The following is a 54,520-nucleotide window of genomic DNA, read 5'->3' as shown; positions in this document are numbered from 1 at the left end:
TATCTGATTCAAAGTCATTCGGTTCTCCACCAAGCGCATGTACGATTGTCTCTCGTATGTAATGGCACAGCGGAATCAACTCCTTAGCTACAATCATTTCTCCTCCAAGATTTGCTGGCTTATGAATCAATCTTGAGATTGTCAGCACTAGTTATTCAAATGGTTTGTCAGATAATTTCGTCTGACTTAACAAAGAAAGTCCTCTCACCCCGAACCCTCTGTGTTTAATGCTAAGAAAATTTGACTTACAGCGAACAATAGCTCGATTAGAAACGCTATTCTATTTAATGTAAATGACAATTATGGCGTTAAGCACCTAGCACAAGGGGTTATACATGAAATGGTTTCCTATAACATTTTTACTTCTTTTTTCTAGCTCACTCCTTGCACTACCGGAAGAAGGTAAGTCAACCGAAGCTTTAAGTTTAGGATTCTTCCTAACTGTAACTGAAGACTGCCCTCTTGAGTATTCAACGTTAAAACACGGCTTAGATGGTGAGTTTTTACGAGCTAGGATTTCACCTAGTAAAGACCTAGACCAAAACTTAAATGTTTATGTGAAATGCATGCCAGTCCGTAGCGGGAGTTCTGTTCATACTGGCTATGCTATTAATGTAGATATTCGTTTTGGTACAAGGCTAACAAGTGGAGAGAACGTGCTTCTAGAAACACCAAACTATGGAGCACTATTAATTGGAGGGACTACTGATAGCGCTAGACTTTACTTCACCAATTACATTAAAGAAGGTGTATCAACAGCTCTAACTGATTACCTCTCAGAGAATATTGATGAGCAAAAGAAATATTCCAATAACTCTAGTCATTTTCTTTTACAACTAATGGTTCTAAGAGATAAAGACAATGCGATTAACGTGCAAAAAGACCTCACTGAGCGAGGGTATAACACCTCAATCGTTAGTAGCCCCGATTTTTTTCGAATCGTTGTTTCAGGCAAAGCGAAAGAGCCAGGTGATGTCGTAAGGATCATCAATGAACTAGAAGAAATTACTGGTTCCAAAGCTAAACAAATAGAATAGATATTAACTGATTTTGTAAGAGCCTGATGAACTTCCACTCGTAATATTAGCTTGTGCGTTTTGTGTGATCTCATCAACCACAGCATTCGCGATAGCTTCGGCCATCATGCCAGCCATCGCGAATTCACCATCAAGAACAAAGCCCTGCGCTTTCAACTCGTCTTCTAACTTCTCTTTTAGTGATGCTTTGCTTAATGCCATCTTACTTACCTGCAAAAACGGTGGTTGATACGTCTACGTGTGGCTTACCCAAAAACGGGCAAATGCTTGCACCAGTGCATACTCCCTTACCACCATTCATCTTTATTGAGTCTGCATCCTCGGTGATATTCTTAGCCGTGGTTACCTTGTTACCTTTGACGGTTTCCGTATGATCACCTTCAATTTCCTCTAGACGGTTTTCCAGTACTTTGATGCGTTGGTTAAGGCATTCCAACTTATCGTCTTTATCTGTCTTTCGTTCAAAGTTACCGTCTTGGTCTACCAAGTGATAAACGCCTTGGCGTTGTTGGTATCGGCTTTCACCTTCTTTGATACCTGGTAGTTTAAAGCCAAGTGGGAGAACGCAACGAATAAAAGGTTTGTCCGGTTGGCCGAACATAAAGCCCAACTCTACGATGCTACCAATTGCAGGAGGCTCCAAACGGCCAGCATGATCACCAAGACCAGGAACCGGAAGCGGTACCACCTGCAATGGTGGTTTATCTTCGTATTCCATGCCCTTTTCATCAAGTAACTGAACATCCACGGCATAATGAGGATAAAAGCGATCAGACAAATCACCTTCTTCTGGCAGCTCTGGCAATGCGACCACCTTCGCCCACCTTGGTAAATGCCACTGACCAGTGAACTCTGGAAACAGCCTAAAAATAATGCGCTTAATAACATTCACATCCATGTTAGCTTTGCCTCCGTTCCTTCAAACTCTACACCAATTAATCGGAGTCCATTCACCACAACACCGGGCTTTAATTTTGGAATAGCCGGTATCTTTACTGACTTGTTGGCTGTGTGGTTTGTCATTAGCTCATTAGGTATGGTAACGGACTTATCTGCCCAGAATGAATCTTTCCAACTGCCTACATAAATTTGCCCGTTGCCTTGTTGCTGCCAGAGCAAGTCATCAATACTGAACGCTTGAGCTAATTCGTCTAAGACTCGATAGCCATTTCCATCGCTGTAAAAACAAGAAATGGCTGTTTTGCTGTAGGCTTTCTCTGGTACCACAAATTGAAGGCCAGTTTTATTTGTCACTTCGCTAAGCAGCTGCATGAGTGTCGGGTGACGCATGATGATGTTGATAGGCTCGTAAAGTATTGCCGCCAGTTCACGGCAAAAGACTTTTGACCAACCTCTTTCTATTGGTTGCACTCGCTCAATGTAACCAAAAAAGACGCGGCTTATATCACTACCCCAACCTAAATCTACCGCAATGATAGTATTAAGTTCAGGGCTACCTTCAATAGCAAGCTCACAACGACCTGGTGTGTTTTCGCTAAAGACAATGCGATGGCTTTTTACCTTAGCTTTATCTTTGCCCAGATAAGCGCGGCAAAGGAACTTGTTGGTTGTCGTCATACATCACCATTAGCCCAAAGCATTATCGACAGCTTTTAGCACCTTCATGACACCAGTTAATTCAACCTCTGTATCTGGCGGTACATCTTCGGTCTGTCCCGTTTCAATTGGAGTACTCACACCTTGCACTTTTTGTTGTACCGCAGGTGCTTCTTGTTGGCGTTGCTCTATTCGTTCTGGTACCGATAAGTACTCAACTAGCTCAAATGAAACACTCCATTGCCGATGAGAGTCTTGCTCATCGGCACGGACTGCACCTTGGAATTTCACTTGACGAATTTTCAAAGCTTCTGCCGTTTTGTTACTGATACGATAAATATGGCGTGAGCCATTTTCTAACGCTTCGGCCAGGCTAAACAGGTTGGTGAGAAGTTGGCTCATACTGAACGGGATCACACCTTTTATGGTTAGAATTTTGCCTTTGGTACCTGTTTCTGCTTGGTCGGTGGCCGAAGTTTGGCCGGACATATCTTGTCCGGCTAACTGCTGGCGAACGCTAATGCGTAAGTTCTTTAATGGGAGCTGAGCTCCGTTTAAAATCAACATAACACACTTCTATGGCTGGATGTCGTAAAGCTCATGAACTTTAGGGTGTTCTGAGTTTGCCCAATCACGACAAGAATCTATGAACTTATACATCTGCTGTTTTTGTTCAGCGGTACCGGTTCGCTCTAACGTTAATTGCTTACCCATTGAATAATGGGAAACAATATATTTCTCACAACGTTCATTAACTTCAATCAAACTCATGATATCGTTTGAATAATCTATTGCTTCTACTGTCATAATTAGCTACCTGGTTTCGTGTCAAAAGGTGCATCGCCATAAAGCGATGGGAAATAGCCCCACTTAGGGTTTTTACTATCAAGTGAAACATGTCCTGAGACAGCCCCAGCCCATATGAATAACACCTCCCCAGATGCCGAATAAGGCCCAGGATGACTGTGAATATACGCTCCTGGGGTCGGTTTATAATTGTAGCCGCAGCATTTCCATTCATTTTTCTTGACGCCATTCAGCCAAGCACCTCTGATATCTCCAGAAAGTAGCATTGCGTAACTGCCTACAGTTACCGCTGTAGATGCCGACATCGTTGGATTAGGATAAATCGTATAACGGCTGTGCTTATCTTCATCAAAACCACTCCATACCATTTTCATTACTCTTATGGATGGACGGAAATGCTTGACACCTTTGCGTCCCATTGCGGTTAGAATTTCTTGCTCTTCTGCATCTCGATCAGCCCATTCAATACCAGTAACAATAGTTCGATAAAGCGATACTCGAATATCAAAGGCAGAGTTCTTCGCGAAAAAATCTAGGTTATCTCCAGTCAAGTTCCCATATTGGTTTTTAGACTGCCGTGTTATGCCATGTTCACCTCTAGCCCCTGCGATATAACTGTCAATCTGAGCCTTGGCTTGTGCGACTTCATTGTCAATCTGCCCCATCTTTTGACTGACCTCAGTGGTCACCGATTTACTAGCTTCAGTTTGCTGTAACGAAGCATTAATCGCTTGTTGTAAAAGCGAGTCTGTATTACTCATCTTCTTTCTCCATGACTCTTAATTTTTCATTCACTTGCATAAGTTCGTGCTCTTGTTGAACGTTCTGTTTCTGGCTCTGTAACAACCCAGTGGTTAAGGAAATATCCATGTCCAATCGTTCTTGAGTAGACTTCTCATGCGAACGTTTATACTGGACGTTTAGAACGTCATGCTTCGTTTGATGGACACTCTCTTGCAGTTCGAGATCTTTAATTCGCTCCTCTAGGAGACGATTCTTATCGTGCAAAGACATGCTTTCATGACTCTGAAGAATGATATTTTTTTGTGCTAAAAATAGCCCCTTGCTTAGTTGGGCAATTAATGCATCCATGTCATTGAGCTTGGATTCATAGTTAAACTGCCATGTCTCAGAGGCCACAGTAATATTTGTGATTGCTTGCGCGCCCGAGAACTTAAGCAAGAAGTTACGCGTTAGATTGTTCCCTTCTTCTCCAGTCAATTCGTTATTTTTGCGCTTAGACTGAACCACCATGTGGTTAGCCGACACCAGCACGCCTTCTTCACTGACTAACCCAAGCCAATTAAAATCAAAGTTACCAATGGTGTTATCCAAGATAAGTGAGTAAACCACTTCATTCGAATTCACATAGGCACTTCGTGTTGGGGCCATTCTTAGTCGAATTTGGTTGCTTGGAGGCAACGACTGAATTCTTTCTGGCGGCATTGAAGGATCAACACCTGGCACATAAGCCAAAACAAACTCTGCAATTTCTAGTGGCTCTTCCGATTGCTGCTTTTGTGCAATAAGCTGTTCGCCCGGGATAGTAATGACTGCCATATTCTTATCCTATTGAAGCTGGGTAGGTTTCATGGGTATGGCTGAACTCAGCGACTGAAACATAAAAATTAGCGGTAGTGGTCACATCAAAGCTGTAACGTCGGCATGTTCGCCCATATTGCCTTACAATGGCGTCCATCAAACCAGGTACATCGTTAATGTCCCCATCATTCACTTTGACGCTCACGATATCCCAAGGGTAATAGTTCAGCCTTTCGTCAATTTTGATATGTGGGTAACCGAGTTTGGTAAACATGTCTTCCCAACCAACTTCGGAGCCGCCACCTGCCGCAAAGGGGTATGCAAAGTTAACCCTTATGCGATAAATCTCTTCTGGCTCTTCAGGTAGTCGCTCTATGTCACGCTGCCAAGCAATCAAGTCCACAAACTCAATCGGGGCAACCATTGGGTCTAATTGCTGCAGCGGCCACTCCAACAAGGCTTTAATCGCATCCCAATATCCAATAAGGGCGTTTGCTAATTTGAGTATTTCTCCTTTGCCCATCCAGTGCTTTAACTTAAATTCAGGCAGTTGCAATGGTCACCCCCAAGCTATTAATGCGAGGTACTTCCATACCATTAGCAATATCAGCATTGTCGAATTCAATCGACTCAAGTTCAGGGAACTGGCCGTGAAGCTCTTGCGCCAATCTTGAGAAACTAAAGCGCGATGATGGTTTAGTTTTCGTCGCCTTGTAGTCCGTGTTCTGCCTAAATGCTGAACCAATGAATAAACCAATATCAGTTTCTAGGTCTTGCCTTTCAGCCCCTGTTAGTACTCGACCAACCCACGCTTTGCATGTCACATCAATCAGATTACCTGGCATCGCATATACAAGAAGGTCATCACCATGACCGTGGTTGCCATCACGATTTATATGATTGTTTAAGTCACTGAGCATTTGAGAAGAAGGTTCGCCCGAGTCCAGTAAAATGAATGCATTGGCTGAACCTGCACCGCGTGGGGCATTATGCTCAAAGTAAACATTTTCACTGTTGATACCCGCTCGTAGCATGAGTAATGAACGATAAGCTGCGTCTATATGCCACTTTGCCACGCCGCTGAACTGGTTGCGGATACGAACTCGAAGCTGATCATCACTCTCTTCGTCGGCTCCGGCTTCAATAAGCCAATCAGCTGAGTTCACTACTTGTCCGATACCTGACACTGCAGTAGCAAAAATGTGGTAGTAACCCTCCCCAAGGTTATAGGCCGCACCTTCATGCTCTGCTTCCACTTCACCAATAGCCGACAGCTCATTCTCAGGCAGCGTGGTATCTTCTTTTAACACCACTCGATAAACCGTGCCGTTAATAGGGTCAGTTTGAATGAATGTCCCTTTAGGAACGACAATAGCCGGTCCCTTTGATGCAGCTCGATGAAACACTATTTGCCCTAATGCTTTCGTTGCAGGTTTGCGTTGTACGTTGAACTGCCAAGCCCATAAGTCGAGCCATTTGCCCACTGCCGTAGCAACAAACATATTCGGCAGAACATACCCAACCAAAAACGTATTGATAAGCCACACTGTTGGGCTGATCACCATGGTTTCAATCAAACGCCAAAACGGTGAGTACTTTGAGTCATTGGCGATGATGCTACCTTGTTTCTCTGCTTCTTCTTTCAGCACCGTTTTCCATTGGTCTTCATCAAGAGGCAAGCCTGCTTTTTTAGCAAGTTCGGTAAAATCTGGTTTAGGTATATCAGTCAAGGTTCACCTCTGTGCTTACTTCGCCAAACTCAAGGGTTTCTGCAAAAATGTAAATTAAGCCATCATTGACTTCGTCAATACGTACTGTGCCTGGTACCAGTCGCACGTCTTCTTCAACCAAGAGCTCTAGTTGTGTTCGAGCATCCGCCTTTTTCGACGGGCTGCGCTCTGCAATCAGGTAAACGGCCAAGTTACTCTCGATAATGGCGTGTTTAATGTCTTGGGCGATCACCGCTCTGTCTTGAATCAATACAGGGTTACGACCTGCATCAAGCGCCACGTCACCGTTTTCAATGAGCAAATCTTGGTATTTAAAATCTGCCATTAGCCTGCCGCCATTTCTAATTCACTTGCCATGTCTTGTGGGCTATTCATGTACGTTGGATAAATTGCCACACCACCGTAATTGGTTGAGCTCGTTTGGTAGCTAGCAATATTTTTGGCCGCGCCACCTGGCTGAATTTGTGCTTGAGGTGTTGCACGTTTTACTGACTCAGATTGAATCGGAGCCGTTTCATCGTCACTGCCGAAACCTGGTATCCAGTCAATCAGCCCTTTCATTGTTTCCCAGATGTCTGACAAATTGTCAGTAAACCAACTAAATACGCTCCCAAAGATGTTTCGCATCGAGTCGGCCATTTGCCCAATAAAGGCAAAGCCGCTGGTATCGGTAAAACCACTCATTACCCATTGCCAACCTGCCGATAGGAAGTTGAATAGGGTTTGAAATGGCAATGTCACCAGCTCTACCGCACCAGAGATTGCTGTAAACCACCATGTATCAGCCATTCCCGCTGTAAACATGTGCCAACCCAACACTAGGTTCTCAAACCCGCCTTTCAACCACGACACCATTTGCCCAATGAAGGCAAAGCCACTTGTATCGGTAAAGCCACTCATCACCCACTGCCAACCAGCTTTAACAAACTCGAACATGGCCTTAAATGGCAGGGTGATTAACGTGATTACTCCTTCAAGTACCTGGAACCACGTTGTGTCACCAAATGAAGCTTTGAGATCATCCCAGTAGTAAATCAATGCCCCTACTGCGGCGATTGCCGCTACCACTGCACCAACGACCAAAATGATTGGGTTAGCCGCTATCGCAATGTTGGCTGCTAACACGGCCACACGTAGTGCTGCCATGCCCTTGGTTAATAAGAAACTCACTCCCGTGAACATCTTTATGGTGAGCATGTAAGTTGCCATTGCTTGCTTACCCACACCCATCATCAAGGTAAATGCACCGCCTGCTGCTGCTGCACCTAAAATCGCCATAGCAGCAAAACCAATGTATTTAGTGAGGTTCGGGAACATCTGCGTCCATTGAACAATTGCGGTAGCTCCTTCAGCCATGCCGCCAACAACAGGCAAGATGGCAGGTAGAAGCACAGAACCAAAAGCAGCACTTATGGCAAAAACGCCTTGCTCTAACCGCTCCCATTGGTCGGTCATGGCTCCCGCCATTTGCTCAGCAACATCAAGCCCTTTGACTTTGCCGAGCTCATTTATTGAAGTGGTGAGCCCATCAGTGTTTTGCATCAGAAGTTGGATCATGGCTGTGGCTTCTTGAGTACCAAAGGCTTTACTCAGCTCTGCCGCTTCCGCTACCGAAATGGTTTCACCATAACGGCCTTTGATTTGATTCAAGATATCAACGATTGGCAGCATTTGACCTTGAGCATTCGTAAACTGCATATTCAAGGCTTCTTGAGCTTTGGCCGTACCCGCTAAGAACGCACGATATTTGGTACCTGCTTCACTACCACTCATCGTGGACTGCAAAGTACCAAGAATCGCCATCTGCTCAGTCATGCCCACACCGACAGAGGTTGCCGCAGCACCGACTGAGGTGAATGCCGATGACATACCCTCACCAGTGGTCTTAAACATCTGAACCGCTTTCGCAGTTTGACCACCCAACACATTTACCCAATCCGCCTTACCCATTTCGTTGGCTGAATTCTGGAAAATGCCGTACATGGTGCCGACATAGTTGGTAATGGTTGAAGTATCGGCTTTGGTCGCAGCAGCGAGCACCCCAGACGCACGGGTAAACTCAGAAAGTTCGTTGCCTCCTAAGCCAGAAATAGCGGATTGAATATCATAAGAAGCTGCCACAAAATCTGAGGCTGACTTGCCATAGTCCACGGCAAATTCAAGTGCTGTGTCGCTTAGCTGCTTCAACTGCTCTTCAGCAACACCAAGAGATTTAACCTCACCTAATGCCCTATCCATTTCAATGGCTGGCATCAAAGCTTGTTGCAATGCGAAACCAGCACCCACCATGCCTGCCGCACCTGCCATCATGGTGTGAGTACCTTGACGATAGGTGTTGGTGACATCGGTCATTTGTCGTTGAATATTGCCCAGAGGTTTTGAAATCTGGTCAATCAGTCCAACTTGAAATCTGAGTGCTTCTGGTAACATCAACAATTCTCTACTTACTTTGCGGACTGAAGCTTAGTGATTAACCACCAAAGGCTTTGGCCACACCGCTAGCGGTAACGGCTCGCATGTTTTCCCAATGGTTTTTCTCTAACCAAATCGCATAAGCTAGGTTCTGATCAGTATCCGGTTCATTAGGTAGCCACTTTCGCCGCCACGCATACATTTTTTGCCTGTCGCTACTATCAATGGCAGCGACAAGCCCATCTATTTTTTTACCGAGATGGAAAGCTTAGGCGCGTACTCTTTAATAACGGCACCGTAAATCTGCGTTGCTGCACCTGGGTTCTGCTTAGTCATTTCGCGCAGTGCGTCTTTTGAGCCTTCACTAACGCTACTCATCAGGAAGTTATGGGCTGCGCTGCTCGCATCACCTTGCAAGATGGTGTTTTGTGCGTCGTCGTACTCGGCTGGCGTTGGGTTAAATTCGAGGTCTGTCGTGCCAACGGTTAAAACAATGGCTTTTGTCATGCTGCTTCTCGCTTCAATGTGTCGTAAATTCGAGTGAGTCCAGTTTCTAATTGACGTTCTAGTCGTTCGAAACCATCCCTAACTTCTTCTTTAGTGGCGAAGTTCTCCGCCACATGTGTTTTGTAGTCAGCAAGCTCTTTTGTTAGAGAAAACAGCTTGCCAATCAAAGCGCCAGTTAACATCACCAATAAGGTGGCAAGGGCAACCAGTGCGGATAACCAAGTCGGGTCCATCGCTATTCCTTCTGTGGGATTTCCTTCAAGCGTTTGCCCTGAAGTGCTGCAATGATGTCGTCAACAGTTTCTTGAAGAACATCATTTGTGCTTAAGCCTTTTAGTGTTTCCAAGCCCCACACCACCAAGCGAGTCGCAAAGCGTTCAAGAATGATTTTCCAACCGATTTGAAAGAACAGGCCTTTCAAAACTTCGAGTAAGGTTTTGCCGATAATTCCAGTTAAAAAGCTCATTAATCTTCTCCAACCATGGATTTGTATGCGTTGAGGTAATCCGCTTCAGTAGCCTTACCTGCGTGAGTGTTCCAATACTTTTTGGCGTATCGCGCAAGCCCTTCCAAATCATCCGCTTCGGGCAGAGCTTCTGGGAACCGAATCAAGTTCAACCGTGCAGTAGCAACCGCAAACTGAGGGGAAATCACCATATAATCCGCATCGCTTTCACAAATAGGATCAGCACCAACTGGCCCAAACATAGATAAAGCATCCAACAAGTGAGGGCGCGATTTGCCTAGCCACTCAATCAACCATTGGAATGTCGCTGGCTCCATCTGGGTAAAACCAAGAGCAGGACCACGAACCTGTTTTGAATAGGTCAACTTTCCAGACTCATGAGCCACGATCATCAAAATCAGATTGATAGCGGCTTGCGTGTTCATTTTTCCGTATCCGCCTGTTGCCATATCTAAATGGTCAAGAACCGGCTTAATCACATGCTCAACAAAGAGCTTTCCTAGTTTCATCGCGTCATTCTCTCCATGTCGCTTTGGCACAGGGTGCAATATTGGCACCCTGGTACTTTCTGGCGGCGTTCTTCGGGTATTGGGTCGCCACATTCGCCGCATTCCTGTGCGCTTTCCCGCTGTTCAATTCGCTTAGCCCTTGCCAGTTGGTTGACAAGCGCCACTTCTGTGAATTGGGTTTCAAGGCCACTGGCATGGTCGATAACATCAGACATCACGCCCCCTTATTACTGCACCAAGTCTTCGGTTTCGTCCGATCGCAGGTATGATGTGCCGTTGATCTTCACAAAGTCTGGGCTTGTCACTTCAAACGGCAGTTTGTGAACCAATGCGCTACCACCGTTAGAATCAACATCGAGCAAATCAGAGATTTTGATTCGACAACCAAAGGCTTCTACTTTCAGCTCATCTTTATCAATCTTGCCGAAGAAAAGCGCATCGAAGTCAGGTAATCCACGCCATGAACCCGCTTGGCTTGCAGCTTTACTCAACTGGTTAAACTGTTGAGTAGTGAGCTCCATTTCACCGCTTGCTTCTACGTCGCCATCTACCCAACCATCTGGCACACCAGAGGTTTTATTCACGGCTGAATTGTCGGTAATAGACAGGGTGACTTTTTGCGCTTTTAGCTTGTAGTCGCCCATTGAAAAGTGCATGTTCTTGCCAGAAATACGCATGCTCATTGGTTACGCCTCCGAATCTGCAGGGTTAGAGAGATCAAGCCCAATGTTGACCACAATGTGTTTCGGGCAGTTATGAGGACGAACCATTAAGCCAATGTTTACTTTGGTTTTGCTCATCCACTGAATTGACACATCTTCATCGCGTGGTGGCATGATTTCACCAGGGAACGGAATGCCACCAATCTCAGTAGTCTTCGACATGTCGCGCATGTCTTTACTGAAGTAAGTGCGGTTGAGCTCGATACTTGGTGGTGTTGAATTAAGAATGCGGTCAGCAATACGACGAATCGCTTTAATTCGAACGCGGCGATTTAGCTTGTGAACGGGGCGAACATATTCAAGGTATTGATAGTCTCCGCCTTTCGCTTCCAGCGTGGTGGCATCTGTCCAGTAAACACCTTCCATATCTGCGTACCACTGGGGCAGTGAATAACGCGCATCGGCTAGCGCTGAAATAGTGCTCATTTCAAGTGGTTTACCTGCGCTATCCACTGGCATTTCACCAAGACCTAATAGGCTTCCCGTTGCGACTCGCATTGGGCTATCGGCTACGGTGACAGCGCGATCACATAAGCGACCACCAAGCACACCAACATTATTGCCGTTAAGCATTGGCACTGGCGTTACCATATTTGCTGCCACATCTTTCACTAGGGCTAGCATGGCGGTTTCATACTCCGACCACGTTTGGGTATCTGCATCAATACCAGCACACGCAGCAAGGAAGAACACCCAACGACCAAGTTTGCTCGTTAGCTCTGTTGCTTTGTCTTGCATCGCTATGAACTCGGCTTTGTTGGTCACAACGTCAACAACACAAATACCTTCGAAAGAGTCAGTAAGGTTGGCAGTATCTACAGCGTCTTCCCAAGAATCACCATCAGCCAAACCGAAGATGGCGCCCGTCCAGTTTTGTTTACCATTGAGCTGCGCGGATTTGACGTTTGCGCCTAGCGCATCATCAGTAACCACCTCATCAAGGTTGGTCATGTTGTTTACACGGGTAACTTTGCCTTGCAGTTCGGCTTTATCTGTTCGCCCGATGTAGAGCAGGTGGCGCTCAATCTCTGGAATCCCGCCTTGCCCTAAATTGAGGTTGTTTACCTCTACCTTTCCGGTTGCCATTGGTTATTTCCTCGCTTATGTTCGCGTCTTGGCCTGCTCAAAGATCTTTATGAGCTGTCGGGTTACTTCGCGTTCGTTACTGCCTAATATCTGGCGTTCTGCTAATGGGATATCCCAAGCGGTGACATTGGGCTGATTGCTCAGCTCCCGGATAATTTGCCCTGCTTGCCCATGGGTAACGGTTTCCATCAATAGACGAAGGCTTGGCTTTTTTCGTCCTTTGCCACTTTTTCTCGGTACCGTGTAACCCAACTCCCTTAGCTTTCGCGCTTGCCCTTTAGAGCAAGGCGCGGAATAGTTTGGTGTTCCCCATCGCTTTTGCATTTGGAGCTTGGTCATTTTTTGTTTTTGACCAACGTGGTGCCTGGCTGCAATTCTTGCGGTGAGCTTGTTGTTCCAAGTTAGGTCGAGCATGTTGGCGTTTCGTACATAAGGGGTTAACCCTTTCGCCATACGGCGCATCACTTTGCCGCGCTTCTTCCCTTTTTTGGGCTGTAATGCTTGCCCATGAATATCTTTCTGTTGCTGAATGCGTTTGCGTGTATTGGTCTTTTCCCATCGGCCAAGGGTTTTCAGTATCCAAACTCGCTTTTTGGGTGGTAGTGCTAACATGGCAAGCTTTTCTTGCATGTTGAGCACATCCCTTTTATTCGCACTAATCGTCGGTTTCATTCACCAACTCCGCTTCTTCTGCGGTGTAAATCTCTACGGCCTGAACTCGGTATTTAATTCCGCGCCAGGTAATCATTCCGGCTTCTGAATCTGGTACCAACTCGATAGGCTCCATCAGCTCAAGCTCTATGCTCACATCAGCGACTTCATTGCTGATCACATCCACCGATAGCGTTGGGTCTTCAAGTTCCTGTTCGTTTCGGTCTTCTTCATGGTCGCTTAACCAACAGGCAACCAGAGCTAACAAACAACGTGGGTCTAACAATCGGTGAGGAAACTCCTCTACCGAGATCACCGCGTTGTATTTCCAGTAACACGCGATGTAACCATCGTTACCTCGGTCTTCACCACTTGGGACAATCGAGCCGTTCTCTTGCCAAGCATCAATTTTGTTATCAAGTACGTTGCTATTAAGGTGGCTAACGATGTATTCCGTTAAATGCTCAAGCTTGGTCTTGTTGTAAACCGTGTGACTCATATCGAATCGATACCATTGGCACTGCGCCCGAGCAATTGAGAGACATCTTTATTACTTTGAGCTAGAAAACGGGCCGCCTGTTGTGGCTCATCTATCGCCGCGTTGTCCCCTTCTTTACGCCTGTCTTGCGTCGCAAACTCGGGTAACAATTCAGAATGAGCTCGGCCATACACAGCACGTTTGTACAATGTGGTTTTGGCGATGCTCATTGATGGCGGAATACCATCAACCAACAAGCGGTCTAACTTCTGTTGAATATTCAGCGCGGCAATCGTGATGGCCGCAGCAATAGAGTCGTTATCAAACGTATGCGGAATACGGCGTAATTGGCGAAATTCATCGGTCGATAAGCTTGGCCAACCTTCACCAGGTATGGCTTGGTCACTCGTTTTATCCATTTTTCCGCCAAAGCTCATGATTCAACCTCTTTGCTACTGCAGTTAATTAGGGCGCCTCTAGCCACTGAGTCGACGGAATAAACGTAGTGATAAATCACTTGTTCTTCCTCGTCAGCCGAGGCGCGGTGGCGTTGGAGTCTTTACAGGTTATTACCTGACTCGAGAGCTCGAATACGTTGGTCGATATTGTCGATCATTGTGCCGACACCAATAGCTGCGTACTGTTCATGAGCTTCTTCAAGGAACACTTTCGCCTTTTGTAAGGTTTCAACATTCCCGACTGATGCGGCGTGTGGCTTACCTTTGTCATTTCGAATCAGATTAAGGCCAGCGAATTTAAGCCACTTAGCTGTTGGCTTTTCGTTGATGCTCCACTCATTGCGAACCTTCTCAAAAACTTGAGAAAAGTAAGGCTCGATGGAATGACATTGTTCAGTCATACGCTCAGACCAGGCTAATACTTCATCAGCGCAAAATGTCGCGAAGTCACGCTTGAATCGTTCCGGCGTATCAAGCCCACGTTCGATGGCAATACCACACCATTCAATCGCAGTATCAAGATCTTCGATGTCGAACAGCCAAATCACCATCTGAGCAAACAACGGATTATCAAACTTTTCATCGCCGGCTAGATAACCTTCCACCGCTGTACGGTACTTGGGTACCAGCACGTCACGTTTATGTTCGACCTTTTCATCTGTTCGGTTGAAGTTCTTCAAGACTTTCAAGTCTGTCTCTAGCTCTGCCAGTAACAGGTGCAAGCTGTTCGGGTTAGCGATAACATTTTCACCTTGTTGTCGCTCTTCTTTTTCAATGATTTGCTGACGCGCTTTTGCTAAAGGGCTTGCCATACGTTACCCCTGCGCAGGTTCAACAACTTCTACAGCTTCAATCGCTGCGAACTTTCCAAAGTTACCTACCGCGTAACCTTCCATCCGAATATGGTTGGATTCAAAACGCAGTCGGTCCGTGTTGTTCTCTTGCTTGCGCCATTGAGTACCTGTTTGCGTTAAAATTTGCAGGTTTTTCAGGTTAGTTACCCAAATCGCATTTGCAGGGAAAAACGGCGGTGTATAGGCTTTCTTGCCCGCAATAGTCTTAGCAAGGGATTGAGCGGCTTTGTGTTCTGTTGGTGTTTCCGCCGACTCCAATAAGCGATGTTGCTCAGCAGCCACCAAGTTTGAGCCAACAATAACTACAAGATCATCGTCTTGGCGATATTGCTCCGCAATGGTGGTATTGATTAAGTCTTGAACTAACGAATCAAGGTTTTTATAGGAACCTACTGTTTGACCAGTTGGGTCTAACTTAGCGGCTGGGATCACTTGAGCGGCTTTTTTCTCTTTAACGATTTTCAGCCAGCCTTTATTGACGTCTTGACCTAGCGGGTTATTAGCAGGGTCTGTGACCTTCGCAATGCTTGTACCGTTAAAGCCAATACGCAACATGTCTAGCGCAAAACGTTTCGCGATAGAGTTTTTCATCAGGTTAAGCCACTGGCCTTTGCTACCAGAGTTAATCCATTGGGTCATCAGCTCCCAAGGGATGTGACAACCTGAGTCAGTTTTGACTAGCTCGTAGGTGTTACCTTCTTGGTCCACATCAACACTGAATCGACCATTAGCACGACCAGTAGCTAGACCATCCAAACCAACATCAACCACCTGACCTTTGATTTGTTCCACAAAGCCCGTATGAATCATGCCAAGGAAAGCATGCGAATGTTTCATTGCTTCACGCAGCTTGGTTTCCATAACTGGCGTGATACTAAACATCTTAGAACCGACAGCGGCCCCAGCGGCTTCAACAGTTACATCACAGAATTCTTTGATACATTGAGTAGAAACGGCATTTAACATTAATACATGTCCTTAGCATTGAATTTGTTTTCATCATCGCCGCCATTGCCTTCTTCACCTGGCTTTTGACCAGGCTTCTCTTGCTTTAGCTCTGCGAACTTGGTTTCCAGGCCATCGACCTTTTCCATTACTGGCGCAATTTGCTTTTGGAGTTCAGCGCTAAACTGTTCCATTGAAAGCTGCTCAGGCTTGTCTTCTAGCTCGTGCGGTGGCTGCTCAGCTTGAAGATTGAATTCTTGTTTTAGTTCATCTTTCAGCTCGCCTTTCATGATGCCGAAATGCTTTTTCAGCGCGGCATTTAACTGTTCTTCAGTCACATCTTTTTCCTCTGGTTCAGGGACAGGTGTTAGGTCTGGTTCGTTGTCACCAGAATTGAAAAAGGCACTGCACATTGCTAAAAAACGATCAGTTCTTGAGTAATATTCATCAAGGTTGAGTTCTTCTAACTGGCTACATTGCAGCTCTGTGGTTTCTCCCTCTTGGCGAGAGAACTTAAGGATTGAAGTACCAGACGATGCTGGGGAATCGGTCACGGCTATGCCCATGAGATAGCACTTTCCTTGCCCTTTATAATCTGGATTAGGTTCGATGGAGGTAAACAGCTTTTGCTCTAGCTTGTTGGCTTCAAGTAAGTATTGGTTTGGTTCAAGCTTGGCGAACAAGCGCATTTTCCCATCCACTTCTTCTGCTTTCACTTCAACCACTTTTCCCCAGTTACTACCGTAACCACCAAAGCGTTTATGTTCAGGCCAGATCAAAGCGGTGTATTCAGTCATTGCATAGCTTTCAGCAATCTGAGTTAGCCACTCTCGGGTGATCTTACGACCATCAACCGTTGGCCCTTCTGTCGCTACTATTTTCCAATCACTGATTTTTGCCATTTGTGTTTTGTACCTAGTAAAAATTTGTCAGTTAGGTGTTTCTGGACTCAAACAATACGCCTTTAAATTTGCCCTTTCAGCCACTTCAATTCTGGTCAATTCGGATATACGCCAAATCCGAACGGAGCCGAATTTTGCTATGCAATTTAGGTGGTTATCTGGGCGTATGATTGGCACATGGCATATACAAACGAAGTAAAAGAGGCAGCGCAAAAGCTCTACTTGCGTGGTGTTCCTCCTAAAGAAATTGCAGAGCAGCTCAACCTCAATAGCACACGAGTTATCTACAACTGGGCTAAAGATTTTGGTTGGGCGGCGTTGTTGGATGAGCTTTCTGCTGAGCAGATGATTAACCGCAGACTTGCGGTTCTAATTGATAAGGATGAGAAAAGTGATCAGCAACTAAAAGAGCTTGAACTGCTGGCAGGCCAAATCGTCAAGCTAAGAAAGGCAAACGCTGAAATTAAGATGAAAGAGCAACGGGCTCAGAATTCTGGCAGCTCTGTTGCACCAGTTCGTGATTCTAATAACAGTGGTAAAGATTCGCGCCGTCAAAAGAAGAAGGCGAAAAACGATATTGGACACCTAGACGCCGCAGACTTTGAAGAGTGGGTCGCGAGCCTGTTTGATTACCAACGTTTAGCGCGATCAATTAAGAATGACCCTAAGATGCCCCGTACCCGCAATATTCTGAAGAGCCGACAAATTGGTTTTACCTACGGCACCGCAGGCGAAGCGTTCGAAGATGCTGTGCTTACAGGTGAGAATCAAATCTTCGTTTCTGCGACTAGAGCTCAGGCCGAAGTGTTTAGAGCCTACATCACAAAGATAGCTCATGAGTTTTGGGGAATAGAATTAACCGGCAACCCGATCATTCTAAGTAACAAAGCCGAACTGCACTTTCTATCCACGAATGCTAACTCTGCGCAGTCCCGCTCAGGCAATGTCTACATTGATGAATACTTTTGGATACGTGACTTCAAAAAGTTAAGTGACGTTGCTTCTGCTTGTGCGACACAAACGCGCTTTCGAAAAACCTATTTCTCTACTCCATCAAGCAAGAACCACCCTGCTTACCCATTTTGGACTGGTGATGCCTGGCGAGGTGAAAAAGAAACTCGAAAAAACATTGAGTTCCCATCGAACAAAGAGCTAAGAAATGGTGGCCGCGTCTGCCCTGATAAACAATGGCGCTACATTATTGATGTTCACGATGCAGTGAAAGGCGGTTGTCACCTTATTGATGCAAAGGAACTTGAAGAAGAGTACAGCCCCGATGCTTTCCGTAATCTATACAAGTGTGAGTTCGTAGATGATTCGGCCTCAGTGTTTAAGTTCACCCAGCTTGAAAGGCTCATGGTCGATACAAATACCTGGCAAGATTTCATCCCGACAGAGAGCCGACCGTTTGGTAATCGTGAAGTATGGCTAGGTTATGACCCAAGTCGAACACGAGATAATGCCTGCCTTATCGTTATTGCGCCGCCTATCGACGGTAAAGAGAAATTCCGTGTACTTGAGCGCCACTACTGGAAAGGCCTCAACTTCCAATACCACGTTAATCAGATAGACCAGATGATGAAGCGTTACAACGTTACCTATCTAGGCGTGGACACAACCGGCATCGGTGGCGGGGTCTGGGACCTGATACACCAGAAGTATCCTAGGGAAGCTCACCCAATCCATTACAGTAACGAAAATAAAAACCGCTTAGTGATGAAGATGATTGATATTGTCGAAGGAAATCGGATTCAGTTCGATAAAGAAATCAAAGATATACCAGCGGCGTTTATGGCCATTAAGCGTTCTATGACAAATGGTGGCGGCATGATGACATTCAAAGCCGATCGCAGTGAGTTGGTCGGTCATGCCGATGCGTTCTGGGCGATATCTCATGCCTGTATCAACGAACCGCTCGACCATACCGCAAAACGCAAATCAACCTGGCAGATTTAATCAATGACTGAACAAACAATTGAAGCACCTCAAGAAACAGAAACCAATGATGAAAGCCTCATGTTTAGCTTCGGCGAGCCTGAAATCATGGACCGTGACTTCACCAACTACGACTACAACGAACTCTATTACAACGAAGATGGCGACTACTGGGAACCACCTCTAGATAGAGCTGGCTTGAATAAGCTAACTCGTGCCAACGCTTATCATGGCTCCATCTTGATGGCTCGCCGCAATATGATTGCAGGTAGGTTCACAAAAGGCGGAATGAAGAAACAACAGATGCAGTCAGCCGTCCATGACTTCTTAGAGTTCGGTGATACCGCCCTACTCAAATTACGCAACTATTTTGGTGAAGTTGTGGGGCTGTGGCCGATTCCGAGCATGTATTTGCGAAAACGTAAGAACGGTAATTTTGCTTTTCTTGAGCGTGACAACAAACAGAAGAGCTACAAGAAAGAAGACATCATCTTCATCAAGCAATATGACCCTGTTCAACAAGTATATGGCGGGCCTGATTACCTAGGCTGTGTTCAGTCTGCTTTGTTAAGTAAGGATTCGACCACGTTCCGCCGCCGCTACTACAAGAATGGCCTGCATATGGGCTTTATCTTCTATGCAACGGACCCAAACCTTAGCAAACAAGATGAAGACGACCTTAAGAAGAAAATGGCATCGAGCCGTGGTGTTGGCAACTTTCGCTCTATGTTCATCAACATTCCAAACGGGAACGAGAAAGGTATTCAGCTAATTCCTGTTGGCGACATTGCGACAAAAGATGAATACGAGAAGATTAAAAACGTCACAGCACAAGAAGTGATCACCGGCCACCGTTTCCCTGTCGAGTTAGCCGCTATCATTCCTAACGGCGGTACACGTGGTGACCCAATAAAGTTTGACTACGTTTACTGCAAAAATGAGGTGATTCCTGCCTGCCAAATGTTTATGGATGCCGTAAACAGTGACCCCGAAGTGCCTAAGAGTTTGCACTTGGAATTTGATTTAGGGAATCAAGCAGCTTAGAAGGTGCGAAATTTTTTGCCATTTTGTTTGATGCTTTAAAATAGTACTTAGCCCTTAGCCGATAAGGGCTAAGCCTACCTTAAACAGATCATCAAATTACATTCAAGATCATCCCAAACCATGACATAAAAAACTAAAATCATTGACTTTCAATCACTTACAGTCAAAGCAGAGATCAAACCTGATCATTCAAATTTCAACTTTCTTCAAACTTCTTCGCACTACGAAATTCTCTTAGACGCTTCATAAGCCATTTTGATAGGGAAAATCATATTGCAGTACCCCTTATTGCTAAAGGCTTGGCGCTAGTTTGGCGGCTTTCTGAATCCCCTTAATTTCGCCATTTGAAAACTGCGAAAAAAAGTGATCGTAAACCTCGCAGGTGGGGAGGAGGAGTGCGATTTACGTGTGCATTGACTTAGTCGAGGAACATAGAGGAGGAAAGTAACCATCAAATGGATGGGAATACTAAAATATCAACACATTCAACCAACTATGCAACTTAATCAGCAACAACAAAGGTGGTATAGTCCCTCTCCTTTCTAAACTAACTAAGAACTATGTCTAAACAGCAAAATATCCCTCTAGAGGCTGTCGTTGTCGATGCAAGAACACAACATCGACGAGAAACAAACTATGGCCATATTCAGAATATTCGAGATAGCATTCTTGATGGTGAACATATCCCACCTATCTCCGTGGTTAAAGCAACGGACTTAGGCTCAGAGGGTTACTATCTAGTTGATGGCTTCCATCGGGTTGAAGCTCACTTTAAAGCTGGTTCACCTTATATAAAAGTTAATGTATTGAATGAAGGCACCCTCAATGACGCTATTTATCTATCACTGTCAGCGAACGCGGAGCATCATCAAGCTTTAGTAAGATTAAATCCGGACATAGTAAATGCTGCAGAAATAGCTACGGAACTTATTTTTGACAAAAAGAAAAACATCAACAGAAACTCACTAGATTTTAACCCTTACCCTAAGGTCGAGGTTGATGAAGTAATGTCTGCTGTAAAATGTACCGAGCGCATAGCAAAACCGGCATGCCTAAAGTTTAATAATAAAATCAGAGAAATTAGAAACAAGAGCCTCTATGAAGAAGCACTCGAGGGAAGACCAGACATCGAAGTGGCTGAACGACATGGCGTTTCTGTAGCAACAGTAAGAAAAGTCGTTGAGTCACTTCGAAAACGAAACGAATACGAGAGTGAGCGAGGTAGTGGATGGTCGCGACAACGTAATTTTGATTACGAAACACAAGACGGTGAATCAGGCTATAAAGGAAAATCTCGGTTCAATCACCGATTTAGTGAGCCAGACTTTGAAGTTGAAGCAGATTTAGTAGAGTTTTTGCTAAAACACCACTTCTTTGACGGAAACAAAAATCGCACAGAGCTTTTTTGTGCCACTGGTAGAGTAGATATTCTCACTGATAACGAAGTGATAGAAGTAAAGAGAACACTCACAAGGAAAAACATTCAGCTCGCCATTGGTCAGCTAATGCTCTACAAAAACTTCTTCAGTAAGAAAAAACTAACTATTGCAGGCATGTATCACAACGACCTTAGAACTCTTAGCGAGCACGTGGGCAACATCGGTATAGACATCGTGGTTATATACTCAGACGGTAAGATCGAGCGCTTGGTTAAAGGGACAGCAAACGGTCTGTAACATCTTGGCCTTAGTTGTTTAAACTAAAACAACTAAGGCATAAAAAACCAGTACTGGTTATTCATCAAGCATTATCTCGTTTACAGCTTACACAACTTCTAAGTGGGTGCTAATATCGATTGCAATATTCGATTCGAATACCTTAACGCAGAAAGTTGGAAAAAAATAAACATCAAAAACATCACACTCACACTCAAACGCATATCTAGTGACAATGACCAAAAACCTGATATTTTTGCCAAATTTAGTATTAGTAGTTCATACCACAAGCAGATCAAGACTACAGTGTAGCCTGTTATCATACTTGCTGTATCAAGCAGGCGCTGAGCTCTGACCGGCAACATTTCATACAAACATGGGGGAGCGCTATTTCGATAGTGATTAAACATTTTCCAAATGTCGCGTATGCCCTTTTGCATATGCTCTTTATATATCTGCTCTACTATAAGAGATATTAACAAGATACATCCCCCAACTTTTACATGGAAGTCGAAGCCAAGTTCATACAAAACTGCTAGTATTTCCATTTTAATCCCCTAATTCTATGGATTTCTATATTCATATCAAGAGTTCAACACCCTCGATAAATCTGATTTATCCTTGCCTCAACAACGCTTCTAGCAAATGCCTTATTCTGAATCGAATAATATCTTTTATCATGGAAGCTCTAAGAATCTTATAACTCCTGTACAAAAATCAATATATTTTAGTACTATGAGCTATGAATCCATTAACTTGATTGTGTCATATGAGAGTAATTTGCCCAGAATGCGGTGAGAAAGCCAGGATACAAAAAACAAACCGTATATCAGCGCGTTATAGCGACTTATACTGTAGTTGCAGTGACCCAGAATGCGGCCACTCTTTTGTGATGAACCTAACCTTTAGCCACACTCTAAGTCCTTCGGCTAAAACGACTTCTCAACTAACTTTTGAAATGGTTAAAGCCCTAGCCCCCGATCAGCTCGATAAGTTAAAAGCACAACTAACGCTTATTTGAGTATTTGGTCATATTTAACCAATAGCTTTTTTCATACAATTCACCCGGTTTTTTCTTATCGTCAAAAATATATAAAGACAAAAAAGACAAAACAAACATGAAAGTGCCAAAACCAAGGGTAACATTGTTAAAATCTGCGAACGTAATAATGTCAGTGAAGTCGACTGACTCGTTAAATTTTCGAAAGGTAACTAAAGATTGGTAATAGCTACTGCACACTTCTGTGATAAATGACCATGTACCCAGAAGTGGAAAATAAGATTTAGAGGAAAAGATTAGTATACTTTTTAGTTCAGTATAATTGTTTATTTTTTTCATATAGTCCCAATGAACACTCCCCCACACGATGGAAAACACAAAAAACAACCCCGCATAAACACTTGCCCATACAGATGAAGAACTAAGCAGTGGCATCAACTGCTCCAGACTCAAAATCATCGAAAATGAAATTAAGCCGAAAAAGACCACAAAATAGTATGCTCTTATTTTTTTTCCTCTAGACATTTTTTAAACTCCTAATCATAAACTTCATCAGCCATCTTAATAAGTTGCTTCATTGCATCTAACTTCTCAGGCTGTAACTCTGATCTCTGGTCCGCGACCAACAATCCCATCAAATAAATACCTATATCAGCTCTGCTTTCACCTTCAGTGCTGAGTGCTACAGCATCTATAATGAATTCCATCGCTTGTAAAAATATGTCTTGTTCTTTTAATGACATAGCTCTACTCCAAACCAAAAGACTGTATGAATATACAGTAGTTTTCATGGGATTTATACAGTGTTTTTATGAAGAGAGATATTGCACTCAATTTGGCTAGTGCAACATAGCTTCTAGACATAGTTCGGTATATTGATTCTGCGTTTCCATCAAGAAGCTGTATTCGTCCTCGTCTATATCCAAAATCGGTGGAGAGTCTTCAAACACCGCTTTCCAATACGCTCTACGTTCTTGATGCCGAGTGAATGCGCTGTGATAGTGCGCATCTGCTTTTTCCTTAAGATCTCTCATATCAATATCACGGCACTCCATTGACCAACCTCTAGCGCCAGCAGCCCAGAATAGAAAGTCATCCAGCTTAGAACTAGACTCTCCCCCCTCAAACGTTATCGAGAAACGGTTCCCAGAAGAGACATGAACCCCGCGTTCACGAATCTGCTTGTTAACAATTTCAGCTTGCTTTTCTAACCTGATTATCCTGGATTGCATCTTATCCGTGAGTTCTTTCGGTTTTCCTTGTTGAACTGCTATCGATTTAGCTTTAATGGTTTGGGCTTTAGCAGCAATTAACTTTGATGCCTTTCTCTTTAAAGGCTTTTTCCATTGTTCCAGCTTGTATCCCAATTCTTTGATCACTGCAGTCATGTTTCCTGCCTCAAATGAAGCCAAACATTCCCACTTTGGAGCTCGAGTGCATTTGGAAATATTGTAGCGATTACCTTTTATCAACCCTTGCTCAGCATCCCCGCCTTTTGCGGCATAGCCGACAGCTTTAATAATGTAAGAACCTGCAGCTTTTGGTTTCTTAATTCGTTCAAGCTTTGCGAAACCATGCCCCCATATTTTTTCGAGCCGTTTTGCCCAAGCACTAAAAAGCCTAGGTTCCACATTCCATTTGAGGAGTACATGCACATGCGGATTGGGCTCTCCATCTTCGTTGGCCGGACATTCAGCGACCCAAATATAGTGAAAATCTAAAGGCTTCATCGTTGGACCAACATCGCTGGGTTTACCAATATGGTCTGGTACTTTCTCCAATTTCAGATCGCAGTAACTTTGCCCGCTATCGGTATCATTTTGTATCGTGTGGTCGGCTACCCACCCTCTTTGATACATTTTTTTGCAAGCATCAAGAAAACGAGAGACCTCTTTCCCCATTGTTGTTTCACTCGTTTTATCAAGAGTGAATTCACTGACTGGTTTATCCTCCAACCGGCAATAATCGCCAGCGATATCGCCGGTCATGTTCATTAGCTTCGTTCGAGGACGATTTTTGTATGGGACAGTTGAATATGGACCAGCAATATTCATCACGGGTAAAGCTACTCTTTTTTCCCTTGAGTTACTTGAATACGTCACCATGTTTCTTCGATAACGGATAGGGTGTCTAGCACCCAGCCCACCAAGTTCAGATTCGTCTGCCATACCCCCAAAAATTGCTAGACGTTGAGCCTTTGTAAATGTAAGTGTCAGGAACGTGGTAAAGCCCTCGTTGCAAACAGCAGAGTACGCTGCACTTTCAAAAATTTGTGTTACTGCCCTCTTGGTAAGTTTATCGGTATATCTATCACCATTGTTTGCAGCAGGCGCTTTACTCGCAGGAGTTTGAGTAATGTGCTGAATTCGATATTGATTGAAACACTTGCGTTGCTGAAGTTGCACCGAGGTAGGGATAACTTTCGGTTCACATAGATTAACTTTGCCCTTGTCACGCAAAACAGCTGATATGTTTCGCTCTGTAGAACCATAGAGCGAGTCATGATTGAAATATGACTCTGGGCTTTGCAAAACTTCCGACGGCTTTAATACCTTGTCTAGCAGTCGCAGAGTGCGGCGATTTCGCTCTATTCTATGCCGATATTTTTCTGTCGGACTTTTGCGCCCTTTGACTAGCCTATTGTCTTCGGCGATTCTCGCCGCCGCTTCGCGGTCGTGTTCGGAGCGATGGTTGAGCGCTTTATAAAGATCGGTCGACTTTTCAAGCTCAACTTCTCGTTTAGATTTTTGATTCAAGACCCGGTCGTAAATCGGAATTTTCTTTACTAACCCCGAATCTAGAAGCGCTTGCTCTTGGTCGGTGTAAATTTTGGATACTAAAAAACCAGCGTTATAGCTGGCATCGTTTCTACGGATTTTATCGAGGGGCATCACAGCCCCTACACTATAAAGAAGATCATTCAATTCCATACATTAACACTCATCCAAGAAGTCTTTTGATTTACGGGTAACCTTCGATTGAGTTTGAATCGACTCGTCATCGGAAAATAAAGTGCCTAGCAGTGTTTTAGGGGCGGCTTTTAATACTTCACTCATAATTCAGCCAACTCCTGTGTATCCATTATCATATGACCACCGGTATGATTACCTTTGATGATCACACCATTCATAACATGCCGGCAGTTAAACAACTTACAAGCTGTATCTATGGCCGGCTCTAATGAATCAAACTCACCAAGCACTACACTCTTAACTTCATTAGTTTCATCATGGCGAATGACCCCGCCCCCGTTGTTTAGTGCCACTGCAACATAGTTCAACATCAAGAGACCTCCAAGGTTGGATAGCCATGGAGTGGTTCACAGTCTCGCCACCACATTTGCATAGTCGCGTTTTGGTTAACGCTTTTGGTACAAGCAGAAACAAAAAAGAGTGCACGAATTGCACCTAAAGCTTGATGATGCATAGCGGTATCTGTTGACTGGTTGAACACCACTACCCAAAACACCCACCAAGCCGTTATGAAGTCTTCAAGGCACAGCCCCTGTTCTGTGCCATTCACATTCACCAACATAGCTCGTGTAGAATCGAGCTGAAGCATTGCACCTTGGTTAGAATCAATATCATTGAAGACTCGAATGAACTGCTCAATTTTGCGAGTGGTAAAACCTTCACTACGAAGGCCATGTTCTAAATCATTACGAAATACAGTGATTGTACTCATGCTTCCACCTCTGTAAGACCTGCTAAATATTGGTTAGCTTCTCCAATAAAAAGTTGAGCATCTTCGACTGTCATTTGAGAATCAGACGTTGTTACACCAGCTTCACGCATGATGTCGTAGCCCGCCTCGATACAATCACACGTCTCTTGCAATCGGTCTCGTAGATACTCAATCAATTGCCTCTCTCTAGAGTTAGTTCCTTGCTTCATATTCACGCCCCTACTTTTGACAAACAAAATTGTTCGAATTGATACAGTGCCTCATCATCAAACCGACCTAAGTCACGGAGGCCGAGCATTTCAAGAAACAGATGACGGTTACTCATATCTAGGTTCGCCCAATGGTGAAGTTGTGAAACTTGCTCAATTGAACCGTTGCGGTACCAGCTAGGAAATGAATAACCAAAGAACACACGAGCGCGATCGCATTTCATTGCTTCTTTGATGTCGGCCAGTACTTCTTCTTGCGGGCGGTGGGTAGCGATAGGTTCTTGCTTCTTCGCGATAGCATCTAATTGAATTAACACCTTGTGCTGTTGCTCTTGGTTGCTTGAATTAAAACGTTCAGCGATTTGCTTAAAAGACTGACTAAACAAATGTTCTTCAATGTTACTCATCATCATTTCCTCAAATTTTGGATGTAAAAAACCCTCCCTCTCAAAGCGCAAGAGGGATACAGGGTTTAGGCAAATTGCCTAATGGCTAGGTTGTTTCGGCTTTACTGAGCTAAGACCAACGAGAGAGCACGTCCTGTGCGCTGGCATCAATTCTATGAATCTCTCGTGAGAGACGCTGACGCTCTGTGTTGCTATTAGTATTGGCGTACTGCGCTTGTAGTTCTGCTCTACGTGAACGAAGCGGCTTTAATTTACGTTCGCCAAGTTCTTTTCTTGTTCGTTGTAAAAACGTTAGGCCACGCTCCTTTTGCTCGCGGTTCAGAGACCAACACGGCAAATCAGGACACGGATTTTCTAGAGGTGGTATTGCTTGGTCTGAGTGTTCGATTGTTGCAACTGACATAAAATTTTCCTTTAACTTAAGCCTGGAATTGCCGAACCATTGGCGACCAAATCCGCACTCATAGCTAAGAATGGGGAAACGCCTTTTGTACGGCTCTCTATATCGTTAATTAGAAGCACAAGGTTGCTGATACCTGCTTGTGCTTTTTGAATGATGATGTGCTTGTTTGTACGACTAAGGCGATCTTTGCCTGCATGCTCTAAAGCCATACGAGAAAGGTCGCCAGAGTGCATTGCGTTTTCCAATGCACGTTTAATGAACGTTTCTTCGCTCGCATCATGAGGGATCTGTGCTGTCACCACGCCAAGGCCAAGCAAAAGGCTATTAAGAATCGTGTAGTTGCCACTCGCTTTAGTTATCAGCACCAGTTCAACGTTAGTTAGAATGTGCGGCTGCTCAGGGTTGAGCTTGTTGCGCAGCATAGTGGCATTCATACCTACCTCTTTTGCTAACTTGGTCATGTTCTCCGAGTTCGCAAATGCACAACACGCTTCGTTAAATGCCTTTTGTTTAGAGCCACGGAATTCGCACATTGAGTCAATTTCGTTCATAACCAATACTCAATTGAAGACAAACGGGATGGAAAGGAAACCCCAACCAAGAATATTGAGCCACAGCGGGCAATACTCTTTGGTCGGCATTAGAGAGGATAAATGCATGACGGCCTATCCTAGCTTTTCCATCGTTTCACGAGTCGCCATTTCAACTAAAGCGATCATGTTGATGAGAGGGGTTTCTTTACCTTTTGCTTTAGTTTTAATAGGTAAGCGACCATCGGCTACCCAATCCATGATGGTGCGCTTAGGCATACCAGAGAATTGAGAGTATTGGTCATACGTCATGAAAGGCGTATTTAGGACTACTTGATATGAGAGCATAGTGATATCCTGTTAAGTAATTGAATGTTTTATACGGGAATGATTAGTTGCACCTCATCATTCACCCAACAAGGCGAATATTAGATCGATTATGAGTGATTATCAAGGCTTAGATCGCCCAATTGAGTACCTTAAAGGACGTGAAGTAACTGAGAAATTGAAAGAGATCACTAATTCACGTGATTTCCTTTCACTTGCAGAGGTTCTTGGCGTACCAAAATCAACCATTTCTACTTGGCATCAACGCAAATTAACCCCTTATGAAATAATTATTAGGACTCACTTGAGAACTGGAGCATCTGTTGCTTATATGGCTACAGGTGTAGGTGAAGCTTTTCCTGACGAAAGCACGCAAAAGCATGTTTCCAAGAAGAATGAGGCGAAGACACTGTTTGACATCGACTACTTCACCTTAGTGAACGGAAAGCTTATCGGAAATGAAACGCTAGTTTTTGATAAGAGCTACCTAGACAAACTTGGGGTTCTGAATGTAATGGGCATCGAACACGATGGAACTACATTCATTGTCGACAAAGAAGTTCGCCAGGCGGTTAGCGGCACATACCTAGTCGATATGGACGGCCTACTCTCTCTAAACGAAATCCAGCGCTTACCAGGTAAAAAGCTTGCGATCAGCTTTAACGGCTCGACGATAACAGTCGAAGAAGGTGAGGTAAGAGTTGTAGGTAGAGTGGCGCTAGTGATGGAGAAAGTCTAATGGTTAGTCTCGTTAAACCCAAAGAATTCAAAGAAGCTGGTGAGTCCTTGTTGAAGGAAATAGAACAAGGAGACCATCAAATAGGCTTTGCTGACTCCATTCTTACTAACATCAGAACTGCACTCCAACAAACTAAAGTAAACGGTGGATTAAATGATCTTTATCAAAAACTACTGGATGCTAAGAGTTCTTGTAAAATAGTCCGGAATACAATAAAAGATTCTTCTAACAATCAGCCCAAAAGTCTAGCGAAACTTGATCATATTCTATTAAATTTTAATGATTTGCTTAATGAAGAGATAGACGAACTAGTTCTATTGATCGTCCATAATCAACTCAAAAACAATGCAAATTTGGGACTCAATAAATTTAAAAGAGAGTTACATGATGAACAAGTGAAGCTCAATAAAACAAGAGCTTCACTACAAGAGATTCTGAATGAAATCCATTCCAAGCAAGAAGATTTAAAAGCTTTGGAATCAGATACAGAGCAGAGAGTAATCGAAAAAACACAGCGTTTGCTCGAGGATACACAGCGTTCGATTCAGAATAGAGTAGATGATGGAAACGAAACAATCCGTGCTACACTCCAATCTGTGCGTGATGAACTAGATATTCGAGCAAACCGAGCAGAAAACCAGATAAACAATCTAATTTCTAATGCTGAATACAAAAGTAAAATTCACGAATCTGACATCAAAGAGCTGTTCAAAATTCATGAAAAAGAGTCGACAAATCGAATTGAAGTTAGAATTCAAAATGCAGAAGGCATTGCCACACATCTATCGAAACAAGCAGCTGATGCTAAAGAGCTATATGACGATATAACAAATGAACAAAGAGATTCTTTGTATACATTTATCGAAGAAAGTAAGAAATCTCTCAACGAATCAATTCGAAAGACATCTATTGATGCATCACAAAGAGTGCAGAAGGCTCAAACTGATGCGCAAGATTCATTCAATACATTTTTGAACGAAAATATCACTTCGATTAATGAACGAATTGAATCAAAGGTAAGTGAATATGACGCCTTGAAAGAAAAAATGGAATCTACCTTTCAAGACAAAATTAACGCTCTAGAAACACAATTAAGTATCGTCACGTCTGGAGTAATGGCCGATCAGCATATCAAACAAGCAAATACAGAACGAAAAGTATACTGGGCATTTCAATTGACAGGTTTCGCTTTCATGCTTGCTGCCATTTATGCAGGGTCAGTGTTCTTTAGTGAGCTGACAAACGTCAAGATACCCTTTTTACCAAAACCCGACTTAGTCATCCATATTGACGGGGCCCGCGATAGTGGTGTAGGCCCTATGACACTTATGTTTATGCGACTATCGATGATTATCTTACTTACAGCTCCTGCCCTTTATTTACTAAAAGAAGCAGCTTTGCATCGACATAAAGAAAACCTCTATCGTCAACGTGGTATCCAATTAGCGACAATCTCGCCATACCTCGAAGAGCTTGAGAAAGAAGAACGTGCAATGATTAAGAAAGAACTTGTTAACTCATTTTTTAACTTTCACGATGGTAAAGCTGATACGCAGAATGTACCAGATTTTCTTAGGGACATGAAAGAGGCTGTGGGGATAGCAAAATCACTCAACGGTCAAACAAAGACGGTTTCCCAGCGTTTCAACAGGAAGGCAAAATAGTTTATCCTAAATGATTCTTGAAATAACAATATTGATACTAGTAGGCCTTGTGGTTTTCTTGCAAATACCAGTCGAATATTTTCGATTGGTATTTTCAGGGTCCTGAGTATTTTGGAAACTTATATATTGAAACATGCCACTTTCAAATTAGCATGTGATTAATATAAAATAAATAACATTTGGCTAGATAGTTGAAGCCTATAAAAAGAAACACAATTGTAAATCTATGATTAATGAATTAGAAAATAAAACCAAAAAGCTACACTTAGATAGGCTTAGAGATAAAGAATTTACCCAATCTTACACTGGTACCCTTACTTTAGAAAACCTTAAAAAAATAAACTTCTTAATTGGACCAAACAATTCTGGGAAAAGTCGACTATTAAGGTTCCTTTACACATCTAAGTTAGATAGCAAAGTATTCATCAATGGTGTTTCTTCTAATTATTTTGGTAAGACTTATATACCATTATTACGTGGTCTACGTACACTTCATCATGAAGACCTCTATCTAAGTAGAACAAATGAAGACTACTTTTTCAATAAGGGTTTCAAGGCAGACACCGGTACAGATAAATCAACAAATATATTTACAGGACATACCCTTTTTCAAGAATTAAAGAAAGTCCTAGAATCTGAGAAAGAAGATACTAGCGTTAAAAAATATGAAGATTTCCTATCTGATAACTTCTTTAACGGATTATGCATTACACTATCAACACCAGATGAATATAATGGTAAAGAGAACGATGTAATTCATCTAAAAATAGGAAACAATAAATCATTGCCAATATATGATATTGGGGATGGCATCCAAACAGTGATACTATTAACTCTACAACCATTCTTAGACGATAAGCCTAGAATATTTTTCATCGAAGAACCTGAACAAAATGTTCACGCTGGATTGCAACGTTCTATAATTAAAGCCTTCAGACTGTGTCCACAGCATATTTTCTTCATGACTACCCATTCAAATCATTTCATCGATTTAGCCCTAGATTACAATGACATTTCAATACAATTAGTTGAAAATAATAACGGAGATACTATTGTCAAGTCGACCGATAATTATGGGGATTTATTAGATAGTTTGGGAGTAAGAGCTTCTTCAGTATTACTTGCCAATTGCTCTGTTTGGGTTGAAGGCGTTACAGATAAGCTCTATTTACGGGCTTACTTAAAGAAGTATATCCAAGAACTTAATGAGAAAGGTATGACCGAAAGGGCTAAAAAGCTCAATAGTTACAACGAAAATCTACACTATGTATTTGTTGAGTATCAAGGTAGTAATATTACTCACTGGGCATTTAGCGACGAATGTACACATGTCCAAACTCTGGCAAAAAAATTAAATAAAAATATCTTGGTCATTGCTGACGGAGATATTCGAAACAAAGGCGAACGAGTAGAGAATTTAACTGAAGCTTTAGGTTCCGATCTCGTTTTGTTGGATTGGAAGGAAGTCGAAAACTATATACCTTATGACATTCTCATAGAAACAGCTAAAGCACGATGGAGTACTTTTCAACAACGTTCTGGGTGTTCAATTGAACGTTTTAAAAATATTCGCAGGGATATATTTCAGAACCCAAAACATGGAGTTGGACAAATTTTGGAGCGCTATGTTGATAAGAACGGAACTACTAAAAGACTATTTTACAAGAAAAAATCGGGTACTATCAATGACAAGCTTAAATTCTGTCATACCGCAATAGACTTAATGAATAGTCAAGATTGGAAACTCACACCAGAGTTAACTGCACTATGCGAACGAGTTTGGGCTCATATAGAGAAGCACAATTCATGAACAAATTATTGACCAATACAGGCTCGTTTATCCCTTTAGCGCCAGGTACAGGTAGAATCGCAAACCTACTACGCTTATCGTTACCTTTAAATACAGAGCATGTTCAATCTGCTGTTGAAGAATTCGAAGCTCTTGATGGCAAAGTGACTACTTTTAAGGATTCAACTGATTATGATGTTGTCATTAATGGTAAGACCTACCCTCCAAAGGCTATTTTTGGTTTAGCCTTATCGGAGTTGCTCGATGCACCAGTCCAATCAAAACATTTCGCTGGAGGTAAGACAAGTGAATGCTTTAAAGTGTTCCGAATGCTAGGTTTCGAAATCAGAGAAAAAATCAAAAGAGAAACTGAAACTTTTAACTATTCAAATTTTGAAATTGGGAAGCAGTACTCTAAGTTAGAAGCAATCGACCTCGCTGGAGCAACACCTCCAAAGCAAGTACGTGATATAACTGGTATCACTCGATTCAAAAATTGTGTTGTCCTATTCGTTACCCTAAATAAAGAGGACAAGGAAGACGCCCATAAATACAAAGATTCATTTGTATTAGGTGGTAAACAGTTTCATTGGGAGTCACAAAACGCAAACACCCCATCAACTCCTCATATGGTGATGATCATTAACAAAGAGCCGGTTGTTCTTTTCGCTCGTGTTCATCAAAAAATTAAAGGCAAAACGCAGCCTTTTGTCTATGTCGGCCAACTCAGTTGCATTGACTATAGTTACCCCTTAGACAGTAAAAAGATTCCCGTTGAAGTAATTTTTCAGGTCCTTGATCATCAGCACCCTATGAGTGGCTCTTTAGGTGACTTATATTCGTGGAGCTCGCATGAAGAATTGGAAGCTAATAGAAAAATTGATATTTCAAACGTTGTTCTAACTGAAACCGATGCTCCAAAACCGTCTAATAGAAAAAAGACTCCCAAGAAAAGTACCAAGAGACCAGTCCCAAAAGCTAACAACTGGGCCGACATTGATGAGAGAAATCGCAATCTTGGATTAGCCGGAGAAAAACTCGTTATTGCACATGAAAGGCAACATCTCATTAATATAGGGCTTATCGACCTTGCTGATAAAGTTGAACATGTAGCTAAGAAGGATGACTATGCAGGTTACGACGTGAAGTCATTTGACGATAATGGTAATGAAAAGTTTATTGAGGTTAAAACGACTGACAAAACAATAGGAACTGGCTTTTTCATATCGAGAAATGAAGTGGAAGTTTCTCGCGAACTTGGTGAGCGTTACTGGATTTATCGCGTTTATGACTACAATTCAAAAACCGGTAACGCTAAATTTTACCCAATGAATGGGCCTGTCGATAACCACTTTGATCTAACACCAGAGACATATAAAGCCAAAACGAAATAGCTAAAGCCCTAGACTTTAGGGCCTTAGAATTAGTACCGTTAATCACTTGACGTTAAAAATCAGCGAACACCATGAACATCTACTTTGTAAATACGTGTGATGCTTTAATATAGTTCTCAAATTTAGGCTTTTGTTCAACCTCTACCCTAAAGTACTTAGAAGAAAACCATTCTCCAGTCTGACCTGAGCTTTTCTCTACTTCTGAGTTTAGTTTTTTGTCAGGCTTAGCATTAAATGTTGCATAATAAATTCCCTCACTTGCAACTTCGACATAGAAAGACAATTCTTTCTTTGCGCCAACAAGGAGGTATAAGCTATTGTAGTGTTCTTTTTTCTTTTTCTCGATATTAAAAGGGGCATATATCCGTGGCAAAAACAACTTTTCAAAGACCTGTTTATCTCCATTCTCAACTCTAATCTTGTAGACCGATAAAGGAGTATTTTGCTCGCTCCAGTCTATGAAGATATCTTTAGTTCCTGTGTTTTGAATAGTTACATTAATAATAATGCCAAATTTCCCACTCCCAACCTCGAATGAATTCGGCTGAATGTCAATATTACTGGCATTAGTTCCTTTTATACGCTCTTGAATTTCTCTCAATTGCGCAACGGCAGTGTCTCTTTGATGGAGGACATCAAAAGTATGATACGCCCAAAACCCACCAACCAAAATCGCGAAGCTAATGACAAGGTAATGTAGTTTTTCAGCATTGTTTAGCCACCAACTTACATTTCGATAGTCATGTGTTGGTTCGATAGTTGAGCGAGTTTGTTGCTCTTGATCTTGCACACTGTGGTTATTTGGTTCCATATCTCAAATTCTAAAAAATTGATTCATCTGCTGGGTCTGAATCAGCAGAAGTATCATCTAAAGATATTCCCATACCGTTACCTAAGTTCGACCCTACTGCTTGAGCAAGAGAAACTTGCAGCTCTTCCCTAACAGAAATGATCTCTTCATTGTGGGCAACTTCATCAACTAAGCTAAGAGCGGCATCAATGTCCAAACCTTCTGGGCCTTCTAAGTCACTAGGCTGAGCACTGCCAAATGAAGCTGAGAGTAATGTAGCAAATGCAAGCCTTTTAAAATCTGACCCGGAAAGTTGAACAAATTTATACCCAGGGGACATGAATAAATGTTGTGCCTTCAGACCGTAGACAGCTCTACCAGAATTAACGTAGGAATTAAACTCTTCCAAATTTAATTCTAGATTATTATGACTCGCGAATTCTACGAAGCTCGATAAAACATCAAGTTTATCCAATGTCTGAGACAAAACCGTCAACTGATGATTTGACAAATCATTTTCAGACGCGATGCGTAATGAACAACGAACCTCACCATCAGCAACATATATCGGGTACAACCAGTGATTTAGAGTCCTTATTTGATGCGCTTCTTTAAACTCTGTAATCGTATTCGGTACTCTTAATGTCTTGTCCAAGTTTAAAGGAAGTAGGTCTCTGTCTTTAGCATCGTTCCAATCAACGTCTACTCTAAGGTTATAATCACACTCTTTGCTATCATCTGCCCTGCCTAGTAAAACACTACTTGCGTAATAAGGAGTAGAAGTAACAATACCAACCAAAACTTTGCTTGATTCCTTTAGAGTAATAACAGTATCACCCACACTTACTTCATATAAGAACCTTCGCAATTGCGTTCTAAGCCTTGTTTCTTCACCTCTTTTTCGCTGCGACGCTCCTTGTGACAACCTAGCCGCTGCTGCACCTATTATGTGCTCTTTATTGGCATCCGTAAGAGTGTGTCTATCATCGAAAGCAAAGCTAACATGATTGGCATGTCCAACAGCAACGACATTGTTAAGACGAAACTGTTCGTAGTACTCCCCGCTATTTGTTCCTGCACGAATAAGCCAATAACGTCTAGAATTTGGGATTTGAATGATACTCAAAGTTGCTTGCTCCAAAGTTTGAACTTGAAGGAACTATGATAACACTAGCATGCTTAACTTGTTGCGTATTTGGACGAATAATTACACTTTAATACATTGAAAAGTAAGCATAGTCGAACACTAAAATTTATCGTACTTCGTCGCATTACCCCAACTTTTGTCTACTGGATACTTTTTTTCGTTCAGCATTATTTTGTCCTCTGAAGCTTGCATTAAGTCTATTCCGCTCTTGTCAGCCAATTGTAGGAGATACATAAATACGTCTGCCAACTCCAAACCTATCTCGTATTTTTGTTGCTCAGTAAGGTTTGAGCTTTCTTTTTCACTTAACCACTGGAAATGCTCCAGAACCTCACCGACTTCAGCTGCCAATGCCATAGATAGGTTTTTAGGTGAATGAAATTGTTCCCAATTTCTCTCTTTAGCAAAGGTTGCCAAAGAATCTTGCAGTTGCTTAAGTTCGCTCATTTAGGATCTCCTTTAAACGTTCAACCGATATCCACGGACGACTCCTATGGATAATTCGATGGCAATTAGAACAAAGCAGCGCCAAATCATTCAATTTGGTTTTCTGACCATTTGATTCTGACAGTGGGTTCTTGTGATGACACTCAATATAGTCAGCCCCTCTTTCCCCGTAAGTTTCCTCAAAATCAAAATTGCACGCTTCACAGATAAGTTTAAGATTTGCAGCTTTAACAGCTCGTTTTTTTTCATTTACTAGTTTGGCGTTGCGCTCTCTTACCACATGACGGCGATATACTGGCGTGCCCTCAAATTGCTCTAGGTCGATTTTTTCCGTAGAAGAATAAACCTCGCAGCTATCTCCGCCCAACTCAATCGCTAACCCTTTTCTCATAGTAGAAGTTTGCACTGCTTGTACGAATTCAGTAGAAAAGAATTCATCTCCGAACAGAAGGTTACGGTGTGTTTCAATTACTTCAAAGTGATATCGATTTGGGTAAACGTCATCAGGCCACACTGCTTTGGTATCTATGTAAAAATCTTTAGTTACACGAGCTTTTACCAAAGTTGAGATGGAACCTTTATAATGCTCCGCCCCGACTCTAGGAGCGCCAGGTACAACTTTGCCCAGCTCATCCTTCATAAAAGTTAAATGATGTACAAAATATAAAATGTCATCGACTTTTATATTATGGGTATTAACTGTATTAAATACCTTTTTATGTCCCCAAATACCTTCTCTTAAACCAAGATGAAAGTTGTGTGTTGTTGATTCAGCAACGTATATTACCCAGTTCATTTTTCCCCCACTAGTTAGCTGTGTCAGCTTGTACCGAGACACTGGTAGAATACAACCTTTGCAACTTTACTTCATTAAATCAGATAGATATAAATGAAGATGTTTAAGATGTGAATTAAAAAAGAGTCATCAAAATAACCCAATCACGTTATTTGTCCTATCCTGATCAAACCCTTTTATTTGATGATGTTTAGGCTTCCCTTCAAATAGGAGAATATACAGCCGGCCATCTTTATATGTACCTACCAGGTAGTGATCATTTTGCAAAACATACTCGATTGTTTCTGCTTCATCATCAACACATAGATATTTGATATCTAGAAGCTTTACCTTCTTCAACCCTACAATATTGCCAGCCTCAATGAACCCACCAAACGGTGCACTGACACGACCACCCATCTTTAAAAGTGCAGAAATTGTCCCCTCGTTTTTCTTATTTACACCTATAGGTCCATCACTATTCATCTTAAAAATACTGTACCCGCTAGTGACTTGGATAGATTTGAACATGCCTACTCCAACGAGCTCTCGTAACAATGCAGGCGAAACTACAAAACTTGTACAACTTCGCCGATATAAAACATTGTTCAACGTTTTAGCTCGAATTATACTGTTTTTATATACAGTTATTTTAGGTGTAATTATGTCTGTGCGCAATCTTAAAGATGGTTCTACGAAACCTTGGATCTGTGAATGCTACCCAAATGGCCGCAGAGGTAAGCGAGTTAGAAAGAAGTTTGCAACCAAGGGCGAAGCCAAAGCTTTTGAGCTCCACACAATGAAAGAAGTCGACGATAAGCCATGGATGGGTATTAAACCGGATAACCGAAGAATGAGTGAGCTTTTGGAAAGTTGGTGGACCATCCATGGCCATACTCTAAAGTCAGGCAAGCAAGCCAAAGATCTCATATCCAAAACAATTGAAGAGTTAGGTAACCCAATTGCCTGCCAGTTTAAAGAACGAGACTACCTGGCGTATCGAGCAGCTCGAGTCCCCTATAGGGGCAAGAATAAATCCATCAAGATATCTCCCACCACACACAACCATGAACTGATTTATCTGAAGGGCATGTTCAAGAAGCTGATTAAGTACAATCAGTGGAAATATCCCAACCCGCTTGAAGCAATCGAGCCGATCAAAACCAGTGAGAAGCACCTTGCCTATCTAACCAAGCCACAAATCGACGAGTTCTTTGATGAACTGCAGAACTGCAAGCGAGTTATCAAGGTATCAATCCCACAAATCATTGTCATCGCGAAAATTTGTTTGGCAACTGGTGCACGAATCAGTGAGGCACTCACTCTAACTCGCGCTCAAATAACCGAGTTCAAATTGACTTACACAGAGACAAAAGGGAAAAGGAATCGCAGTGTGCCTATCTCACCATCTTTGTATCAAGAGATATTAGATATAGCGGTAAGCGACCATGATATATTTAACACCAGTTACAAAGATGCTTGGCGTTACATAAAAAGAGCCTTGCCTGAACAGGTTCCGAATGGGCAAGCGACCCATGTTCTACGGCATACTTTTGCTTCGCATTTTATGATGAATAAAGGGGATATCTTAGTGCTGCAGCGTATTCTTGGTCACACAAAAATCGAGCAGACAATGGCGTATTCTCATTTTGCCCCAGAGCATTTGATGCAGGCTGTTCATCTCAATCCTTTAGAGAATTAGTGGCGACAAAATGGCGGCAGCCACTGTAAAAGAGCGTTATTTAGCGCTCTTAGACGTAAAAAAGGCGACAATTTATATTGTCGCCTTTTGCAAATCAGAGCCTAATTTAGACTATTCCCAATCAAGGATTACCTTACCTGAAAGCCCGCTACGCATAGCGTCAAAGCCTTTTTGGAAGTCATCAACCTTAAAGTGGTGAGTGATAATTGGTGTTAGATCTAAGCCTGATTGAATCAAAGAAGCCATCTTGTACCAAGTTTCGAACATCTCACGACCGTAGATACCTTTGATAACCAAGCCTTTAAAGATTACTTGGTTCCAGTCTACTGCCATGTCTGATGGTGGAATACCTAGTAGAGAGATCTTACCGCCGTGGTTCATGTTAGTTAGCATGCTGTTGAACGCAGATGGTACGCCAGACATTTCTAGGCCTACATCGAAGCCTTCTGTCATGCCTAGATCAGCCATTACGTCTTCTAATTTCTCTTCCATCACGTTAACTGCGCGCGTTACGCCCATCTTCTTCGCAAGATCTAGACGGTATTCGTTTACGTCAGTGATAACTACGTGACGAGCACCAACGTGCTTAGCAACTGCTGCAGCCATGATACCGATTGGACCAGCACCAGTGATTAGCACGTCTTCACCTACTAGGTCGAAAGAAAGCGCGGTGTGTACTGCGTTACCGAACGGGTCGAAGATAGATGCTAGATCATCAGAGATCTCTGCAGGGATCTTAAATGCGTTGAACGCTGGAATCACAAGGTATTCAGAGAACGCACCAGTGCGGTTTACACCAACACCTGTTGTGTTACGACAAAGGTGAGTACGGCCGCCACGACAGTTACGACAGTGACCACATGTGATATGACCTTCGCCCGATACACGATCGCCGATTTCAAAACCACGAACTTCTTGGCCGATGCCAACAACTTCACCCACGTATTCGTGACCTACAACCATGGGTACTGGAATTGTGTTTTGTGACCACTCATCCCAGTTGTAGATGTGTACGTCTGTACCACAGATTGCGGTTTTCTTAATACGGATAAGAAGATCATTATGACCCATTTCAGGTTTTTCAACCTCGGTCATCCAAATGCCTTCTTCAGGCTTAAGCTTAGAAAGTGCTTTAATTTTCATAATGTTACCTAGTTCATCTCGCCTAACTGTAAGGCGAGAATCAAAAAACTTTTTATCTATATTCTGAGTAAAGCCTCAGAATTAGATGATTTCCATCTCTTTACCCACTTCGATGAATGCATCGATAGCACGGTCTAGTTGCTCACGAGAGTGTGCAGCAGACATTTGAGTACGGATACGCGCTTGGCCTTTTGGTACTACAGGGAAAGAGAAACCTACTACGTAGATGCCTTTCTCTAGAGCACGCTCAGCGAACTCAGCCGCTACTTTTGCATCACCTAGCATGATTGGAATGATTGCGTGGTCAGCACCACCCATTGTGAAGCCTGCGTCTTCCATGCGAGTACGGAAGTGTGCTGCGTTTTCCCATAGACGGTCGCGAAGCTCGCCACTCTCTTTTAGAAGATCAAGAACACGGATAGACGCGTTAACGATCGCAGGAGCAACTGAGTTAGAGAATAGGTATGGACGAGAACGCTGACGTAGCCAGTCGATCACTTCTTTCTTACCAGACGTGTAACCGCCTGAAGCACCGCCCATTGCTTTACCTAGCGTACCTGTGATGATGTCGATACGGTCAACAACGTTGTGGAACTCGTGAGTACCAGCGCCGTTTTCGCCCATGAAGCCCACAGCGTGAGAATCATCAACCATTACTAGTGCGTTGTATTTGTCTGCTAGGTCACAGATAGCTGGAAGGTTTGCTACTACGCCGTCCATAGAGAATACGCCGTCAGTTACGATTAGCGTGTGACGAGCGCCTGCTTCTTTAGCAGCGATAAGTTGCTGCTCTAACTCTTCCATGTTGTTGTTGGCGTAACGGAAGCGCATTGCTTTACATAGGCGAACACCATCGATGATTGAAGCGTGGTTTAGAGCATCAGAGATGATTGCATCTTCTTTGCCTAGGATAGTTTCGAAAAGACCTGCGTTCGCATCGAAACAAGATGTATAAAGAATCGTGTCTTCTTTACCAAGGAATGTAGATAGTTTGTCTTCTAGCTCTTTATGGATGTCTTGAGTACCACAGATGAAACGTACAGACGCCATACCAAAGCCGTGTTGATCCATACCCGCTTTACCAGCTTCGATAAGTTCAGGGTGGTTAGCTAGACCTAAGTAGTTGTTTGCACAGAAGTTAAGTACTTCTTCGCCTGTTGAAATTTTAACAGCTGCTTGCTGCTGAGAAGTGATTACACGCTCAGACTTGTAAAGACCTTCAGCCTTTACTTCTTCAATTTGTTTTTCAATCTGTTGGTAGAATGCAGAAGACATTGTCTAATTCCTTCCTAGTTATTATTCACAGCGAATTCGCTGCTTATTTATAGGGGGAGTATAAACGGTGACGTGAGCGCCATTTACACTGTAAAACTTATGCCTACATTCTAGTAGAACATCTCGATCTCGATTATCCCTCTAGTTGGAAAAACATTAATGAACCTGAGGCACGAATCAAATACCTTAACTATGAAGGCAGTCACAATTCATTGTCCAACCTGATTAGAAAAAGAACTCACAAACACTAATAGTTCGATTTATGTCGAATTAAAAAATTTTCCCGCAAAACGATATAGTGACTAAACGCATATGCCCCCACAATGCGCCTCCCTTAACAAATGAGCGCACTGACCAATGAACTTATCTGACCAATTGATCAAGGAAGCTTTCGCCAATGAGTGGCACACATGCTTTTACCAGCCAAAAGTAAAAACTGACTCTAGCGACGGCTCTGACAATACAGATGTAATTGGAGTAGAAGCGCTTTTCCGATTGGATATCCCTGAACACGGTATCTTCGCACCAGGTACATTCATTGATCGCGCATTTGCGCTTGGTTATGAAGAGACCATCTTCTTTAATGTGTTAGAGCAAGCGCTCACTGAGATACGTGCTGTTTCTCCGTCGTTAAACTTGGCAGTAAATATCAGTAAACAAGTGTTAGCAAACCCAGATAATGTGGCGAGAGTCAGAGAGATGCTTTGGAACAGCTCTTTTCCAGCTAAGCAGCTCACTTTTGAGCTGAGTGAGAATGACGAGCTTTGTTCTTCGTTGGCGTCTCAAATGGAGAGCTACAAGGCGCTTGGTGTAAAGTTTAGTGTAGATGATTTTGGTGTCGGCTATTCAGACATCGACAAAATTCAAAAGCTCAGTATTGATGAAGTGAAATTCGATCGCTCTTTGATTAACAAACCTGTCAGCGAAGCATCACAGCTGATCGAAACCGTGATTGAGTACTGCCGAAATAGAGGGATTTCGACAGTAGCAGAAGGTGTTGAAGACCACACGACTCGAAATCGAGTGCAACAACTGGGTTTTGATAGTTACCAAGGCTTTTTATACAGCAAGCCTGTCGCCCTACCGGACTTAATGTTGCTCATGTAATTGGGTTCATTCCAATGAGAACAATGCTAGCAACTAAGCTAAAACAAACTCGACGCTTTTCTTTTTCTGCTTAAGGTCTTGATACCTTAAGTATTTGAAATAGATATCGTGTTTGTTTTGAATGGTCTGCGAAAATGGGTTACTCACTACTTTGGTGATCTCAGCCTTGAAGAACACCATACCCATTTTTGTGGTGTAAGGTTCAAAATAGAGGTCATAAAGAAACTGGCACATTGCTGGATCTATCGTTGGGAATCGAAACTCGGTACCTTTAAAACGATTAGCGAGATCATCGAAGATTTTGCGTCGGATAGTGACACTGACCGCAGCCAGACTACATAACATTTTAGAAGCACCATCATAGATAACGTGCCCAATGATGACACCGTTATATAGGAAACAGAGTGCTTTCATGTTGGCAGGTTCAATCCCAAGCTGGCTCGAAACCTTGATAAAGTCTTGCCCGTACAGCTTTTGATGCATATTCTTAATCGATCTCAAACGCTCGTCAGACAACGCACTGACATCTGTCGATTCAACGCTAGTGATGTGATAATCGTAGCCAATATCAATATTAAAGCGTGTGTCCATTAGCTTAGAGGCGCCTTTTACATGCACCATCTCATCTACCGAGAATTCATACTCTCGTTGAAAGAAGCTGGCGATGCCTAAGCGACGAACAAAGCTAGGGAGCGTTTTACCACGCTCCCACTGACTAACCATCACCTGGTTAATACCGGAAAATGCTCGATGAGAGGTCGATAAAATATCAGCCAGCTCTTCCTGAGATAAAGCTTTCTCTTCACGCAGGCACTTTAACTCTTGTGCAAAATTCGATTTATCCATAACTCACGTTGCCTTAGTTATTATCTGTCGCTTAACACCCAAGGCTTATCTCGCTAGCTCTGGGTAATCGGCTCTCTTTCGACACTGTCTTCGGTATGCTCTGCCAACCAGTACAACCAAATCATCACCAAACATAGGATGAAACAGAGCACAAATAGCCAGTAGGCGCTCAACATCTCTATCACCACACCACCAAGCAGAGGCGCAATAGCAAAGCCAAGAGAGTAAAGTGCAGCCGCACCGAAGTAAGAACCCCTTAGATGTGGCGGTGCCATTCTATCGATTTGTACATTAAGGGTTGGGAAAGCAATCACTTCTCCTAAACTTAATATAAAACAAGCAATTCCCCAACCTAGTGGCCAATCATTTGGTGTAAAAAGAAAGCCAATTTGTGCAATTGCCATCAAAATCATGCCGATTCGAGTTCGTACAAATAGCGGCACATGCTCAAGCCATTTAAGCATTGGAAATTGGAAGACAATAATCGTCAGCGTATTCACCAACACTAACCCAGCAATGAGTTGCGCGGCATCAGTGATGGAAGAGCGCACGATGACTTGAGGAATTGACGACTCAACCTGCGCGTAGACAAACATCATGATGAAATTGGCGACCATCAGTTTTACAAAAATATTGTCTTTGCGAATCACATTAAGCGTCGCGGCAAAATTAGGCAGTTGAGAGGGATCCGGCTTGGTAAAAGTACCCTTGCGTTCAATTCCTAACAGCAGCCAGAAACCGTAAACAACATAAGTACCACCAGCAACAAAGAACAGGTTTTGTGGCTGGGCAAGCGCCAAAGTGATACCAATCAGTGGACCAAGTGCGCCACCCAAATTAAGTAAGAAGTAACGAATGTTCAGTGCTAATTCACGATCTTTCAAATCGCTGAGATTATCACCTATGACGGCTTTGGCTGGCGCCTCAATCATTGGGCGCATTAAACCCGTCATCATGATCAGCACATAGAACTGCCATACTTCACTCGCTAGTGCGATACCGGTGTAGGATATCGAGGCAATCCAACTGCCTAGCACCATGACCCATTTGCGCCCTAGCTTATCCGAAAGGTAGCCCGAGTAGAGACCAGTTCCAGCCCCAACGACGGCGGATACCGCTAGCATGGTGCCGACTTCAATCGCAGACGCACCGTAATCTTCATAGAGAAAGACGATCAGAAAAGGCCATGCCATAAAGTAGCTTGTTCGGGCGAGTAACGTTCCAGTCAGAACTGTCCATACTGAAAAGTTAAACCGTTTTATACGCTGCTTTTGAAATAAGCTCTCCGATCTATCCATAAATATCCTTTCCCTTAACCAACTGATTTAATTATGACTATTTAGCCAGTATATGTATTTGATTGAATAAATACATAGGCGGTAATTGTTTTTATAAAACACGGAATCTTCTGCTTAATCCGCCACTAAAATGTGATACAAGCCACACAAAACACTGCGCTTAATATTGAATGGAGTTTGACGTATGATGCTGATTGTCGATTTCTAGAAATATCAGCCCACTGGCCGAGTACCTAACGTTATGATCAACCCAAAACTGATAGCCCTACTTCCTGACCTTGCCTCCTTTATTTTGGTGGTTAATGAGGGTAGCTTTACCGCCGCAGCCAAACAACTTGGTGTAACACCATCGGCGCTGAGTAAGCTAATCACCCGTTTGGAGAAAGCCCTGTCAGTGAAGCTGTTTGAACGCACCACGCGAAGTCTTATCATTACCCAGGCTGGTCAACTGGTGTATGACCAGAGCGTAGTGATGATTAATGCGGCACAGCAAGCGGTTGAGCTCTCCACCTCTGATCACACTGAGCCCTCTGGTTCTCTGATCGTGGCAGCGCCCGAGGCTTTCTTAAACTCTGTGTTGCAACCCTTCGTTGTCCCTTTCCTTAATCAATACCCAGAGATTCAACTCAAACTGCGCGCTGCCGATGGGGACATCGACATTCTGCGTCAGGGAATTGATATCGCATTTCGCCTTACAGATAAACCCGATGAGAGTTTGGTGCTTAAGGAGCTCGGCAAAACCAACCTCGTATTGTGCGCAAGCCCAGATTACCTTGCGAATAAGGGAACGCCGTCACACCCGACAGATCTTAGCCAACATGACTGTCTGTACCTTGCGGAGACCGACAAAGACCATATTTGGGATTTCCTTAAAGATGATGAGTTCCACACGGTATCGGTCAGTGGACGCTACGCAGTAAACCACTCACAAATGCGTTTAAAAGGGGTACAAGAAGGATTGGGAATCGGTATCTTCCACGACTTCGTGATTCAGGATGCGCTCGCTGAAGGAAGCGTCGTTCAAGTCCTCAATGACTGGACAATCAAAAGTAACTACCACGGCGCTATCGCAATGCAATTTGCTCAAACGAAATACATGCCAGCGCGTCTGCGCGTTTTCATTGATTACGCTATGGAACACTTAAGTGACAAACTGGCAGGAGAAACAAAACTGTGCTGAAAGGAATCCACCACGCAGCAATTATCTGCTCTGACTATCAAGTCTCGAAACGCTTCTATACCGAGACTCTAAAACTGGAAATTGTTGCCGAGAACTATCGAGAAGCACGTCAGTCTTACAAACTCGACTTAGCATTACCGAGTGGTGCTCAAATTGAACTGTTCAGCTTCCCAAATGCTCCCGAAAGGCCGAGTTTTCCAGAAGCTCAAGGGTTAAGACATTTAGCTTTCTGTGTCGATGACGTTCAACAAATGAAAGGCTACCTAGAAAGCAAAGGCGTGGAAGTCGAACCCATTAGAGTAGATGAGTTCACTGGTCGAGAGTTTACCTTTTTCGCAGACCCTGATGGACTGCCTCTGGAGCTTTATCAGGCGTAAAAACCATAGAATACATAGCATTAGCCGTTTAAATCAATATACCGCCTCTCGCTGAGTAATACGCATCAAGGGGCGGCGTTACATCTAGCTCAAAGCTATCTAACTCAGAGCCATCTTCAATCTTTCAACACGTGAGAACAGCAGCCAGTCAAGTAACATCGCGATGACTATCGTTGCTCCGGCTAATGGGAACAGTACAGAGATAAGAACCACAGTCACCAAGCCCGCTTTCCAAATACCTGCGTCTTCAAACTTAGGCGGCACTCCCAACTTTCCTTTACCCGCAGGGCGGCGCACCCACCACATGACTGCGCCAGTGATTGACACTGCAATAAAGGCCAAGCAGAACAGAACGTTTAGGATTTTGTTCACGATACTGATGTCCCCTTGGTGCAGAGAGATACCAACAGCGAGCGCCTTTGCCATCACGTTATAGTCGTTCCACGTCACCTCTCCAAGAATACGGCCTGAGTACTGGTCTAGGTGAGTTGTTCGGTCTTTTCTCGGGTCGACAATATCGCCACCCATAGTATTAGCGGTGATGGTATACACCCCTGTTTCAGAGCGCGGGAAGTTAACGCGATAATAGGTGAAACCCAATCTAGACGCGGTTTGCATAACTTCCTCAAGCGAAATGCTCGCTGTGGAGGCATCATGGTGGCTATGCTCGTCTGTCATTGCGGAGTGGTCGTGCGATTCCGGTAGTGGTGTTTGCTCTAAATTCCAAGGTAATTCTTCTTCAGAACCATGGTTCAGAGAAGCATGCGTTTTATCCGACAGTGGTACATCATCCCACATTTGCGCAGGAAAACTGCTCCAAGCCTGAACCATTTTACCGCCCCAAAAACCTGCCCAAGCAAGACCGGAGAGAAGGAACAGCAGCAAAACTAGAGACAGAGTACCACCAAGATTCGCGTGTAGATCGCGCATCAGAATGCGAGTTCCAGATGAGAAACGAATCTTTAAGAATCCAGCTTTAGTTGCATTGTCACGCGGTAGCCATAAATAGATACCCGAGACTAAAAGAAGGATAGAGAGACTCGTTGCCACCTCGATCAAATAGTCGCCCCAATCCCCTACTAGTAAGGTGCCATGTATTTCATTTGCCAGCTGATACCAACTCTCGCTGCGCGGGATCTCACCGATGATGTCTCCAGAGTATGGATCGACAGTAGCGAAAACCGAGCGGCCGTCTGACAAGTTGACCGAGAAACGATTTGGTAAGCTTTCAGACTTTGCGGTAATGAACTGAGTGACTGTTCCATCAGGGTATTGCGCTTTGACCGCATTTAGCTGGTCGCTAATCGGTACCATCGTATCAGTGGCACTGCTTTGAACGATAAGTGCTTCTGGATAAAATGCACTTTCAAGCTCGTCATCAAGTAGCATCACCAGTCCAGTTATACTCAGCATCAACATAAATGGGATAACGAACAGGCCTGCGTAGAAGTGCCATCGCCAAGTGAGAAAATAGAGGGTTTTACTTCGAGCCGAAGTGGCAGATTGAGATTCAATTCTCGACATTGATATTTCCTTTTGCACGCACCAAAACACCTTCTGAGGTCATCAGAAAGTGAGGAAAGGTGTGAGCAGATTAACTTTACTGTGTGTTGTTTATTTGTTGTTATTTAAGTTAGGAAATAGCTTGAGGTGGGCCTCTGGGAGAATGTCTCTTAAACGCCTCGCTTAGAGCCAAAAAAGCGTAGCTGTCTGAGACAATCAAACTCAGTCGAGTTGTCAGTAGTGCAGTTGGAATTTCATCGTGATGGAAGCTAGAAAAGTGGCTAAAAGGACACGGCTTACCATTGTGTGTTTGCGGCTCACCTTCTTCAACTTGTACTAGCTCAAACCCATTTACCGTACATAACGTCGCCCACACGCCTGCGCTGTTACCATGAGCATTGATAACAGGCATCAGTGTAATGAGCGTCCAGCTTAAAGCGGTAACCCATAGCATGGAATAATTGAACGACGTTTGACGCATCTAGTACGAATCTATAAATAGGGTTTATAAATTTCTAACATTATGAATCAGCTAAATAGGCGTTTAAACGGATTAATTAACATTATGTTAAAAACCTAAGCTAACGCACATTATTGATATCATTCACATAGTCAGTTAGCTCGAAATAAAAACGCCACACCAACAAAAGCCGGTGTGGCGTTTAGAATTTTGTATGACCTAAGGGATACTCTCAAAGCGGAGCATCAAAAGGTTAGCCGAATAGCTTGCTCCAGATGCTTGGGTTACGCTTCTCGTGGTATTGCTCACGTAGGCCATCAATCGTACGTAGCTCTTGCTTCGCTTCTTCGAATTGGCCTTGTTCTAGCTTCTGTTCAATCGAATCAATTGATGCTTGGATCTTAGAGAAACCTTCCATGAAGTTTTGCTCTTTCTCCGCTGGGTAAGAACCCGTTTTCAGCTCAGCAACCAAAGTATCTAGACGTACCATTGGTTTTTGCATCTCTTCAATGCTTTGAGCTTCTGCAGCTTGTTTGAATGCAAGCTTCATCTCTTGCATGTTTTTCTTGAGGTCTACGCTTGCAAACGCTGATGCCGACATCACCGAGGCCGCAATCAGGCCAGATAAAAGAATTGAGCGACTTTTCATTGTTTCTCCAGTTGAAGATACACCTTTTTGTTTACGGTGCTTATGACTTTATTTGTGAGCGCTAGTTTATACAAAAATGCCGCACACACAAAAAATGATTGTGACGAAATGCAAACCCGCCAACATTCTCTTAAACAAGATCTGAATATTCTGGGATCTCATCACGCCCACGCAGTGCTAAAAAGCGCAGAAACTGGCTAGGAGAATGCGTAATCACTTGCTCTGGCGGCATACCGACTTCATCAAGCAGTTGAGAAACGAGGTCTAGGCCGCCGACATCCGCGCAAAAGTGCGCATCACTACCGGTTGTGATGTATGCTCCTTTTGCCTTGGCAATTTTGGCGATTTCATAACAACGCTCAACACTACCAATACGGCTATTGCCTTTCAGCGTAGTGTTATTGATCTCGATAGCGACATTGTGCTCAACCGCACAATCAATCACGGCTTCAAAATCAAAGTCAAAGTTCGGGTTACCTAAATGCCCGAGTGCATCAATACGGCCAGCCTTGATCACGTTGATAAGCGCCAGAGTATGAGCCGCTTTATCTGCAGGGCGGAAAACAGGTTCATGAAAGCTTGCGATAGCCCAATCGAGGTTCTTATCTACACTCGGGTGTACGTCAATCTCACCATCCGTATTCATGATATTCGATTCAACGCCGCGGATAATGGCGACACCCTCAATAAAGCGAGGAAGAATACGTTGGTTGCTGAAAAACCAGTAGTGAGGCGCGCCCGGCATAGATTCTGAGTGATCCGTCGTACAAAACATCGCAAGACCTCGCTCACTGGCTGCTTTAGCATTCTCAATTAAAGTGCTGTATGCGTGGCCACTGGCGTAGGTATGGGTGTGGGTATCAACTTGTAATTTCATCTTTGCGCTTCACTCCGAACTCTTATCTTGATGCTGTCATCAGTCTATCAGCTCAAAGTGACAATTAGCATACCGATGATGCTTTAGTTAGGTCATTTTTTTGCAACCTTTTCAGCTTCTACAATACTTAAACCAGTCACTTGATTGGTAATTGCGAATGAGAAAAAAACGCTACCCCTTGAGCATTCACATCACGACGCTGTTTTTGGTCATGACCAGCATTGTCGGAACGGTATTGATCACAATGAGTTACAAGCACTCTCAACAACTGCTTCTTGGAACCATTGAAGAGGTCAGCCAAGAACACAGCAACAAGCTTGAGTTAGTGTTTAAACAATCGGTCGCTCCTGTGGTCACAGCGCTCAACGTACTGGCGGTCAGCCCATTTATCACCCACGACACGACTCAAAATGAGTACCATGCTTGGCTCTCATCTCTGGACCTTATCTTTCAGCAGAGCCCAAGCTTAGTTGCTCTGTTTTACGGCTCAGAAAATGGTGACTTCAAACTGTTCCGCCCGATAAAAACCAACAAACAACGTCAAGAGCATAGTGCGCCTTCCAAAGCGACCATGATGGTGACCGAAACCGCCACCAATGGACTCACTCGAATCACTTTTCTAGACGGAGCACACCAAGTCATTAGCCAACAAGAGACAGGACAAGACCTCTTCGACCCAAGAACCAGACCTTGGTTTATCAATGCAAAGCGAGACGGTTCTATCCAGCTATCTGAACCATATCAGTTCTTCTTCCTCAAGACGCCGGGGATAACTCTCTCTAGACGATCCAGTGACCAGCAGTATGTGATTGGTGCGGATTTTACCCTCAATTCCCTATCCGCTCAGATTGGCGATCTCGCCTTCTCGGAGCAAAGCCGCTTGGCGCTGTTTGACCGTCATCTGAACTTACTCGGGCATCACCAACTCGATCTCGATGCTGTTGCGCCAATCACCAGTCCAATGCGATTTAACTCTCGCGAAGCCAATAATGTGCTTAAAGAGACAGTGCTTGCTCCACTTTTAAGCGATAACAGGGCTGCCAAACAGAGCATTCAGAGTGTTGAATACAACCTCAATGCTTGGGCATTAACGCTAACGCCTGTAGAGCTCACCGCCAATGTGACTCTGTTTCTCGCCGAAGCGACGCCTCACACCGATTTACTTGCCGACTTAATATCGATGAGGGATAGGCAGGTCACCGTTGCCATTATTCTTCTGTTCATCTGTTTTGGGTTGGTATGGGTTGTCGCAAATCGTCTCTCTATGCCAATCAAAAAGCTGATGGAGCTGACGCATAACATCGCGCGCTTCGATTTTAAGCGTACCCACTATCCTAAGAGCATGATCAACGAAGTCGCGAATTTAGCCCACTCCATCGAACTCATGGAACATACACTGCATGATTTAATTGCCCTGTTGCGTGATACCGCAGGTAATCAAGACTTCTCGGTTTTGGCTAAGACCATTGCCCACCAGAGCTACCTAATCACTAAAGCCGAAACCATCTTGTTGTATGCCTACGACAACAAGAAAAAGCAGTTTGAGATTGCGGCGAACCACGCCATCATCCCATTCAAGGCTGACCTCAACGAGTTTGTTAAGGATACGCCTTGGCTACTCGCGAAACTCAAAATGGGTGAAGTGGTCCATCTCGATAGAAGCGAAAATGCACTTAACCAGTATCACGCCACAATTTTCAACTCAGATCTGTACTTCTTCCCGCTTCTTAATCGAGAGAAACAACTTGTCGGCATTGTGATCATCGGTTACGAACGTGCGATATCAGAAATGCAGTCGGATAAACACGCCTTTCTTCGCGAGCTGTTGAGCTTTGCTGAAATTGCCAAAGACAACATTGACCAAATGCAACAGCAGAAAGAGATGCTCAATGCCTTCATCGAGTTGATTGCTTCGGCTATCGATACCAAGTCGCCATACACAGGTGGGCATTGTCAGCGCGTTCCTGAGCTCACCCAATGGCTAACCGAAGCAGCGATTAAAGATGACCGTTACTACCCGCTGTTTGCACTAGACAAAAAACAGTGGGAAGCACTGAGCTTAGCTTCGTGGCTGCATGATTGCGGTAAGGTAACAACGCCAGAATACGTGGTCGACAAGGCCACCAAACTCGAAACCCTTTGTGACCGAATTCACGAGATCAGAATGCGTTTTGAGCTTCTTAAACAGCAAGCAGAAACCGACTACTGGAAAGCCGTCGCCAATGGTTCACTTCCAGAAAAAGAGCTAGAGAAACTGAAAAGTAAACATCAACAACTCGATGAAGATTTCGCGTTTGTTGCTCAATGTAACATCGGGTCCGAGAGAATGGAGGAAGAGAATCAAGCTCGACTCGATGAAATCGCTAAGCACAAATGGAAACGCACACTCAGTGATCAAGTCGGCATCGCATGGACAGAAAAGATTCGTTATGAGGAAGAGCCCGAATTACCTGTAATGGAACCACTGCTCGCAGACAAACCCCAGCACTGTGTGCCGTGGGAAAAAGGTCTAAGCCCACAAGACCTATGGCAAGAGGACTATGTACTCAAACCTGGAGAGTTAAAGTACAACCGAGGAGAGCTTTATAACCTTAAGGTGCGCAGCGGAACCTTAACCCCAGAAGAGCGCTTTATGATTAACGATCATATTATTCAAACGTCGGTGATGCTCAATAAGCTCCCCTACCCTGAGCATCTTAAAGAGATTCCAAAGATCGCCAGTTATCATCATGAACGAATCGATGGCAAAGGCTACCCATTTGGATTGGACGATGACGAACTCTCTATCCAAGCCAAAGTGGTCGCAATTGCCGATGTGTTCGAGGCATTGACCTCAAGCGATCGCCCTTATAAACATGGCAAAACCCTAGAAGAGTCTTTAAAAATCATGACTCGTATGGCGACCACTGGGCACATTGACCCTAAGCTCTATTTGCTGTTCTTGGAGAAAGACATCTACAAGCGTTATGCCGATGCCTTTCTTGAGCCAGAGCAACACAGTGACGTTGATACCCCACAACACATAGAGAAAGTTAGGGCCTACATTCGTTCACTGTTTTAGGACGTTCGGTGCCTAACTTGAGAGCAAGCTTGTTTTTTCGATGAGACAAGAAGGTATTGACCATGCTGGCAAAAATAATCAGCCCGATACCAAATAGCTTCTGATTCGAAAATGTGTCGTCGAACAACAAAGCTTGCCAAATCGCACTGAACAAAAGTGTAGTGAAAATCAGCGGGGCCAGTTGAGAGCCACTGCTTACCAGTCGGTAGGCTTTTGCGCGACATATTTGCGTATTAATGGTAAACACCGCAAACATTGCCAACACCAACCCTACCCAATAATAATTCGATAGCGTAAACCCTTCTCCCACATTGGTAATGAGTGCCTGATCGAGCGACACAATACCCACCAAGCTATAAATCATGATTGGTGACGCTAGTAGAGCGGCGATCAAGAAGGTCCAAGCATTCATTTCTGCTGGCGACAATTCCCCCTTTGATGCTCTATATAAACTCACTTGTGAGCCTGAATTAAAGAAACCAGCCATTAAGCCAACTAAGATCGCGGGTTTAAAATCGAACTCAGAGAGATTGCCTGCCATTAGCACGACACCGGTAAACGTCATCCCTAAGCAAACCAAAATCCTTGGGTTAAATTTCACGCCAAATATTAATTTTTCTAACACTGGGATAAACAATGGGCCAGTACTAAACAAAACGATACTTTCAACTAAGGTTAAGCTCTGTAGCGATGATAGAAAACAGAGCTGACAAGCTGTCATGCATAAAGCTCGCGATATAATCGGTTTGAGTAATGCACGACTAGGTTTACGCAATCGAACGAAAACTAAGATCGACAATAAAATCAGCCCAGGAAAGAAGAATCTAGAAAAAACGAGCAAGGTTACTGGCATGATTTCAGCGAGGTATTTCGCTGCAAGCCCGCCGACTGACAGACTAAATGTAGACACCACCATAAACAGGGTGGCCTTGGTAATATCAGACATAATTATCACCTCCTATGTGCTTTATTCTAGAAGGCTGACACGACAAAAAATAGCGAGTAATATTAACCAGAACTGTAAGGAAAACTTACTTATGAAGAAACTCGTTCCATTAAAGTCAATCTATGCTTTTGTCGCTGTTGCTGAGACAGGGAGCATGACCGAAGCCGCTAAGGCGCTGTTTGTTAGCCACTCCGCAGTGAGCCAAGCGATCAAATCGTTAGAGCAGCAAGTCAATAAACCCCTATTCCAGCGTGTCGGGCGACGCGTAGTTCTTAATGCTGATGGTAAGCGCTACTATCGAAAAGTCGCTCCTGCTCTCGAGCAGATTGTCGACGCAACAGATCAGTTAGCCAATACACCAAAGGAAAACCGATTAACCGTCAATATGGTCAACTCTCTGGCGCTACACTGGTGGATACCTCGAGTTCCTATGCTGCAACAGGACTCACCAAGCCTAGATATTCGACTCTCTAACCGCATCGGTTACTTCGACCTCGATCAAGAGGGTGTCGATATTGCGTTAGTACATGGAAAACCGCGAGAGTGGCAAGATTACTACTGTGAAAAACTTGGTGACGATGAGCTAGTGCTAGTCGCGAGTCCCAATTTAGTCAAAGAGCAAGATTCGCAATCAATGGAAGAGCTGATCAAGACCTACCCCGTTATCGGTGTTTTTAACCCACGTAGGGAACACGACTGGCAGGTGTGGTGTGATGCACACCAATTACCTATGCCCTTCTTCAGCACCAACCTCTCCTTTGATGTCTCCATTCAGGCGGTACAAGCAGCGACACGCTCTCTTGGCATACTTGTCACTCATCGACTCTTTGTTCGTGACGACATAAAACACGGAGCTTTGGTTGAGATTAGCGAGCCTGTTTCAAACCCGCATCAAGACTATTACTTTGTCTGTTCAGATAACAAACTCAAAAATGAAAGTGTGCTAAAACTAAGAGCATGGTTACGGGCACAATTTACCTCGAACCACACAGACTAAACCAATAAGGGAACGGCATTATGATCGTGACAACAACCCCGTCGATTGAAGGAAAACGCATCGTCGCTTACAAGGGTGTGATTGCCGGAGAAGCCATCCTCGGCGTAAACGTGTTTAAAGATATGTTTTCTGGCATTCGAGACTTCGTTGGTGGCCGTTCTGGCACTTATGAAAAAGAGCTCGAAAAAGCACGTTCTTATGCGTTTCAAGAACTAGAACTAAAAGCTCAAGAGCTGGGTGCGAACGCAGTTGTTGGTGTCGACATTGATTACGAAGTACTAGGTCAAGGCAACGGCATGCTGATGGTTTCAGCAAGTGGCACAGCGGTGGTCGTCGATTAATACAACAAAGCCCTTTAGTAATATCACCAAAGGGCTTTGCTTTTATCTACTTATGGTTCTGGGGCTCTAAAGGTTAGCTAGCTTGGTCTTGATGACCTTCTACCAATTTGTCGAACTCAGAAATACGTGCATAAAAGGCACCCTTCTCTTCTTTAG

The 54,520-nt window shown here is 43.6% G+C and carries 67 protein-coding genes (1 of these 67 cut by a window edge); 16 read left to right on the top strand and 51 right to left on the bottom strand.

Translation table 11 applies throughout. The features are described 5' to 3' along the window. Positions 1–97 carry the start of a hypothetical protein gene (locus AC6R05_RS06310; protein ID WP_150868818.1) on the bottom strand. 194 nt of this gene lie to the left of the window's left edge, so the window shows 97 of its 291 coding nt (coding positions 1–97); the start codon lies at positions 95–97; the stop codon falls past the left edge of the window. A gap of 238 nt (positions 98–335) precedes the next feature. On the opposite strand from AC6R05_RS06310, the gene AC6R05_RS06305 reads away from it, so the two are divergent. Further along, complete coding sequence (locus AC6R05_RS06305) at positions 336–1,037, top strand: SPOR domain-containing protein (protein ID WP_500646918.1); 702 nt, start codon at positions 336–338, stop codon at positions 1,035–1,037. Positions 1,038–1,040: 3 nt separating this feature from the next. Here AC6R05_RS06305 and AC6R05_RS06300 read toward each other — a convergent pair whose 3' ends face one another. From AC6R05_RS06300 to AC6R05_RS06180, 25 genes are all read right to left on the bottom strand, one after another. Next, entirely contained in the window at positions 1,041–1,238 is a 198-nt protein-coding gene (locus tag AC6R05_RS06300) for a hypothetical protein (protein ID WP_500646917.1), read from the bottom strand. A 1-nt stretch (position 1,239) separates the two neighbouring features. Next, a complete protein-coding gene (locus tag AC6R05_RS06295) occupies positions 1,240–1,935 on the bottom strand; it encodes a hypothetical protein (RefSeq protein ID WP_500646916.1) in 696 nt (231 codons plus the stop codon). Then, complete coding sequence (locus AC6R05_RS06290; RefSeq protein WP_150868736.1) at positions 1,926–2,615, bottom strand: hypothetical protein; 690 nt, start codon at positions 2,613–2,615, stop codon at positions 1,926–1,928. The genes AC6R05_RS06295 and AC6R05_RS06290 overlap by 10 nt, the downstream gene beginning before the upstream one ends. 9 nt (positions 2,616–2,624) lie before the next feature. Next, entirely contained in the window at positions 2,625–3,161 is a 537-nt protein-coding gene (locus AC6R05_RS06285) for a baseplate complex protein (RefSeq protein ID WP_500646915.1), read from the bottom strand. 9 nt (positions 3,162–3,170) lie between these two features. Next, positions 3,171–3,401 (bottom strand): hypothetical protein, encoded by a 231-nt coding sequence (locus tag AC6R05_RS06280; protein WP_150868734.1) that lies wholly within the window; start codon positions 3,399–3,401, stop codon positions 3,171–3,173. 2 nt (positions 3,402–3,403) lie between these two features. Continuing rightward, a complete protein-coding gene (locus tag AC6R05_RS06275; protein ID WP_500646914.1) occupies positions 3,404–4,162 on the bottom strand; it encodes a hypothetical protein in 759 nt (252 codons plus the stop codon). Beyond that, positions 4,155–4,961, bottom strand: a complete 807-nt coding sequence (locus AC6R05_RS06270) for a phage tail-collar fiber domain-containing protein (protein ID WP_500646913.1) — start codon at positions 4,959–4,961, stop codon at positions 4,155–4,157. Before AC6R05_RS06270 ends, AC6R05_RS06275 begins: the two co-directional genes overlap by 8 nt. Before the next feature lie 4 nt (positions 4,962–4,965). Continuing rightward, on the bottom strand, positions 4,966–5,466 hold the full coding sequence (locus AC6R05_RS06265) for a hypothetical protein (RefSeq protein ID WP_150868817.1): 501 nt from the start codon (positions 5,464–5,466) through the stop codon (positions 4,966–4,968). Between the two features lie 19 nt (positions 5,467–5,485). Then, positions 5,486–6,673: a baseplate J/gp47 family protein gene (locus AC6R05_RS06260; RefSeq protein ID WP_500646912.1), complete on the bottom strand. Its 1,188-nt coding sequence runs from the start codon at positions 6,671–6,673 to the stop codon at positions 5,486–5,488. Next, entirely contained in the window at positions 6,666–6,998 is a 333-nt protein-coding gene (locus tag AC6R05_RS06255) for a DUF2590 family protein (protein ID WP_150868730.1), read from the bottom strand. Before AC6R05_RS06255 ends, AC6R05_RS06260 begins: the two co-directional genes overlap by 8 nt. After that, positions 6,998–9,103: a phage tail tape measure protein gene (locus tag AC6R05_RS06250; RefSeq protein WP_500646911.1), complete on the bottom strand. Its 2,106-nt coding sequence runs from the start codon at positions 9,101–9,103 to the stop codon at positions 6,998–7,000. Before AC6R05_RS06250 ends, AC6R05_RS06255 begins: the two co-directional genes overlap by 1 nt. Before the next feature lie 40 nt (positions 9,104–9,143). Then, the gene (locus AC6R05_RS06245) at positions 9,144–9,287 is read right to left on the bottom strand and encodes a DUF6890 family protein (protein ID WP_191907545.1); all 144 of its coding nucleotides are present in this window, start codon (positions 9,285–9,287) and stop codon (positions 9,144–9,146) included. Positions 9,288–9,328: 41 nt separating this feature from the next. Then, the gene (locus tag AC6R05_RS06240) at positions 9,329–9,592 is read right to left on the bottom strand and encodes a putative phage tail assembly chaperone (RefSeq protein WP_150868728.1); all 264 of its coding nucleotides are present in this window, start codon (positions 9,590–9,592) and stop codon (positions 9,329–9,331) included. Continuing rightward, the gene (locus AC6R05_RS06235; RefSeq protein ID WP_150868727.1) at positions 9,589–9,825 is read right to left on the bottom strand and encodes a hypothetical protein; all 237 of its coding nucleotides are present in this window, start codon (positions 9,823–9,825) and stop codon (positions 9,589–9,591) included. Before AC6R05_RS06235 ends, AC6R05_RS06240 begins: the two co-directional genes overlap by 4 nt. Before the next feature lie 2 nt (positions 9,826–9,827). Then, positions 9,828–10,058, bottom strand: a complete 231-nt coding sequence (locus AC6R05_RS06230) for a hypothetical protein (protein WP_010437017.1) — start codon at positions 10,056–10,058, stop codon at positions 9,828–9,830. Further along, positions 10,058–10,567: a hypothetical protein gene (locus AC6R05_RS06225; RefSeq protein ID WP_500646910.1), complete on the bottom strand. Its 510-nt coding sequence runs from the start codon at positions 10,565–10,567 to the stop codon at positions 10,058–10,060. Before AC6R05_RS06225 ends, AC6R05_RS06230 begins: the two co-directional genes overlap by 1 nt. After that, on the bottom strand, positions 10,564–10,782 hold the full coding sequence (locus tag AC6R05_RS06220; protein ID WP_150868725.1) for a TraR/DksA C4-type zinc finger protein: 219 nt from the start codon (positions 10,780–10,782) through the stop codon (positions 10,564–10,566). The genes AC6R05_RS06225 and AC6R05_RS06220 overlap by 4 nt, the downstream gene beginning before the upstream one ends. A gap of 12 nt (positions 10,783–10,794) precedes the next feature. Beyond that, positions 10,795–11,250: a phage protein gene (locus AC6R05_RS06215; RefSeq protein WP_102363524.1), complete on the bottom strand. Its 456-nt coding sequence runs from the start codon at positions 11,248–11,250 to the stop codon at positions 10,795–10,797. Between the two features lie 3 nt (positions 11,251–11,253). Further along, positions 11,254–12,375, bottom strand: a complete 1,122-nt coding sequence (locus tag AC6R05_RS06210; RefSeq protein ID WP_500646909.1) for a DUF2586 domain-containing protein — start codon at positions 12,373–12,375, stop codon at positions 11,254–11,256. A gap of 15 nt (positions 12,376–12,390) precedes the next feature. Then, positions 12,391–13,047 (bottom strand): phage virion morphogenesis protein, encoded by a 657-nt coding sequence (locus AC6R05_RS06205; protein ID WP_150868723.1) that lies wholly within the window; start codon positions 13,045–13,047, stop codon positions 12,391–12,393. Then, complete coding sequence (locus tag AC6R05_RS06200; RefSeq protein WP_150868722.1) at positions 13,031–13,525, bottom strand: phage tail protein; 495 nt, start codon at positions 13,523–13,525, stop codon at positions 13,031–13,033. The genes AC6R05_RS06205 and AC6R05_RS06200 overlap by 17 nt, the downstream gene beginning before the upstream one ends. Further along, entirely contained in the window at positions 13,522–13,941 is a 420-nt protein-coding gene (locus AC6R05_RS06195; RefSeq protein ID WP_150868721.1) for a head completion/stabilization protein, read from the bottom strand. The genes AC6R05_RS06200 and AC6R05_RS06195 overlap by 4 nt, the downstream gene beginning before the upstream one ends. 122 nt (positions 13,942–14,063) lie before the next feature. Further along, positions 14,064–14,774 (bottom strand): phage terminase small subunit, encoded by a 711-nt coding sequence (gpM, locus tag AC6R05_RS06190; protein WP_150868720.1) that lies wholly within the window; start codon positions 14,772–14,774, stop codon positions 14,064–14,066. Between the two features lie 3 nt (positions 14,775–14,777). Then, complete coding sequence (locus tag AC6R05_RS06185; protein WP_500646908.1) at positions 14,778–15,782, bottom strand: phage major capsid protein, P2 family; 1,005 nt, start codon at positions 15,780–15,782, stop codon at positions 14,778–14,780. Next, positions 15,782–16,663: a GPO family capsid scaffolding protein gene (locus AC6R05_RS06180; protein ID WP_500646907.1), complete on the bottom strand. Its 882-nt coding sequence runs from the start codon at positions 16,661–16,663 to the stop codon at positions 15,782–15,784. Before AC6R05_RS06180 ends, AC6R05_RS06185 begins: the two co-directional genes overlap by 1 nt. Before the next feature lie 177 nt (positions 16,664–16,840). Between AC6R05_RS06180 and AC6R05_RS06175 the strand changes: the two genes are divergently transcribed. From AC6R05_RS06175 to AC6R05_RS06160, 4 genes are all read left to right on the top strand, one after another. Beyond that, complete coding sequence (locus AC6R05_RS06175; RefSeq protein WP_150868718.1) at positions 16,841–18,619, top strand: terminase large subunit domain-containing protein; 1,779 nt, start codon at positions 16,841–16,843, stop codon at positions 18,617–18,619. Positions 18,620–18,622: 3 nt separating this feature from the next. After that, positions 18,623–19,642, top strand: coding sequence for a phage portal protein (locus AC6R05_RS06170; RefSeq protein WP_500646906.1), 1,020 nt, complete (start codon positions 18,623–18,625; stop codon positions 19,640–19,642). 560 nt (positions 19,643–20,202) lie between these two features. Further along, positions 20,203–21,318, top strand: a complete 1,116-nt coding sequence (locus AC6R05_RS06165) for a ParB/RepB/Spo0J family partition protein (RefSeq protein ID WP_500646905.1) — start codon at positions 20,203–20,205, stop codon at positions 21,316–21,318. A gap of 748 nt (positions 21,319–22,066) precedes the next feature. After that, on the top strand, positions 22,067–22,318 hold the full coding sequence (locus tag AC6R05_RS06160) for an Ogr/Delta-like zinc finger protein (RefSeq protein WP_500646904.1): 252 nt from the start codon (positions 22,067–22,069) through the stop codon (positions 22,316–22,318). On the opposite strand, the gene AC6R05_RS06155 is transcribed toward AC6R05_RS06160, so the two are convergent. The 11 genes from AC6R05_RS06155 to AC6R05_RS06105 all read right to left on the bottom strand — a co-directional run bounded on the left by AC6R05_RS06155 (position 22,304) and on the right by AC6R05_RS06105 (position 27,878). Next, positions 22,304–22,822, bottom strand: coding sequence for a hypothetical protein (locus tag AC6R05_RS06155; protein ID WP_500646903.1), 519 nt, complete (start codon positions 22,820–22,822; stop codon positions 22,304–22,306). The two genes, AC6R05_RS06160 and AC6R05_RS06155, sit on opposite strands and share 15 nt — an antisense overlap. Positions 22,823–22,833: 11 nt before the next feature. Further along, a complete protein-coding gene (locus AC6R05_RS06150; protein ID WP_500646902.1) occupies positions 22,834–23,040 on the bottom strand; it encodes a hypothetical protein in 207 nt (68 codons plus the stop codon). Between the two features lie 96 nt (positions 23,041–23,136). Further along, positions 23,137–25,227 carry a rolling circle replication-associated protein gene (locus tag AC6R05_RS06145; protein WP_500646901.1) on the bottom strand — a complete coding sequence of 697 codons (2,091 nt, stop codon included), beginning with the start codon at positions 25,225–25,227 and terminating at the stop codon, positions 23,137–23,139. A gap of 3 nt (positions 25,228–25,230) precedes the next feature. Further along, positions 25,231–25,353, bottom strand: a complete 123-nt coding sequence (locus AC6R05_RS06140; protein ID WP_500646900.1) for a hypothetical protein — start codon at positions 25,351–25,353, stop codon at positions 25,231–25,233. Next, complete coding sequence (locus tag AC6R05_RS06135; protein ID WP_500646899.1) at positions 25,350–25,580, bottom strand: hypothetical protein; 231 nt, start codon at positions 25,578–25,580, stop codon at positions 25,350–25,352. Before AC6R05_RS06135 ends, AC6R05_RS06140 begins: the two co-directional genes overlap by 4 nt. Continuing rightward, positions 25,580–25,981: a hypothetical protein gene (locus AC6R05_RS06130; protein WP_500646898.1), complete on the bottom strand. Its 402-nt coding sequence runs from the start codon at positions 25,979–25,981 to the stop codon at positions 25,580–25,582. Before AC6R05_RS06130 ends, AC6R05_RS06135 begins: the two co-directional genes overlap by 1 nt. Further along, on the bottom strand, positions 25,978–26,190 hold the full coding sequence (locus AC6R05_RS06125; RefSeq protein WP_500646897.1) for a hypothetical protein: 213 nt from the start codon (positions 26,188–26,190) through the stop codon (positions 25,978–25,980). Before AC6R05_RS06125 ends, AC6R05_RS06130 begins: the two co-directional genes overlap by 4 nt. Before the next feature lie 2 nt (positions 26,191–26,192). After that, the gene (locus tag AC6R05_RS06120; RefSeq protein WP_500646896.1) at positions 26,193–26,597 is read right to left on the bottom strand and encodes a hypothetical protein; all 405 of its coding nucleotides are present in this window, start codon (positions 26,595–26,597) and stop codon (positions 26,193–26,195) included. A 109-nt stretch (positions 26,598–26,706) separates the two neighbouring features. Beyond that, positions 26,707–27,000 (bottom strand): hypothetical protein, encoded by a 294-nt coding sequence (locus tag AC6R05_RS06115; RefSeq protein ID WP_150868707.1) that lies wholly within the window; start codon positions 26,998–27,000, stop codon positions 26,707–26,709. An 11-nt stretch (positions 27,001–27,011) separates the two neighbouring features. After that, a complete protein-coding gene (locus AC6R05_RS06110) occupies positions 27,012–27,551 on the bottom strand; it encodes a phage regulatory CII family protein (RefSeq protein ID WP_500646895.1) in 540 nt (179 codons plus the stop codon). A 114-nt stretch (positions 27,552–27,665) separates the two neighbouring features. Further along, positions 27,666–27,878, bottom strand: coding sequence for a hypothetical protein (locus AC6R05_RS06105; RefSeq protein ID WP_063522797.1), 213 nt, complete (start codon positions 27,876–27,878; stop codon positions 27,666–27,668). Positions 27,879–27,969: 91 nt separating this feature from the next. Here AC6R05_RS06105 and AC6R05_RS06100 point away from each other — a divergent pair, with 91 nt between their 5' ends. From AC6R05_RS06100 to AC6R05_RS06085, 4 genes are all read left to right on the top strand, one after another. Beyond that, entirely contained in the window at positions 27,970–28,596 is a 627-nt protein-coding gene (locus tag AC6R05_RS06100; RefSeq protein ID WP_500646894.1) for a helix-turn-helix domain-containing protein, read from the top strand. Next, positions 28,596–30,260, top strand: a complete 1,665-nt coding sequence (locus AC6R05_RS06095) for a hypothetical protein (protein WP_500646893.1) — start codon at positions 28,596–28,598, stop codon at positions 30,258–30,260. The genes AC6R05_RS06100 and AC6R05_RS06095 overlap by 1 nt, the downstream gene beginning before the upstream one ends. A gap of 226 nt (positions 30,261–30,486) precedes the next feature. Next, positions 30,487–32,070 (top strand): ATP-dependent nuclease, encoded by a 1,584-nt coding sequence (locus AC6R05_RS06090; RefSeq protein ID WP_500646892.1) that lies wholly within the window; start codon positions 30,487–30,489, stop codon positions 32,068–32,070. Then, positions 32,067–33,443 carry a DUF3427 domain-containing protein gene (locus AC6R05_RS06085; RefSeq protein ID WP_500646891.1) on the top strand — a complete coding sequence of 459 codons (1,377 nt, stop codon included), beginning with the start codon at positions 32,067–32,069 and terminating at the stop codon, positions 33,441–33,443. Before AC6R05_RS06090 ends, AC6R05_RS06085 begins: the two co-directional genes overlap by 4 nt. 79 nt (positions 33,444–33,522) lie before the next feature. Here AC6R05_RS06085 and AC6R05_RS06080 read toward each other — a convergent pair whose 3' ends face one another. The 5 genes from AC6R05_RS06080 to AC6R05_RS06060 form a co-directional block, all read right to left on the bottom strand. Then, the gene (locus AC6R05_RS06080) at positions 33,523–34,254 is read right to left on the bottom strand and encodes a hypothetical protein (protein ID WP_500646890.1); all 732 of its coding nucleotides are present in this window, start codon (positions 34,252–34,254) and stop codon (positions 33,523–33,525) included. A gap of 10 nt (positions 34,255–34,264) precedes the next feature. Next, positions 34,265–35,359 carry a DUF8426 domain-containing protein gene (locus tag AC6R05_RS06075; RefSeq protein WP_500646889.1) on the bottom strand — a complete coding sequence of 365 codons (1,095 nt, stop codon included), beginning with the start codon at positions 35,357–35,359 and terminating at the stop codon, positions 34,265–34,267. A 120-nt stretch (positions 35,360–35,479) separates the two neighbouring features. Beyond that, positions 35,480–35,827 (bottom strand): nucleotide pyrophosphohydrolase, encoded by a 348-nt coding sequence (locus AC6R05_RS06070; protein ID WP_500646888.1) that lies wholly within the window; start codon positions 35,825–35,827, stop codon positions 35,480–35,482. Next, a complete protein-coding gene (locus AC6R05_RS06065; protein WP_500646887.1) occupies positions 35,814–36,623 on the bottom strand; it encodes an HNH endonuclease in 810 nt (269 codons plus the stop codon). The genes AC6R05_RS06070 and AC6R05_RS06065 overlap by 14 nt, the downstream gene beginning before the upstream one ends. Before the next feature lie 129 nt (positions 36,624–36,752). After that, on the bottom strand, positions 36,753–37,133 hold the full coding sequence (locus AC6R05_RS06060) for a hypothetical protein (protein WP_500646886.1): 381 nt from the start codon (positions 37,131–37,133) through the stop codon (positions 36,753–36,755). Positions 37,134–37,266: 133 nt separating this feature from the next. Between AC6R05_RS06060 and AC6R05_RS06055 the strand changes: the two genes are divergently transcribed. Beyond that, on the top strand, positions 37,267–38,304 hold the full coding sequence (locus AC6R05_RS06055) for a phage integrase (RefSeq protein WP_150868816.1): 1,038 nt from the start codon (positions 37,267–37,269) through the stop codon (positions 38,302–38,304). 111 nt (positions 38,305–38,415) lie between these two features. Here AC6R05_RS06055 and tdh read toward each other — a convergent pair whose 3' ends face one another. After that, a complete protein-coding gene (gene tdh / locus AC6R05_RS06050; RefSeq protein ID WP_004742453.1) occupies positions 38,416–39,447 on the bottom strand; it encodes an L-threonine 3-dehydrogenase in 1,032 nt (343 codons plus the stop codon). 81 nt (positions 39,448–39,528) lie between these two features. Further along, positions 39,529–40,722, bottom strand: a complete 1,194-nt coding sequence (locus tag AC6R05_RS06045) for a glycine C-acetyltransferase (RefSeq protein WP_150897293.1) — start codon at positions 40,720–40,722, stop codon at positions 39,529–39,531. A 357-nt stretch (positions 40,723–41,079) separates the two neighbouring features. Between AC6R05_RS06045 and AC6R05_RS06040 the strand changes: the two genes are divergently transcribed. After that, positions 41,080–41,829, top strand: a complete 750-nt coding sequence (locus AC6R05_RS06040; RefSeq protein WP_150868700.1) for an EAL domain-containing protein — start codon at positions 41,080–41,082, stop codon at positions 41,827–41,829. 33 nt (positions 41,830–41,862) lie between these two features. Here AC6R05_RS06040 and AC6R05_RS06035 read toward each other — a convergent pair whose 3' ends face one another. Together AC6R05_RS06035 and AC6R05_RS06030 are read right to left on the bottom strand one after the other, a co-directional pair. Further along, positions 41,863–42,675 carry a helix-turn-helix transcriptional regulator gene (locus AC6R05_RS06035; RefSeq protein WP_500646885.1) on the bottom strand — a complete coding sequence of 271 codons (813 nt, stop codon included), beginning with the start codon at positions 42,673–42,675 and terminating at the stop codon, positions 41,863–41,865. A 53-nt stretch (positions 42,676–42,728) separates the two neighbouring features. Then, entirely contained in the window at positions 42,729–43,973 is a 1,245-nt protein-coding gene (locus tag AC6R05_RS06030) for an MDR family MFS transporter (RefSeq protein WP_032550343.1), read from the bottom strand. Between the two features lie 241 nt (positions 43,974–44,214). Here AC6R05_RS06030 and AC6R05_RS06025 point away from each other — a divergent pair, with 241 nt between their 5' ends. Further along, on the top strand, positions 44,215–45,153 hold the full coding sequence (locus AC6R05_RS06025) for a LysR family transcriptional regulator (protein ID WP_500646884.1): 939 nt from the start codon (positions 44,215–44,217) through the stop codon (positions 45,151–45,153). Beyond that, positions 45,147–45,530 carry an SMU1112c/YaeR family gloxylase I-like metalloprotein gene (gene gloA2 / locus AC6R05_RS06020; RefSeq protein WP_500646883.1) on the top strand — a complete coding sequence of 128 codons (384 nt, stop codon included), beginning with the start codon at positions 45,147–45,149 and terminating at the stop codon, positions 45,528–45,530. The genes AC6R05_RS06025 and gloA2 overlap by 7 nt, the downstream gene beginning before the upstream one ends. Before the next feature lie 99 nt (positions 45,531–45,629). Here the strand turns inward: gloA2 and AC6R05_RS06015 are convergent, their stop codons facing one another. From AC6R05_RS06015 to AC6R05_RS06000, 4 genes are all read right to left on the bottom strand, one after another. Next, the gene (locus tag AC6R05_RS06015) at positions 45,630–47,054 is read right to left on the bottom strand and encodes a PepSY-associated TM helix domain-containing protein (RefSeq protein ID WP_500646882.1); all 1,425 of its coding nucleotides are present in this window, start codon (positions 47,052–47,054) and stop codon (positions 45,630–45,632) included. Between the two features lie 109 nt (positions 47,055–47,163). Next, positions 47,164–47,514, bottom strand: coding sequence for a hypothetical protein (locus AC6R05_RS06010; protein WP_500646881.1), 351 nt, complete (start codon positions 47,512–47,514; stop codon positions 47,164–47,166). 232 nt (positions 47,515–47,746) lie between these two features. Then, positions 47,747–48,142 (bottom strand): cytochrome b562, encoded by a 396-nt coding sequence (locus tag AC6R05_RS06005; protein ID WP_500646880.1) that lies wholly within the window; start codon positions 48,140–48,142, stop codon positions 47,747–47,749. A 130-nt stretch (positions 48,143–48,272) separates the two neighbouring features. Then, positions 48,273–49,019 (bottom strand): phosphatase, encoded by a 747-nt coding sequence (locus AC6R05_RS06000; RefSeq protein WP_500646879.1) that lies wholly within the window; start codon positions 49,017–49,019, stop codon positions 48,273–48,275. 157 nt (positions 49,020–49,176) lie between these two features. Between AC6R05_RS06000 and AC6R05_RS05995 the strand changes: the two genes are divergently transcribed. Further along, complete coding sequence (locus tag AC6R05_RS05995; protein ID WP_500646878.1) at positions 49,177–52,080, top strand: HD domain-containing phosphohydrolase; 2,904 nt, start codon at positions 49,177–49,179, stop codon at positions 52,078–52,080. On the opposite strand, the gene AC6R05_RS05990 is transcribed toward AC6R05_RS05995, so the two are convergent. After that, positions 52,052–53,026: a DMT family transporter gene (locus tag AC6R05_RS05990; RefSeq protein ID WP_500646877.1), complete on the bottom strand. Its 975-nt coding sequence runs from the start codon at positions 53,024–53,026 to the stop codon at positions 52,052–52,054. The genes AC6R05_RS05995 and AC6R05_RS05990 overlap by 29 nt on opposite strands. A gap of 91 nt (positions 53,027–53,117) precedes the next feature. Here AC6R05_RS05990 and AC6R05_RS05985 point away from each other — a divergent pair, with 91 nt between their 5' ends. After that, a complete protein-coding gene (locus AC6R05_RS05985) occupies positions 53,118–54,023 on the top strand; it encodes a LysR substrate-binding domain-containing protein (RefSeq protein WP_500646876.1) in 906 nt (301 codons plus the stop codon). A 20-nt stretch (positions 54,024–54,043) separates the two neighbouring features. Next, the gene (locus tag AC6R05_RS05980) at positions 54,044–54,364 is read left to right on the top strand and encodes a heavy metal-binding domain-containing protein (protein WP_032550331.1); all 321 of its coding nucleotides are present in this window, start codon (positions 54,044–54,046) and stop codon (positions 54,362–54,364) included. The last annotated feature ends 156 nt before the right edge of the window (positions 54,365–54,520 follow it).

The sequence above is a fragment of the Vibrio sp. R11-SG3-ISO9 genome (genome assembly GCF_059834255.1).
This window is presented reverse-complemented; position numbering and strand designations above follow the sequence as displayed.

What these genes read in the sequence shown, in the direction of transcription:
- AC6R05_RS06005 (WP_500646880.1), bottom strand. Translation starts at nt 48,142, where the DNA reads ATGAAAAGTCGCTCAATTCTTTTATCTGGCCTGATTGCGGCCTCGGTG.
- AC6R05_RS06175 (WP_150868718.1), top strand. Translation starts at nt 16,841, where the DNA reads ATGGCATATACAAACGAAGTAAAAGAGGCAGCGCAAAAGCTCTACTTG.
- AC6R05_RS06000 (WP_500646879.1), bottom strand. Translation starts at nt 49,019, where the DNA reads ATGAAATTACAAGTTGATACCCACACCCATACCTACGCCAGTGGCCAC.
- AC6R05_RS06155 (WP_500646903.1), bottom strand. Translation starts at nt 22,822, where the DNA reads ATGTCTAGAGGAAAAAAAATAAGAGCATACTATTTTGTGGTCTTTTTC.
- AC6R05_RS06060 (WP_500646886.1), bottom strand. Translation starts at nt 37,133, where the DNA reads ATGTTCAAATCTATCCAAGTCACTAGCGGGTACAGTATTTTTAAGATG.
- AC6R05_RS06025 (WP_500646884.1), top strand. Translation starts at nt 44,215, where the DNA reads ATGATCAACCCAAAACTGATAGCCCTACTTCCTGACCTTGCCTCCTTT.
- AC6R05_RS06065 (WP_500646887.1), bottom strand. Translation starts at nt 36,623, where the DNA reads ATGAACTGGGTAATATACGTTGCTGAATCAACAACACACAACTTTCAT.
- AC6R05_RS06130 (WP_500646898.1), bottom strand. Translation starts at nt 25,981, where the DNA reads ATGAGTACAATCACTGTATTTCGTAATGATTTAGAACATGGCCTTCGT.
- AC6R05_RS06030 (WP_032550343.1), bottom strand. Translation starts at nt 43,973, where the DNA reads ATGGATAGATCGGAGAGCTTATTTCAAAAGCAGCGTATAAAACGGTTT.
- AC6R05_RS06125 (WP_500646897.1), bottom strand. Translation starts at nt 26,190, where the DNA reads ATGAAGCAAGGAACTAACTCTAGAGAGAGGCAATTGATTGAGTATCTA.
- AC6R05_RS05985 (WP_500646876.1), top strand. Translation starts at nt 53,118, where the DNA reads ATGAAGAAACTCGTTCCATTAAAGTCAATCTATGCTTTTGTCGCTGTT.
- AC6R05_RS06110 (WP_500646895.1), bottom strand. Translation starts at nt 27,551, where the DNA reads ATGAACGAAATTGACTCAATGTGCGAATTCCGTGGCTCTAAACAAAAG.
- AC6R05_RS06275 (WP_500646914.1), bottom strand. Translation starts at nt 4,162, where the DNA reads ATGAGTAATACAGACTCGCTTTTACAACAAGCGATTAATGCTTCGTTA.
- AC6R05_RS06285 (WP_500646915.1), bottom strand. Translation starts at nt 3,161, where the DNA reads ATGTTGATTTTAAACGGAGCTCAGCTCCCATTAAAGAACTTACGCATT.
- AC6R05_RS06100 (WP_500646894.1), top strand. Translation starts at nt 27,970, where the DNA reads ATGAGTGATTATCAAGGCTTAGATCGCCCAATTGAGTACCTTAAAGGA.
- AC6R05_RS06185 (WP_500646908.1), bottom strand. Translation starts at nt 15,782, where the DNA reads ATGTTAAATGCCGTTTCTACTCAATGTATCAAAGAATTCTGTGATGTA.
- AC6R05_RS06140 (WP_500646900.1), bottom strand. Translation starts at nt 25,353, where the DNA reads ATGAGTGAAGTATTAAAAGCCGCCCCTAAAACACTGCTAGGCACTTTA.
- AC6R05_RS06195 (WP_150868721.1), bottom strand. Translation starts at nt 13,941, where the DNA reads ATGAGCTTTGGCGGAAAAATGGATAAAACGAGTGACCAAGCCATACCT.
- AC6R05_RS06120 (WP_500646896.1), bottom strand. Translation starts at nt 26,597, where the DNA reads ATGAGTAACATTGAAGAACATTTGTTTAGTCAGTCTTTTAAGCAAATC.
- gpM (WP_150868720.1), bottom strand. Translation starts at nt 14,774, where the DNA reads ATGGCAAGCCCTTTAGCAAAAGCGCGTCAGCAAATCATTGAAAAAGAA.
- AC6R05_RS06135 (WP_500646899.1), bottom strand. Translation starts at nt 25,580, where the DNA reads ATGTTGAACTATGTTGCAGTGGCACTAAACAACGGGGGCGGGGTCATT.
- AC6R05_RS06040 (WP_150868700.1), top strand. Translation starts at nt 41,080, where the DNA reads ATGAACTTATCTGACCAATTGATCAAGGAAGCTTTCGCCAATGAGTGG.
- AC6R05_RS06210 (WP_500646909.1), bottom strand. Translation starts at nt 12,375, where the DNA reads ATGGCAACCGGAAAGGTAGAGGTAAACAACCTCAATTTAGGGCAAGGC.
- AC6R05_RS06035 (WP_500646885.1), bottom strand. Translation starts at nt 42,675, where the DNA reads ATGGATAAATCGAATTTTGCACAAGAGTTAAAGTGCCTGCGTGAAGAG.
- AC6R05_RS06160 (WP_500646904.1), top strand. Translation starts at nt 22,067, where the DNA reads ATGAGAGTAATTTGCCCAGAATGCGGTGAGAAAGCCAGGATACAAAAA.
- AC6R05_RS06245 (WP_191907545.1), bottom strand. Translation starts at nt 9,287, where the DNA reads ATGTATGCGTGGCGGCGAAAGTGGCTACCTAATGAACCGGATACTGAT.
- AC6R05_RS05980 (WP_032550331.1), top strand. Translation starts at nt 54,044, where the DNA reads ATGATCGTGACAACAACCCCGTCGATTGAAGGAAAACGCATCGTCGCT.
- AC6R05_RS06305 (WP_500646918.1), top strand. Translation starts at nt 336, where the DNA reads ATGAAATGGTTTCCTATAACATTTTTACTTCTTTTTTCTAGCTCACTC.
- AC6R05_RS06200 (WP_150868722.1), bottom strand. Translation starts at nt 13,525, where the DNA reads ATGAGTCACACGGTTTACAACAAGACCAAGCTTGAGCATTTAACGGAA.
- AC6R05_RS06235 (WP_150868727.1), bottom strand. Translation starts at nt 9,825, where the DNA reads ATGGACCCGACTTGGTTATCCGCACTGGTTGCCCTTGCCACCTTATTG.
- AC6R05_RS06225 (WP_500646910.1), bottom strand. Translation starts at nt 10,567, where the DNA reads ATGAAACTAGGAAAGCTCTTTGTTGAGCATGTGATTAAGCCGGTTCTT.
- AC6R05_RS06290 (WP_150868736.1), bottom strand. Translation starts at nt 2,615, where the DNA reads ATGACGACAACCAACAAGTTCCTTTGCCGCGCTTATCTGGGCAAAGAT.
- AC6R05_RS06270 (WP_500646913.1), bottom strand. Translation starts at nt 4,961, where the DNA reads ATGGCAGTCATTACTATCCCGGGCGAACAGCTTATTGCACAAAAGCAG.
- AC6R05_RS06070 (WP_500646888.1), bottom strand. Translation starts at nt 35,827, where the DNA reads ATGAGCGAACTTAAGCAACTGCAAGATTCTTTGGCAACCTTTGCTAAA.
- AC6R05_RS06220 (WP_150868725.1), bottom strand. Translation starts at nt 10,782, where the DNA reads ATGTCTGATGTTATCGACCATGCCAGTGGCCTTGAAACCCAATTCACA.
- AC6R05_RS06280 (WP_150868734.1), bottom strand. Translation starts at nt 3,401, where the DNA reads ATGACAGTAGAAGCAATAGATTATTCAAACGATATCATGAGTTTGATT.
- AC6R05_RS06080 (WP_500646890.1), bottom strand. Translation starts at nt 34,254, where the DNA reads ATGGAACCAAATAACCACAGTGTGCAAGATCAAGAGCAACAAACTCGC.
- AC6R05_RS06300 (WP_500646917.1), bottom strand. Translation starts at nt 1,238, where the DNA reads ATGGCATTAAGCAAAGCATCACTAAAAGAGAAGTTAGAAGACGAGTTG.
- AC6R05_RS06095 (WP_500646893.1), top strand. Translation starts at nt 28,596, where the DNA reads ATGGTTAGTCTCGTTAAACCCAAAGAATTCAAAGAAGCTGGTGAGTCC.
- AC6R05_RS06170 (WP_500646906.1), top strand. Translation starts at nt 18,623, where the DNA reads ATGACTGAACAAACAATTGAAGCACCTCAAGAAACAGAAACCAATGAT.
- AC6R05_RS06180 (WP_500646907.1), bottom strand. Translation starts at nt 16,663, where the DNA reads ATGGCAAAAATCAGTGATTGGAAAATAGTAGCGACAGAAGGGCCAACG.
- AC6R05_RS06105 (WP_063522797.1), bottom strand. Translation starts at nt 27,878, where the DNA reads ATGCTCTCATATCAAGTAGTCCTAAATACGCCTTTCATGACGTATGAC.
- AC6R05_RS06150 (WP_500646902.1), bottom strand. Translation starts at nt 23,040, where the DNA reads ATGTCATTAAAAGAACAAGACATATTTTTACAAGCGATGGAATTCATT.
- AC6R05_RS06205 (WP_150868723.1), bottom strand. Translation starts at nt 13,047, where the DNA reads ATGAAACCGACGATTAGTGCGAATAAAAGGGATGTGCTCAACATGCAA.
- AC6R05_RS05990 (WP_500646877.1), bottom strand. Translation starts at nt 53,026, where the DNA reads ATGTCTGATATTACCAAGGCCACCCTGTTTATGGTGGTGTCTACATTT.
- AC6R05_RS06230 (WP_010437017.1), bottom strand. Translation starts at nt 10,058, where the DNA reads ATGAGCTTTTTAACTGGAATTATCGGCAAAACCTTACTCGAAGTTTTG.
- AC6R05_RS06165 (WP_500646905.1), top strand. Translation starts at nt 20,203, where the DNA reads ATGTCTAAACAGCAAAATATCCCTCTAGAGGCTGTCGTTGTCGATGCA.
- AC6R05_RS06255 (WP_150868730.1), bottom strand. Translation starts at nt 6,998, where the DNA reads ATGGCAGATTTTAAATACCAAGATTTGCTCATTGAAAACGGTGACGTG.
- AC6R05_RS06265 (WP_150868817.1), bottom strand. Translation starts at nt 5,466, where the DNA reads ATGGGCAAAGGAGAAATACTCAAATTAGCAAACGCCCTTATTGGATAT.
- tdh (WP_004742453.1), bottom strand. Translation starts at nt 39,447, where the DNA reads ATGAAAATTAAAGCACTTTCTAAGCTTAAGCCTGAAGAAGGCATTTGG.
- AC6R05_RS06240 (WP_150868728.1), bottom strand. Translation starts at nt 9,592, where the DNA reads ATGACAAAAGCCATTGTTTTAACCGTTGGCACGACAGACCTCGAATTT.
- AC6R05_RS06010 (WP_500646881.1), bottom strand. Translation starts at nt 47,514, where the DNA reads ATGCGTCAAACGTCGTTCAATTATTCCATGCTATGGGTTACCGCTTTA.
- AC6R05_RS06115 (WP_150868707.1), bottom strand. Translation starts at nt 27,000, where the DNA reads ATGTCAGTTGCAACAATCGAACACTCAGACCAAGCAATACCACCTCTA.
- AC6R05_RS06145 (WP_500646901.1), bottom strand. Translation starts at nt 25,227, where the DNA reads ATGGAATTGAATGATCTTCTTTATAGTGTAGGGGCTGTGATGCCCCTC.
- AC6R05_RS06045 (WP_150897293.1), bottom strand. Translation starts at nt 40,722, where the DNA reads ATGTCTTCTGCATTCTACCAACAGATTGAAAAACAAATTGAAGAAGTA.
- AC6R05_RS06015 (WP_500646882.1), bottom strand. Translation starts at nt 47,054, where the DNA reads ATGTCGAGAATTGAATCTCAATCTGCCACTTCGGCTCGAAGTAAAACC.
- AC6R05_RS06085 (WP_500646891.1), top strand. Translation starts at nt 32,067, where the DNA reads ATGAACAAATTATTGACCAATACAGGCTCGTTTATCCCTTTAGCGCCA.
- AC6R05_RS06250 (WP_500646911.1), bottom strand. Translation starts at nt 9,103, where the DNA reads ATGTTACCAGAAGCACTCAGATTTCAAGTTGGACTGATTGACCAGATT.
- AC6R05_RS06295 (WP_500646916.1), bottom strand. Translation starts at nt 1,935, where the DNA reads ATGGATGTGAATGTTATTAAGCGCATTATTTTTAGGCTGTTTCCAGAG.
- AC6R05_RS06090 (WP_500646892.1), top strand. Translation starts at nt 30,487, where the DNA reads ATGATTAATGAATTAGAAAATAAAACCAAAAAGCTACACTTAGATAGG.
- AC6R05_RS06215 (WP_102363524.1), bottom strand. Translation starts at nt 11,250, where the DNA reads ATGAGCATGCGTATTTCTGGCAAGAACATGCACTTTTCAATGGGCGAC.
- AC6R05_RS06055 (WP_150868816.1), top strand. Translation starts at nt 37,267, where the DNA reads ATGTCTGTGCGCAATCTTAAAGATGGTTCTACGAAACCTTGGATCTGT.
- AC6R05_RS05995 (WP_500646878.1), top strand. Translation starts at nt 49,177, where the DNA reads ATGAGAAAAAAACGCTACCCCTTGAGCATTCACATCACGACGCTGTTT.